The organism is Lyngbya sp. PCC 8106 (genome assembly GCF_000169095.1).
Classification (GTDB): Bacteria; Cyanobacteriota; Cyanobacteriia; order Cyanobacteriales; family Microcoleaceae; genus Capilliphycus.
This window is the reverse complement of the sequence record NZ_AAVU01000017.1, coordinates 57,672-115,342: the sequence shown is the minus strand read 5'-3', so window position 1 is coordinate 115,342 and position 57,671 is coordinate 57,672. Positions and strand designations below refer to the sequence as shown.

At 40.9% G+C, this 57,671-nt stretch carries 48 protein-coding genes, 1 tRNA gene and 1 other RNA gene (2 of these 50 cut by a window edge); 17 read left to right on the top strand and 33 right to left on the bottom strand.

The annotated features are described in order from the left end of the window. Positions 1–230 carry the 3' end of a Uma2 family endonuclease gene (locus L8106_RS13430; RefSeq protein ID WP_009784863.1) on the top strand. The gene continues 325 nt to the left of window position 1, outside the view, so 230 of the gene's 555 nt are visible here — the last part of the coding sequence; its start codon lies beyond the left edge, outside the window; its stop codon occupies positions 228–230. Between the two features lie 3 nt (positions 231–233). Here L8106_RS13430 and cmoA read toward each other — a convergent pair whose 3' ends face one another. The 5 genes from cmoA to L8106_RS13405 all read right to left on the bottom strand — a co-directional run bounded on the left by cmoA (position 234) and on the right by L8106_RS13405 (position 4,561). Next, on the bottom strand, positions 234–995 hold the full coding sequence (gene cmoA / locus L8106_RS13425; protein ID WP_009784862.1) for a carboxy-S-adenosyl-L-methionine synthase CmoA: 762 nt from the start codon (positions 993–995) through the stop codon (positions 234–236). 4 nt (positions 996–999) lie between these two features. Next, positions 1,000–1,719, bottom strand: a complete 720-nt coding sequence (locus L8106_RS13420) for a tRNA1(Val) (adenine(37)-N6)-methyltransferase (RefSeq protein WP_009784861.1) — start codon at positions 1,717–1,719, stop codon at positions 1,000–1,002. Then, a complete protein-coding gene (locus tag L8106_RS13415; protein WP_009784860.1) occupies positions 1,712–2,887 on the bottom strand; it encodes a U32 family peptidase in 1,176 nt (391 codons plus the stop codon). The genes L8106_RS13420 and L8106_RS13415 overlap by 8 nt, the downstream gene beginning before the upstream one ends. Before the next feature lie 6 nt (positions 2,888–2,893). Beyond that, positions 2,894–4,123 carry a U32 family peptidase gene (locus L8106_RS13410; RefSeq protein WP_009784859.1) on the bottom strand — a complete coding sequence of 410 codons (1,230 nt, stop codon included), beginning with the start codon at positions 4,121–4,123 and terminating at the stop codon, positions 2,894–2,896. A 365-nt stretch (positions 4,124–4,488) separates the two neighbouring features. Next, positions 4,489–4,561 (bottom strand) — tRNA-Phe (locus tag L8106_RS13405). A gap of 162 nt (positions 4,562–4,723) precedes the next feature. Here L8106_RS13405 and L8106_RS13400 point away from each other — a divergent pair. Beyond that, positions 4,724–7,201: a phospholipid carrier-dependent glycosyltransferase gene (locus L8106_RS13400; RefSeq protein WP_009784858.1), complete on the top strand. Its 2,478-nt coding sequence runs from the start codon at positions 4,724–4,726 to the stop codon at positions 7,199–7,201. An 11-nt stretch (positions 7,202–7,212) separates the two neighbouring features. On the opposite strand, the gene L8106_RS13395 is transcribed toward L8106_RS13400, so the two are convergent. The 12 genes from L8106_RS13395 to rpsB all read right to left on the bottom strand — a co-directional run bounded on the left by L8106_RS13395 (position 7,213) and on the right by rpsB (position 26,228). Next, entirely contained in the window at positions 7,213–8,043 is an 831-nt protein-coding gene (locus L8106_RS13395; protein WP_009784857.1) for a pentapeptide repeat-containing protein, read from the bottom strand. A 147-nt stretch (positions 8,044–8,190) separates the two neighbouring features. Further along, positions 8,191–10,560: a DNA phosphorothioation-associated putative methyltransferase gene (locus tag L8106_RS13390; RefSeq protein ID WP_009784856.1), complete on the bottom strand. Its 2,370-nt coding sequence runs from the start codon at positions 10,558–10,560 to the stop codon at positions 8,191–8,193. 152 nt (positions 10,561–10,712) lie between these two features. Then, the gene (locus L8106_RS13385; RefSeq protein ID WP_009784855.1) at positions 10,713–11,804 is read right to left on the bottom strand and encodes a hybrid sensor histidine kinase/response regulator; all 1,092 of its coding nucleotides are present in this window, start codon (positions 11,802–11,804) and stop codon (positions 10,713–10,715) included. Positions 11,805–11,918: 114 nt separating this feature from the next. After that, complete coding sequence (locus L8106_RS29600; RefSeq protein ID WP_009784854.1) at positions 11,919–16,493, bottom strand: PAS domain S-box protein; 4,575 nt, start codon at positions 16,491–16,493, stop codon at positions 11,919–11,921. A gap of 418 nt (positions 16,494–16,911) precedes the next feature. Further along, on the bottom strand, positions 16,912–17,631 hold the full coding sequence (locus tag L8106_RS13375) for a heme oxygenase (biliverdin-producing) (RefSeq protein ID WP_009784853.1): 720 nt from the start codon (positions 17,629–17,631) through the stop codon (positions 16,912–16,914). Positions 17,632–18,060: 429 nt separating this feature from the next. After that, positions 18,061–18,738, bottom strand: a complete 678-nt coding sequence (gene surE / locus L8106_RS13370; protein ID WP_009784851.1) for a 5'/3'-nucleotidase SurE — start codon at positions 18,736–18,738, stop codon at positions 18,061–18,063. Between the two features lie 103 nt (positions 18,739–18,841). Beyond that, a complete protein-coding gene (locus tag L8106_RS13365) occupies positions 18,842–19,873 on the bottom strand; it encodes a hypothetical protein (RefSeq protein WP_009784850.1) in 1,032 nt (343 codons plus the stop codon). 279 nt (positions 19,874–20,152) lie between these two features. Continuing rightward, positions 20,153–20,566, bottom strand: coding sequence for a GNAT family N-acetyltransferase (locus L8106_RS13360; protein WP_009784849.1), 414 nt, complete (start codon positions 20,564–20,566; stop codon positions 20,153–20,155). Continuing rightward, positions 20,567–23,068 (bottom strand): ATP-dependent DNA helicase RecG, encoded by a 2,502-nt coding sequence (recG, locus tag L8106_RS13355; RefSeq protein ID WP_009784848.1) that lies wholly within the window; start codon positions 23,066–23,068, stop codon positions 20,567–20,569. Positions 23,069–23,395: 327 nt separating this feature from the next. Further along, positions 23,396–24,307: a hypothetical protein gene (locus L8106_RS13350; RefSeq protein WP_009784847.1), complete on the bottom strand. Its 912-nt coding sequence runs from the start codon at positions 24,305–24,307 to the stop codon at positions 23,396–23,398. A 264-nt stretch (positions 24,308–24,571) separates the two neighbouring features. Continuing rightward, positions 24,572–25,201, bottom strand: coding sequence for a translation elongation factor Ts (tsf, locus tag L8106_RS13345; RefSeq protein ID WP_009784846.1), 630 nt, complete (start codon positions 25,199–25,201; stop codon positions 24,572–24,574). A gap of 193 nt (positions 25,202–25,394) precedes the next feature. Continuing rightward, complete coding sequence (gene rpsB / locus L8106_RS13340; protein ID WP_009784845.1) at positions 25,395–26,228, bottom strand: 30S ribosomal protein S2; 834 nt, start codon at positions 26,226–26,228, stop codon at positions 25,395–25,397. Positions 26,229–26,978: 750 nt separating this feature from the next. Between rpsB and L8106_RS13335 the strand changes: the two genes are divergently transcribed. Next, positions 26,979–27,722, top strand: coding sequence for a PEP-CTERM sorting domain-containing protein (locus L8106_RS13335; protein ID WP_009784844.1), 744 nt, complete (start codon positions 26,979–26,981; stop codon positions 27,720–27,722). 159 nt (positions 27,723–27,881) lie between these two features. Here the strand turns inward: L8106_RS13335 and ppk1 are convergent, their stop codons facing one another. The 4 genes from ppk1 to L8106_RS13315 form a co-directional block, all read right to left on the bottom strand. Then, positions 27,882–30,035, bottom strand: coding sequence for a polyphosphate kinase 1 (gene ppk1 / locus L8106_RS13330; protein WP_009784843.1), 2,154 nt, complete (start codon positions 30,033–30,035; stop codon positions 27,882–27,884). 442 nt (positions 30,036–30,477) lie between these two features. Beyond that, positions 30,478–30,993, bottom strand: a complete 516-nt coding sequence (locus tag L8106_RS13325) for a hypothetical protein (RefSeq protein ID WP_009784842.1) — start codon at positions 30,991–30,993, stop codon at positions 30,478–30,480. 127 nt (positions 30,994–31,120) lie between these two features. Next, a complete protein-coding gene (locus tag L8106_RS13320; protein WP_009784841.1) occupies positions 31,121–31,732 on the bottom strand; it encodes a hypothetical protein in 612 nt (203 codons plus the stop codon). Positions 31,733–31,786: 54 nt separating this feature from the next. Continuing rightward, positions 31,787–32,410, bottom strand: a complete 624-nt coding sequence (locus L8106_RS13315; RefSeq protein ID WP_009784840.1) for a TIGR02281 family clan AA aspartic protease — start codon at positions 32,408–32,410, stop codon at positions 31,787–31,789. Positions 32,411–32,753: 343 nt separating this feature from the next. On the opposite strand from L8106_RS13315, the gene carA reads away from it, so the two are divergent. The 5 genes from carA to L8106_RS13290 all read left to right on the top strand — a co-directional run bounded on the left by carA (position 32,754) and on the right by L8106_RS13290 (position 36,390). Then, positions 32,754–33,905: a glutamine-hydrolyzing carbamoyl-phosphate synthase small subunit gene (gene carA, locus L8106_RS13310; RefSeq protein ID WP_009784839.1), complete on the top strand. Its 1,152-nt coding sequence runs from the start codon at positions 32,754–32,756 to the stop codon at positions 33,903–33,905. Between the two features lie 132 nt (positions 33,906–34,037). Continuing rightward, entirely contained in the window at positions 34,038–34,385 is a 348-nt protein-coding gene (locus tag L8106_RS13305) for an STAS domain-containing protein (protein ID WP_009784838.1), read from the top strand. Positions 34,386–34,477: 92 nt separating this feature from the next. Next, complete coding sequence (locus L8106_RS13300; protein ID WP_009784837.1) at positions 34,478–34,870, top strand: Mini-ribonuclease 3; 393 nt, start codon at positions 34,478–34,480, stop codon at positions 34,868–34,870. A gap of 44 nt (positions 34,871–34,914) precedes the next feature. Then, positions 34,915–35,802, top strand: a complete 888-nt coding sequence (gene rlmB, locus L8106_RS13295; protein ID WP_009784836.1) for a 23S rRNA (guanosine(2251)-2'-O)-methyltransferase RlmB — start codon at positions 34,915–34,917, stop codon at positions 35,800–35,802. A 303-nt stretch (positions 35,803–36,105) separates the two neighbouring features. Further along, positions 36,106–36,390, top strand: a complete 285-nt coding sequence (locus L8106_RS13290; protein WP_009784835.1) for a DUF1816 domain-containing protein — start codon at positions 36,106–36,108, stop codon at positions 36,388–36,390. Positions 36,391–36,431: 41 nt separating this feature from the next. On the opposite strand, the gene L8106_RS13285 is transcribed toward L8106_RS13290, so the two are convergent. Together L8106_RS13285 and L8106_RS13280 are read right to left on the bottom strand one after the other, a co-directional pair. Next, positions 36,432–37,247 carry an alpha/beta fold hydrolase gene (locus L8106_RS13285; RefSeq protein ID WP_009784834.1) on the bottom strand — a complete coding sequence of 272 codons (816 nt, stop codon included), beginning with the start codon at positions 37,245–37,247 and terminating at the stop codon, positions 36,432–36,434. A gap of 28 nt (positions 37,248–37,275) precedes the next feature. After that, positions 37,276–38,586: a serine hydrolase gene (locus L8106_RS13280; RefSeq protein WP_009784833.1), complete on the bottom strand. Its 1,311-nt coding sequence runs from the start codon at positions 38,584–38,586 to the stop codon at positions 37,276–37,278. A gap of 147 nt (positions 38,587–38,733) precedes the next feature. Between L8106_RS13280 and rnpB the strand changes: the two genes are divergently transcribed. The 3 genes from rnpB to L8106_RS13270 all read left to right on the top strand — a co-directional run bounded on the left by rnpB (position 38,734) and on the right by L8106_RS13270 (position 41,056). Next, an RNA gene (rnpB, locus tag L8106_RS29605) (RNase P RNA component class A) lies at positions 38,734–39,173 on the top strand. A 43-nt stretch (positions 39,174–39,216) separates the two neighbouring features. Then, entirely contained in the window at positions 39,217–39,945 is a 729-nt protein-coding gene (rnc, locus tag L8106_RS13275; protein ID WP_009784832.1) for a ribonuclease III, read from the top strand. Between the two features lie 49 nt (positions 39,946–39,994). Then, a complete protein-coding gene (locus L8106_RS13270) occupies positions 39,995–41,056 on the top strand; it encodes a Gfo/Idh/MocA family protein (RefSeq protein WP_009784831.1) in 1,062 nt (353 codons plus the stop codon). A 1-nt stretch (position 41,057) separates the two neighbouring features. Here the strand turns inward: L8106_RS13270 and L8106_RS13265 are convergent, their stop codons facing one another. Next, complete coding sequence (locus L8106_RS13265; protein ID WP_009784830.1) at positions 41,058–42,686, bottom strand: ShlB/FhaC/HecB family hemolysin secretion/activation protein; 1,629 nt, start codon at positions 42,684–42,686, stop codon at positions 41,058–41,060. Between the two features lie 312 nt (positions 42,687–42,998). Between L8106_RS13265 and L8106_RS13260 the strand changes: the two genes are divergently transcribed. Next, on the top strand, positions 42,999–44,579 hold the full coding sequence (locus L8106_RS13260; RefSeq protein WP_009784829.1) for an ABC transporter substrate-binding protein: 1,581 nt from the start codon (positions 42,999–43,001) through the stop codon (positions 44,577–44,579). Positions 44,580–44,631: 52 nt separating this feature from the next. On the opposite strand, the gene ureC is transcribed toward L8106_RS13260, so the two are convergent. Genes ureC through L8106_RS13240 form a run of 4 tightly spaced genes read right to left on the bottom strand, consistent with a single transcriptional unit; the run spans position 44,632 to position 47,922 of the window. Then, positions 44,632–46,350 carry an urease subunit alpha gene (gene ureC / locus L8106_RS13255; RefSeq protein WP_009784828.1) on the bottom strand — a complete coding sequence of 573 codons (1,719 nt, stop codon included), beginning with the start codon at positions 46,348–46,350 and terminating at the stop codon, positions 44,632–44,634. A gap of 57 nt (positions 46,351–46,407) precedes the next feature. Then, positions 46,408–46,713, bottom strand: a complete 306-nt coding sequence (locus L8106_RS13250; protein WP_009784827.1) for an urease subunit beta — start codon at positions 46,711–46,713, stop codon at positions 46,408–46,410. Positions 46,714–46,752: 39 nt separating this feature from the next. After that, the gene (ureA, locus tag L8106_RS13245; RefSeq protein ID WP_009784826.1) at positions 46,753–47,055 is read right to left on the bottom strand and encodes an urease subunit gamma; all 303 of its coding nucleotides are present in this window, start codon (positions 47,053–47,055) and stop codon (positions 46,753–46,755) included. Between the two features lie 24 nt (positions 47,056–47,079). Beyond that, positions 47,080–47,922 (bottom strand): urease accessory protein UreD, encoded by an 843-nt coding sequence (locus L8106_RS13240; RefSeq protein WP_009784825.1) that lies wholly within the window; start codon positions 47,920–47,922, stop codon positions 47,080–47,082. A gap of 211 nt (positions 47,923–48,133) precedes the next feature. On the opposite strand from L8106_RS13240, the gene L8106_RS13235 reads away from it, so the two are divergent. After that, the gene (locus L8106_RS13235) at positions 48,134–48,577 is read left to right on the top strand and encodes a hypothetical protein (protein ID WP_198012939.1); all 444 of its coding nucleotides are present in this window, start codon (positions 48,134–48,136) and stop codon (positions 48,575–48,577) included. A 58-nt stretch (positions 48,578–48,635) separates the two neighbouring features. On the opposite strand, the gene L8106_RS13230 is transcribed toward L8106_RS13235, so the two are convergent. Beyond that, entirely contained in the window at positions 48,636–49,280 is a 645-nt protein-coding gene (locus tag L8106_RS13230; protein WP_009784823.1) for a hypothetical protein, read from the bottom strand. A gap of 134 nt (positions 49,281–49,414) precedes the next feature. Here L8106_RS13230 and L8106_RS32165 point away from each other — a divergent pair, with 134 nt between their 5' ends. After that, a complete protein-coding gene (locus L8106_RS32165; RefSeq protein WP_039896234.1) occupies positions 49,415–50,032 on the top strand; it encodes a hypothetical protein in 618 nt (205 codons plus the stop codon). Here L8106_RS32165 and ureG read toward each other — a convergent pair. From ureG to ureE, 3 genes are all read right to left on the bottom strand, one after another. Next, positions 49,991–50,587 carry an urease accessory protein UreG gene (ureG, locus tag L8106_RS13220; RefSeq protein ID WP_009784821.1) on the bottom strand — a complete coding sequence of 199 codons (597 nt, stop codon included), beginning with the start codon at positions 50,585–50,587 and terminating at the stop codon, positions 49,991–49,993. The genes L8106_RS32165 and ureG overlap by 42 nt on opposite strands. Positions 50,588–50,688: 101 nt before the next feature. Beyond that, positions 50,689–51,387 (bottom strand): urease accessory protein UreF, encoded by a 699-nt coding sequence (locus L8106_RS13215; RefSeq protein WP_009784820.1) that lies wholly within the window; start codon positions 51,385–51,387, stop codon positions 50,689–50,691. Between the two features lie 23 nt (positions 51,388–51,410). Further along, positions 51,411–51,851: an urease accessory protein UreE gene (ureE, locus tag L8106_RS13210; RefSeq protein WP_009784819.1), complete on the bottom strand. Its 441-nt coding sequence runs from the start codon at positions 51,849–51,851 to the stop codon at positions 51,411–51,413. Positions 51,852–52,035: 184 nt separating this feature from the next. On the opposite strand from ureE, the gene glyS reads away from it, so the two are divergent. After that, positions 52,036–54,189 (top strand): glycine--tRNA ligase subunit beta, encoded by a 2,154-nt coding sequence (gene glyS / locus L8106_RS13205; protein ID WP_009784818.1) that lies wholly within the window; start codon positions 52,036–52,038, stop codon positions 54,187–54,189. Between the two features lie 126 nt (positions 54,190–54,315). After that, positions 54,316–55,692, top strand: a complete 1,377-nt coding sequence (murD, locus tag L8106_RS13200; protein ID WP_009784817.1) for a UDP-N-acetylmuramoyl-L-alanine--D-glutamate ligase — start codon at positions 54,316–54,318, stop codon at positions 55,690–55,692. 142 nt (positions 55,693–55,834) lie between these two features. Here murD and L8106_RS13195 read toward each other — a convergent pair whose 3' ends face one another. Next, positions 55,835–56,893, bottom strand: a complete 1,059-nt coding sequence (locus L8106_RS13195; RefSeq protein WP_009784816.1) for a S8 family peptidase — start codon at positions 56,891–56,893, stop codon at positions 55,835–55,837. A gap of 381 nt (positions 56,894–57,274) precedes the next feature. On the opposite strand from L8106_RS13195, the gene L8106_RS13190 reads away from it, so the two are divergent. Next, positions 57,275–57,671 carry the 5' end (the start) of a tetratricopeptide repeat protein gene (locus tag L8106_RS13190; protein WP_156803666.1) on the top strand. 1,628 nt of this gene lie beyond the right edge of the window, so 397 of the gene's 2,025 nt are visible here — the first part of the coding sequence; its start codon is at positions 57,275–57,277; its stop codon lies beyond the right edge, outside the window.

Below are 57,671 nucleotides of genomic sequence, written 5' to 3'. Positions count from 1 at the left end.
AATTTTCTAACACTTCCTTAGAGAAAGATTTGGGCTTAAAGAAATCTATCTATGCTGAAGCAAAAATTCAGGAATATTGGGTAGTGAATCTAAAAGGATTAGAGTTAAAAGTCTTTAGAAATCAAAGTCATGATAATTATACTGAAGAATTGACCTTAACAACAGGAACAATTTCACCTCTACCTTTTCCCGATATTTTAATCGAAGTTCAACAGTTGATATTTTCTTAAACCCTATTTAGACTTTAAAGCCACAAACGAAATAAAGTTGTGGAGTTTAATAATAGAGTCAACCTGTTCAAAGCCACTTTCATGCAGCATTTGAATTTGTTCATTTTCTGTAAGCGGAATTAACACATTTTCCAGCGCTTCTTTTTTCCGTTCAATTTCGTTTTTGGCGTAACCATTGCGAGTTTTAAACGCTTCATAATGCAGGGTAATTGTTTCTTGAAACTGGGGAGAAGCTGAACGAATTTTTTCACTGAGAAAGAGTAAACCACCGGGAACTAAACCCTGATAAATTTTTTGTAGTAACCTGTGACGTTGATGCAGAGGTAAAAACTGTAAAGTATAGTTCATAACGACTACACTACTTTGATTAAAAGAACAGTTTTCTGCTTGATTACAAATCAGTTCAATTTGATGAATTTTTGATATTTCAGCTAACTTATTTTCAGCTTTTTCTAACATTGCTTGAGAACTATCAATCCCCACTAAAATTGTAGGTTCTTTTAAAAAACGTCCGAGTAATTCTAAAAAAGTTCCCGTAGAACAACCAATATCTATAACTTTTGTTCCTTCTTGATAATAGGCTAAACTCCAATGCGCCGCACAAGCAACCACTTCTCGATAAAGCGGAACTGAACGAGAAACCATATCATCAAAAACCCGCACCACTTCTTCATTAAAAACAAAAGGTTTAGGCCAGGTTCCTTTCTCAAATAGTTCATCTTTTTCGGAAGTAAAATACAGTTCTGTATTAAATAAATCATTCATTAGTTTAATATTTGAGATAAAAATCTTTAACTAAATCAATAAATTCTGGCGTATAAATATGTCGATCAATTTCAATGGTTAGAGTGTTTTCTGATGGATTATTTTGGCTTTGACTAAACTCCATTAAAATTCGTTTGATTGAACGGTTGGGAGTCGGTTTAATAAACAACTTTTGATTACAGAAAAAACCGAATTCTTGTGCCATTTTTTGAAAGCTGTTCGCCGCATCTGTCGGATAAATAACAGCTAACCGTCCCTCTTTCTCTAGAAGCTGTTGTGAAACATTTAATAGATCAACTTGTGATAAAAAATTGGTATGTCGTGCCACTGTTCTAGATTGTTCTGAGGCTTTATAAGCATTCTCGAAAAAAGGCGGATTTGAGACAATTAAATTATATCGCTTTGAACAACTTTTTGTATAGTCCTGAACTGATAAATTATCAACTTTAATCCGTTCTTTCCAAGGCGATAATTCTATATTTTCTTTGGCTTGAATACAGGAACATTCATCAATTTCTACGGCATCAATTTGGGCTGTGGAACGTTGCGCTAGCATTAACGCCACTAAACCCGTTCCCGTGCCAATATCTAATATAGTTTGAGTATTTGTAAAATCTGTCCATGCTCCTAATAGTACACCATCAGTTCCAACTTTCATCGCACAACGATCTTGAAAAATAGTAAACTGTTTGAACCTAAAATAAGGGTTAGAACGCCTAGACATTCTCCATTTTTCCTAAAAGTAAAGTACCCGGCATTGCTTTTTTAAACCAATTTGTAATCAAGATTTGTTCATCATCGCATTTGCTAATCACTTCTCCTTGTAAGTTGCGGAATTCAATATCTTCAGGAAGTTTTCGTTCCTCACCAGTAGGAAGAATCAGATTGTTAATTTGAGTGATTTCAAAAGATTTTAAGGCATAAAAAATCACAGAAGTTTTACTTTCCACAGCTATAATTTCGGCGAGTCCAATTTCATGATGAAAAGTCGCTAATTTTGACTTTGACTTCATGCGATGAAAAATAGAAGTTGTACGATTGGTTTTAAAAAAAGGTGCGCGAATAGGTCTAGGCCATTTGGTTTTTAGTGTTGTTGGGTTGTCTAAGATTTGCTGACAAATATTATCGATATTCACCGCAATATTTCCATCTTGGCTTAAATTTCGCAAATCTAAACGTACAGTCTGCAACCCTGCTTTTTCTAAAGAAGCTAACTGATCTAAAATAAACTGATCTTTATCAAGAAACATAAACGTACCATGCACCGTTTCTAACGTCGGAAAAGGTCGATTATGACTTTCTTCTGAGGCGACAGTTGTTTCTAGATAACGAGTTTCTTCTGGATTAATCGATAGATGTTTAGACAACAAAGAACGGGGAGAATAAAACAATAAAATTCGTCCGACGCCTAAAATTTCACAAGCAACGGGAAGTTTTTGACAATATTCTATCAGTTTTGCTTCGGGAAGTTCTATCGATAAAATCAACCGTTCTAATGAATCCGAAAGAACCTCACACCATCCCTGCAAGGCTTCTAGATTATGATTTCCTGTTTCTACAATTAACTGTATTTTTAACTGCGGAAAATGAGTTTTTACCCACCAAGCTGCACCCGGATCACAGACTCGAATTGCAGAAAATAGGTTAAGATTATACTGAGATATTTTTTGACAGATTTCCATCATCATCTGTTCTGGCATTAAAATATCCCAAACTAACACCGGATTTAACCCTCTTTCAACGGCTTGAGAAGCGAGAAACTCGACTTCTTGGAGGGAGAGTCTTCCTTGACAAGCTAGTAATAAAGGTTCGAGTAAAACCTCTTGTAGATTTGGTGCATTAACACACCGTTCTAGATCAGAAATGGACGAAATAAAGGTATTAAATTGCATTCTATCCTAAGAATGAGTCACTAATTCAGGTTGAAAAATCGTTTTTTGTCGAGACAGTCGAATCACGGTAAATTTGTGAATATCCTGCAAGATATTAACACGCGGTAGACAAACAACACTATCTTTTTTGATACTGTCTAAAGGTTCCCCTGTTACCGAAAAAAGTTGAGTGATTTTCCAGTTAATAATTTCTCCTTGGGGGGGAATGATTTCAATTTCATTTCCAATAGTTAACGGTTCGAGTAACTGAAGGGCTAAATAATCCGATGTTGTATCTATAACAATCCCCAAATATTCGTGAGTTCCTCGATTATTCCCCGACAATTGACCAAAGACAGAATCACTATCTGCCGGATTTTCTAACGAACCCGAAGAATAATCCCGGTGAGGAATAGAGTCAAGATTACTTGCAATTTTCTCTAGTAATTCGGGTGTGATGGTTCCCTCGATATAAGCATCAATCAGTTGTCGATACGCTTTACACGTCATCGCTACATAAAACGAAGACTTCATCCGTCCTTCGATTTTCAAAGAACAAATTTTATGTTTAAAAAAGTCTTCAATTTGATGCACTCCCCATAAATCTTTGGACGACATAAATGTGATCGGATTAGAGTCTTGATTCTCTAATTTATAAGGTAATCGACAGGATTGAATACAACCCCCTCGATTAGAATCTCGTCCTGCGGTAAAATTAGAAATTGTGCAGTGACCCGAATAAGCCATACACATCGCCCCGTGAATAAACATTTCTACATCAATACCGGATTTTTCCCCAATTAAACCCGTTTCTGCTACACTCAATTCTCGACCCACAATCAGACGTTTTACCCCAAATTGTTTCCACAGTTCTGCTGCTGAGGAATTTAAACAAGAGGCTTGAGTGGAAAGATGAATATTCAGATTTGAAGACTTGCGAACTACTCTCAAAACACCAATATCTGAAACAATCACACCATCAATTCCAATCGCTTCTAAAAACTGACAATAATCTCCCAATCCTTCTAAATCTGCATCATGTAAAAACGCATTTAAAGTGACATAAACTTTGGCATTATACTGATGGGCAAACGCAACACCATTTTTTAAATCATAATCGGTAAAATTATCCGCCCTTGCCCGCAAACCATATTTTTGTCCGCCCACATAAACTGCATCTGCACCATAGAGAATGGCAACTTTGAGTCGTTCTAAATTTTTAGCGGGGGCTAAGAGTTCGGGTTTCCACTGGTTCATTGTTTTAATTTTGTTTGATTTTGTACAACTTGAATGAGTTTTAATTTTATTTAAAAATTGTTCGGAATATACTCTATTATAAAAGAGTAAATTGTTAACGTAACTTTGATTAACCCTTGCCTGTACTACTGTTCTCTTGGTGCTGATATAGCTCTCAAAACTACATCTCAAAAGTTTTATGTAGCTTTCAATGACCATTCTAACGAAGTGTGGCTTAAAATATCAACAATTTTAGATGCAGAGATCGGAAAATCAATGCACTCTATGATAAAATTTTTACAGTTCTGCCTGAGTGAACTGGAATAGTCTGTTAGACGACGTTGACGACATCAACACCGTGTTAATTTGATAGTTAATAAATAAAATGCCAGGAGGGAGATTTGAACTCCCGACACAAGGATTTTCAGTCCTCTGCTCTACCAACTGAGCTATCCCGGCTTTCTTTCACTGCCTAACTAGGATAGCAGATCTATTTTAAATCTTGCAAGTAGTTTGACAAAATTTTTTTCTGTTCCCGATCGCGAAGACGCAACCCCAGACTAGACGATTAATTCAGCTCCAGTGTAGCATCTGAGAAATGGGGAATAGAGGTAACAGTTGGTGACAGACAAAAACAAATTCCGCAGCTTAGTCGCATTATTGCTTATTTGGCTGTTTAGTGGAATCAGCGATCGCCTTTGGTTTGCATTGGATCGTTCGGTTCCCGCTTGGGATCAGGCGGACTATCTCACCAACTCGTTAAACTATTGGCGGGCGCTACAACATCCCCAATGGTTTTCTTCGGGGTGGTGGGAACAGGTGTGGATGCTGTCTCCGAAAGTTCCTCCCCTGACTTACCTGCTGACGGTACCGTTTTACAACCTATTCGGAACGGGTACAACCCAAGGAACACTCGTCCATTTACTCTTTAGTGGTATTGTACTCGCTTCGGTTTATGGAATTGCCATTCAACTGTTTAACCGACAAATTGCACTCTGGGCTTGTATAATTGCTGCATTGTTACCCGGACTCTATGTTTATCGTCTCCAATACTTGATCGACTACCCGATCACCGCGATGGTAGCGCTAACTTTTTGTTGTCTAACCCAGTGGAAATATAGCCAAAAAAAATGGGTGTGGGCGATCGCATTTGGTGTATCTTTTGGGTTAGCACTATTCGTCAAACAAACGGCGTTATTTTTCCTGTTTGTTCCCCTAGTTTGGGTGAGTGTAGACAGCCTCAAACATCGACGCTGGAAAAGCCTCATTCAGTTGACTGTTGCTTTATCATTATCCATTCTCATTTTAATCCCTTGGGCGACAACCAACTGGTTACTGATGCTAACCTCTGGAAAACGAGCCACCCTTGACTCCGCAATAGCAGAAGGTGATCCCGCCTTAAATACCTTAGACGCTTGGACATACTATTGGAACTTACTTCCCTATCATATTTCTTGGTTATGGTTAATTGTTCCCACAGTCGGGTTTTTACTCTATCTTTTTTATCCAAAATTCCTTTCCAAACCGATCAACTTCTCCGCCTTACGTTGGTTAACCGTATTTTGGATCGGGGGATATTTTTTATGTTCACTAAATATCAACAAAGACTTTCGCTACAGTTTACCCTTATTACCCATTTCTGCAATTTTTCTCGCCTACGGTTTGACGTTATGGCCCCAACGTTGGGGAAAAATAGTCAGAGGAATAACCCTTAGTTTAGCCATTGTTTTAATGTTACTCAATTTATGGCCGATTGGCGGCGTTTGGGGGCGACGAATGGCGGCTTTTCTGAGTCCCGGTGGCGATCGCATTGCTTATTTAGGTTTACAATGGCCCCATAAACAGGTAATTAATGAAATTATTCAAACTGAACCCTATTTACAGTCTACTTTAGGTGTGTTACCGTCAACGCCAGATATTAATCAACACAACCTCAATTATTACGGCGCTTTGCGGGATGAACAGGTTTATGGGCGTCAAGTGGGAACTCGCGTCGAACACGTCGGTCAAGACTCGTTATCACTCTCTTGGTTTGTCACGAAAACGGGTCAACAGGGGATGGTAAAACGCATTAATGAAGCCCAATTTGCTATTGTCCGAGAAGTTGAACAGGGGCGACAATTTCAGTTACAGAAACGGTGGTTATTACCCGATAATACCGTTTTAAATCTTTATCATCGTCAGACCCCTTATATTGAAGTTTCTCCTCAACCCGATGCGTCGGAAAAAGTTCAACTTTCTCAAGTCATTGTCTCCCCAAAAGTTCCCCCCAATGCAACAATTCCGATTATTTATGTGTGGTCTGGTTCTTGGGAACAGCTTCACTCGGGGTTAGTGATTTTAACCTGGAAATTGCAAACCCCCGCAACTGCGATCACTTCGTCTGAGTGGTTACATGATCATGCGATCGCCATGGGGACTTTACATCCGGGAAGCTTAGAAAAAAATCAACAAAAAACGGGTTTTCAAGTTCTCGAACGCATGGGGATGTTACCGCCCAAAGATATTTTACCCGGAACTTACCGCCTAGAAGCGACCTATTTAAACCGAGAAAGCGGAGAAACCTATCCGATCGCTGTTCCGTCTGTTACTGTTGAAATTGATCCCCAGGCTGCTAAATTACCCGCACCCGAATTAGATCTCGTTTCTCAACTGCGTCAGTTAGCGCTAAATTTACCCCAGGGAGTACCCGGACTCGAACCTGTCTTTGATCAAGTCGGACGAATTAACCAATATGATCCAATTCAAGATTATACTGTTGTTGCAGAAAAGACGTTAAGTTATCGCTTACAAACTGCACCCGAAAATTTAGATTATGCTTATGCTTTGGCTTTAGCAACGGTTTTACAACAAGATGCACCCACTGCGATCGCGGCTTTAGAACAAGTCACCCAACTCGATCCCCAAAACCCAAACGCTTATGCTTATCTGGCTTTTATTCATCTGTATGCTTTGCATCCCCAAGCCGCAGAAAAAGCCATTCAAACCGCGATAAAATTAAACCCCGATCAAAGTGAATTCCAAGCGTTAAGAGGAATTTCTGCTTTGATGCAGGGAAATCTAATTCAAGCTTGGCAGGATCTACAAGCCCTGCGTTAAGGTTTAAAGGTTTAATTGACTTTCACTTCTGCGGGGATCAACTCATCATCAACAATTGCGCCTTGTTCTTTGAGAGTGAGTTTGGTGGATTTTGATAACCCTGTACAGCCTATAAAACTAGCATCTTTGACTTGAGCATGACTGAGATCAACGCTGCTGAAGTGGGTTCCGCTCAGGTTTGCGCCTGTGAGATCGGCATCAGTGAAGTCAACACCGATAAAGCTAGCACAGCTTAAGTCTACATGACTCAAATCCCACCCTTTTGCCCCTTGGGTGACGATTTTCTGCACTAAGAGCCATTTTTGACTAAGTTGAGTGTTTTCGTCGATTTGGGTGCCATTGAGGTTGACTCGACAGAGTTCTACGCCTGTGAGGTTAGCCCCATTCAGATTCGCCCCTGTCAGGTTTACTCCCGTCAAAACGGTATTGAGGAGGTTGGCGTTGCTCAGGTTAGCATTTTGGAGTTTGGCGTTGCTGAGGTTGGCACCATTGAGGTTGGTATTCACCAGTTGAGCATGAGTCAAGTTGGCTTCTTTGAGATAAGCATTCAGAAGTTGGGCTTCGCTGAGATCAGCACGGGTGAAGTTGGCTTCGCTCAGGTAAGCGTCACAGAGATCAGCACCTCGGAGACGGGCTTCGCTCAGGGTAGAATTCGTGAGATTGATCCCTCGGAGGTTCGTTTGGCATAAGTTGGCATGGGAGAGATCTGCACTGATCAGGTTAGCCCCACTCAGGTTAGATCCGCTTAAATTAATCCCAATCAGTTTTATCCCAATGAGAAAAGCCTCCTGGAAATCTCTCTTACCGTGAGCGTAGTGAGCGAGAAGTGTTTGAGTTTCCATGATAATTATTGAGGAATAGGTAAAAAATGTGAAGTTAAGATTCGATTTAGGAGAACCTGTGATAGGATCCTACAGGTCTATTCAAAACATTTCCGTCTTAATTATGACGAATCCATCACCTCTTTTTTCGGTAGAATGAATGGTAGATCAGTGCTTTTTTTTACGAGTGCGACGGGCAGATTCGATTAATTTCCTACGATAAGGATCGGCATCAGTACGCCAGTAGACGCGATGACCTTTGATTTCAGCGCAGTGTTCTTCTAAGCACTTCAGCCAACCCAGGCGAGTTTGAATTGCCCGAAAATTATCTAATAGTCCCCAATCCTCCTCTTGACGAGTGAGTTTGGCGAAAGTCTCATAGTAGGGGTATTCTGGCGTAATATAGGCTTGCTTACAGTGCAGAATGGGTGGATTAGGCCCATCGTAGCTCTGATAAGTGACATGGAGATCGCGTAGGTCGATTTCCATTTTAGTGTCTAGAGCTGGATGCGGATCAGTATCAAAATCCGGATAAAACAAGTAGGTGATTTTGGGTTTTTTGACGTGAAACTTAATTATAGTTGTTCCGGCTAACCGACCTAGAGTTCGGTTTGCACAACCTTCGTACAAACGGAGTAGGGGGTCTAGTTTTTCCAAGGCGGAAATATGAACCCCTAGAGAGTGAGAATATTTTTGACCGATAGGACTATTTGAACAACAGTCTGCGATCACTTCTAGGCTTCCCATACTATATAACATAATATCAGCTAAAGCACAAGCTTTCTTATAGCTGCCAAATAGCCCTTTTATATCATTGCGAACCCCTTCTGAATGCTGAGAAAGTTTGGGGCGATGACTAAACTGACTTAATGCCAAATAAACTAAAAAATCCTGACGACGGCGATCCGCTACTTTTTCCCAATCTTCGGGATCAGTGGCTTGTAAAATGACCTTAAATGCTCTTTTAAATGTCCCAAATTCTGCTCGAATTTCGTCTTCATTGGCCAGTTCCCCAACAACCGGAATTCGTCCGCGATCGCTAACAAATTTGATCAAGGGTTGAAGTAACGGTTCATAGTCTTCAAACCGTTTAACTTGTGTGCAGATTCTCGGAGAAATTAGACGAGATCTATAGCGAGATGCTCGAAAATTTTCACCCTGACTTCCGTTGCGAAACACCACATAAACGCCAATATCAAGCGGAATAGAATTTACCTCTAACACTTGATCTATATAAACTTTGAGTTCTTCTTGCTCATAATATTTCTGAAAAGTATTCCGATTGGTAATAACCCCATCTCCATAAGCAACAATTCCGCGATCGCGATCATCAATTAAAATCTGGGCAGCAACAATTAAAACCTGTTTTGTCAGTTCCCAGGCATTCACCAAAGCTTGGCGTCGTTCTCGTTGACATTCAATCACATTAATGATGTAACCCAAGTTGACAATATCCGCTTCTTTTAAAGGGGTATCAGGAGAATAGTAAGGATCCCAACCTGAACTTTCATACCCTTTTTCGACCATGCGTTCAATGTCACCTCCGTAGCCACATCCATAATCAAAAAAAGTAGTATTTTCAGAAAATAAATCGGCTTCTAAAACTAACTTCACAGGCCGGGAAAGAGAACGACGAACTAAAGCCGCTTTGTGACGTTCTATCTTCGGAATGGGGACAAACTCTAATGGATTTTCTTGATCCCCTTCTATCGAAACAATGCGATGATCCCGAATTTCTACTCCTTTTCGAGCAAGATATTGTTGCCATCCTTCACGGGTTCCAATAGTTCGATAGATACGTTTGTCTGAGGTAGAAATGGATTGATGTTCACCAGAGAAACTGAGTTTAGACTCTAATAGTCCCAGTTTTTCTTCTGCTTGCGTCAAACGGGCGAACTTGTCATAGTCAGGATAGTCAGGGGTAACAAAGGTTTCTTTACGATGGAGAATGGGTGGGTTATCGCTATGATCATAGTCGTGGGTTTTGAGGTGACGGGTTTGTAGATTAACCAACAGACTCGCTGTTAAAGCCGGATGGGGATCACTGTCAAAATCCGGGTAGAATAGATAGGAAACAACAGGTTTATGGGTATGAAATTTAACGATTGTTACCCCTTCGATATTCTCTAATATTTGCCGACTCCAAGACTCGTAGAGACGCAAAGCCGGATCAAGATGATCAATCGCGCTGATATGAACGTAGAGGGCGTTGGGGAGTTTTTTACCAATCTTACTCTGTTGAGAATAGTAAGCGATCGCGTGGGGTCGCCTCAGGTGTAATAGAAGATGATTGACGACTTCACAGACTCGTCCAAAACTTCCAAAAGTGCTTTTGATTTCCTGCTGTAGAGATAGGGGGAATTGAGACAGGGAGATTAAGGGAGGTGGAAGTTGAAAGAGATTTGCCTGTTGAGCCAGAGAGAAGATCAGGTCATTGAGGTTGCGAATTTGGGAAGCATCGAGTTGAGTTCCAGGAGCAGGAACAAGACGGGAATCCGTCGAGAAGGGCATTGTTGCTGCAATCTCACTGATACTCATTTGCTTAACCCAGAATAGTAGAGAGATTTATCTTAGAGCTAAGTATACAGCAAATGGGATATTTTACGACAAAAAATATAACGTTTTGGCAAAAACTGGGGATCACAGAGAGGGAACGAGCGCGAATTCTCACCGATGACAAACCGAAAGAGCTAAATTTCTAGGATAAACGTCGCGCCTTTTGGGGGATTATTTTCGACAAAAATTTGACCTCCATGAGTTTCTACAATCATCTTACAAAATGCTAAACCCAACCCAATTTGTTCAATCCCTTCTACGACAGTTCCCACTGCATACTTTTTAAAAATAACATTTTGTAGTTCTTTACTCACACCCGGGCCTTGATCATAAATGTAAATTCTGACTTGAATGGATTCCTGTTCAGGATACTCTACTCGAAAGCGAACTACACTGTTATTTGGAGAGAACTTAATAGCATTGGAGAGTAAGTTATCGAGGACTCGCCGAAATAAGTTGGGATCGAGATTTACTTGTTTTTGAGTTGACGGAACTTCGGAAATCAATCTAATTTTTTTCTGAGTCGCTATCGTTTCAAAATCAAAAACAGTTTGTTCAGAAAATTGACCAAAATCTATCGTTTTTTGAGTAAGAATCAAATTTCCAGATTCCAGTTTTGCCATCACTAATAAATCATTGGTTAAGGATTGTAATCGTTGTCCACAATTGACGATACGTTGAACTTTGTTTCGGCTTGATTCTGAGAGTGAATCTTCTTTTAAAAGTTCTCCAGCAAAGAGAATACAAGCAATCGGATTTCGCAGATCATGGACAATCATGTGTGACATTTCTTCCCGTAATCTGAGAATATCAGCGAGAGTATCCCGTTGTTGTTGTAAGGTATCATATTGTTGTTTAATTCGCAGCATTGAACGAATTCTCGCTCGAAGTTCAATACTACTCGCAGGTTTACTAATAAAATCATCTGCTCCTCCTTCCAAACAACGAGCCATCTCTTGTTTAGAATTGAGGGCTGTTACTGCAACAATTGGAATATGAGACCATTGAGGATCTGATTTTATTTTTTGACACACTTTTACCCCATCCATCTCTGGCATCATTACATCTAAAAGGATGACATCTGGTTTAAATAAAGGCAACCGTTGTAAGGCTTTTATCCCACTAGAAGCATAACTTAATTCATATGGTTCTTCTAGCAATTGAGCTTCGATAACATCAAAATTATTGGGTTCATCATCGACAATTAAAATTTTTGCACCATTCATTTTTTTAAGTCAAGTAATAAATCAAAAAAATCAGAATTTTTGGGTCTAGAAATGAATCAATGTCATCTTTCAAAACTCATGTTTTTTTACGATCAATCATCTCAGGTTTAACAGTCATCTCAGGTTTAACAGTTCTTTGATTTTATCCGATAACGTTTTTAAACTAATGGGTTTGCTCATATAATCATTTGCTCCAGCTTGCAAACAGTGTTCACGTTCTTGACTTCCCACTAAAGCCGTTAATACAATAATAGGAATTGCAGCCGTTTCTGGATTGGTGCGGATTTTACGAATGGCTTTTTTGCCATCAAGTTCTGGAATTTGAATATCAATAATAATTATTTGAGGCTGATATTGTTGGGCATATTGAACCGCTTCAATACCGTTTTTAGCCAAAATAATTTGATATCCTCGGGTTTCTAAATAATCAGCTACCGTTTCCGCATTGGCTGGATCATCTTCTGCAATGAGAATGGTTGGAGATCCTTCAAAAAATGAGTTTGAAAACTGAGGTTTAGCAGTTGTCAATAAATCTTCTGTCGTTTCATTAAGATTATTGTTTGCAGACAGTAACGCATCTACAGTTTCAGGAACAACCGTAGAATTCCAGGGAAGTGTAACAATAAAGGTACTTCCTCGCCCCACTTCACTGTCAAGAGAAACGGTTCCAGCGTGCATTTGAGTAATTTGTCGAACTAGAGCTAACCCCAAACCCGTACCGGAATATCGGCGAGAAAGACTACTATCAATTTGTACAAAAGGTTCAAATAAACGGACTTGATCTTCTGGAGCAATACCAATTCCTGTATCAGTAACACTCAAATGTACACAATTATTTTGAGGTTCAGTCTCAATCTTCAGTAAAATATGATTCCCTTCTGGGGTAAATTTTACCGCATTACTGAGGAGATTAATTAAGACTTGACGAATACGAAGTTCATCGATGTTAATAATCACCGGAACAGGAGTGGCAATAAACTGTAATTGGATATTTTTTTGATCGGCTTGGGGTTTAACAAAATTAAGGCTAGATTGACAAAGTTGAGTCAGATTAACCGCAGAAAGCTGTAACTCCATTTTGCCTGATTCTATCTTAGATAAATCGAGGATCTCATTGATGAGTTCGAGTAAATGTTGACCACTCTGTTCAATCGTTGATAGCGATCGCAATTGTTCGGCATTGAGAACTCCATAAACCTCCTGTTGCAAGACCTCCGATAAGCCTAAAATCGAATACAATGGTGTTCGTAATTCATGGCTCATATTTGCCATAAATTCATCTTTGAGACGGGTTGCTCGTTCTAACTGAGCATTTGTTCGACGTAGTTCAACTTCTGCCCGTTTGCGTTCAGTGATATCTCGACAAACACAGACAAATTCGCCGCTATTGGTCAGAGTCAGGGAGAATTCTTCGAGAAATGTACTTCCGTCTTTACGAATGGCTAAAGCTTCGCCCCGTGAATATCCCTTTTCCATCAGTTTAGCAATAACTTCTCGATCAATGCGATCGCCTTCTTCTGGGTGATAAAGACTCTTCCAGTTACGGTTTAATAATTCGTTGGCTTCGGTATAACCAAACAGTTCTAAATGGGCTTTGTTCAGGTAAAGATAGTCTCCCATTGGGCTAGTAATTGCAATTCCTTCGCTGGCGGCTTCAATCGCAGTTAGCTGACGTTTGAGTTGTTCTTGGGCGAGTTGACGTTCAGTAGCTAGAGCGATCGCACTGACCGCAGCAGCTAATAAACTGATTTCGGCTTCATCCCACTGACGATCATCTTCATCGTTATCAAAACCAATTAATCCAAAAAATTCACCTTTAACAATTAGCGGAAATAATAATACGGTAAAGATGCCCACAGGTTCAAGAATTTGACGTTGTTCTGAGGTCATATCGCTTAAACTCTCACAAATTGCTTCACCTTGAGCAAGTTTTTCAACCCAGGACGAAAAACAGGGGGTATCATAAAGTTGTTGCAGAACAGAACGGTTGAGTCGAGAAGTTGCATCCGGAGCCGACCAGTGAGACATATAATACAAATATGGACGCTGAAACTCATCGTAATAGTGTTCAAATACATAAACCTGACTGGCATTCGCCGCTTGACCTAAGATAGAAAGCACGAGTTTGTATAAATCACTTTGAGAAGTAGCACACAACAGTTGACGCTGCACTTCTACTAAAGCGGTGAGATAATTATCTCGTTTTTGGAGAGCGGCTTCTGCTTGTTTGCGTTCTCGAATATCCCGAGCAATTTCGCAGAAGTAGGGGATACCATGAAAGTTTAATTCGGTCAGGGTAATTTCTACTGGAATGGCTTCACCAGTTTGGGTATGATGAATAGACTCTAATAACAGGGATTTTTGGTGTTTGAGACGTTGGCAAAACTGTTCCCACTGGGGCGGAGCGTTTAGGGTTTGATCAATTTGCCAAATTTTGAGATTGGAGAGTTTTGCACTCGAATAGCCCAAACTTTCACAAGCGGTTTTGTTAACATAAACAATCTGACCTGATTGATCGACAATAACAACACTTTCTTGGGCATTATCGAGGGCAAATTCGACCAGTCGTAAACGATCTTCGGTTTGTTGACGTTCGGTAATATCAAGAGCAACAGCTAGAAATAAACGTTCTTGTTGATGTTCGATCAGTTGAAAGTGAACTTCTACCGGGTATAACGTCCCATTTTTCCGTTGATAGGCGGCTCTAAAAATTATTTTGTGTTGTTGATGATTTAATAAGGGATCAATTAACTGTTGAAATTTTTCTGGAGTCAGTTGGGGTTTGAGTTTAATGGCTGTTATCTGTTGAAGTTGTTCGAGGGTGTAACCCAGATTTCGCAAAGCACCTTGGTTAGCATATTGAAATTTTAGGGTTTCGGCATCAAAGATATAGATTTCATTTAAACTTGCATCTAAAATGTTTAATAAACGAGTTCGTTCGTCAATTTCGGCTTCTAGATCGGCGGTGCGTTGTTGAACTCTCGCTTCGAGTTCTTGGTTGAGTTGCTGTAGTCTTTGTTCGGCTTGTTTCTGTTGAGTAATATCTTGGGTGAGAACGACACCCGTTTGTATGGTTTCTTGATCGATAATGGGAAAAAAGTAGACGAGATAAATATGATCTCCAAAGGGAAGTTCAGCAACAAATTCTTCTCCAGCTAAAGTCCGATGATATAACGGTTCGATTAGTTCGCAGGTTTCTTTTGGTAAGGCTTCCCATATTGTTTTCCCTTCCATCTCCTGTTTAGAAAGTCCCACTTCTGCGAGTCCTAAACCACCAATCAGGATATACCGTAAGTCGTGATCAAACATCATTACAGCACCGTTGGGGAAGTTCTCGACTAACATTTGATAACGGGCTTCACTACAACGTAATGCTAATTCTGCTTTTTTACGTTCGGTAATATCTTCGTAGGTTCCCACAACGCCGATAATTTCTCCCTCTGCATCTCGCAAAGGCATTTTATGGCTTCTTAGTAACCGTGAAATGTTTCCGACTTTTGTGATGGGTTCTTCAATATTGAGTTTGGCTTCTCCAGATGCCATTACTTGATGATCATCGGCGCGATAGAGTTTGGCTTCTTCTTTCCACGGCATATCAAAGTCAGTTTTACCAATGATTTCTTTGCTAGAAGATAAACCTCCATCCACACTAAATTGGTAGTTACAGCCGAGAAAATTTCCTTCTTTATTTTTCCAAAAAACAGCTTGAGGAATACAATCTAGAACAGAACTTAACAGGATTTGATTGTCTTGCAGGGCGCGTTTGACTTCGACGTGAGCGCTAAGATCTCGACTTTCTGCGATTAATAATATAACCTCGCCTGTTTGATCTCGAAGTGGACGCAAAGCAAAGTCTGTGGTTGCGACTTTACCCCCTACTATTTTGACATTAACTTCATAGTAAATTGATTCTCCAGAAGCAGCTTTAGCGATACTTTGACGGAGTTGGTGTTGGGTTTCTGGGGAGATTGTCCACCAGTAAGTTTCCCAAAAGGGACGGTTAATAGTTTCTTCGCGTTTTAAACCACCAAAGTCTAAAGCGGTTTGATTGACATCGAGTAAAATTCCCTCTCGACTGAGTATTGCTGTACATTGAAAGGTGTTATTCAGAAGGGCTTTGATTTTTTGATTACTGGTTTTAGTTTGGGCTGTAAGTTTAGCATTGAGAGTTTTTATTTTTTGACGAAGTTGGTCTTTTTGGATTGCAATTGAAAGTTGAATGGAGAGTTGATCTAAGAGTTCTATTTCTTCGGGTTTCCAGTTTCGGAATTGTTCACAGTGATGAGCAATTAAAGCTCCCCAATTTTGAGATTTTTGAGGGGGTTGATCATCAGATGATTCTAAATGGATAACGACAGGAATAGACAAATAAGATTTAATTTGAGCTTGCTCTAAGTTTTTAATTGTCTTTTCTGTTAGTTTAGATTGATATAGATTGGAAATTGATTGTCTTTTCGTAAGATATTCACTCTGATTTTCAATCTTAAAAGATTCTAGATCGCCATATTTAAAGTTAATTGATTGGGCAATATTTTTAGGACAATCATCCGCCAAAAACTGATACAATAAAATGCGATCACAACGAAGAATTTGTCTGATTTCATCAACGGTGGTTTGAAGTAGGGTTGTTAAGTCGAGAGATTGATGAATTCGTTGATTAACAATTTGAGTGATTTGAGTGTTGTTCATGGCTTGAGTGGTCAATTCTCGTGATTGATTTTGAGTTCAGTTCCTCCTCTTCTGTTATAAAGTATTTTTCCTCACTCTTTCATCCGTGAGTATACGGAACTCTACTTCACTCTCATGTGATCTTGAGTCAAACTCAATCGGTGAGGAAGTTTTACCCCTTATTAGTGTTGTCTTGATCTCTATATTAAAGCTTCATAATTGTGTCAGCAGCTTTATCATTACTTTACAAAGTCTTGAGTCTTTTGTATTGAAAATATGAATCTTAGTTTTTCGACACTTTGATCCGTTCTGCTTTGATTTGAAACGGCAAAATCCGGGAAACTTAATGACTGCTTGATGTTACAGCCACTAAGCGTCCAGGATTCAGTGTTCTCCTTTCGGCAGACTTAATTCAGTTTCAAATCAATTTCAACAGGTATTATTCCGCAGCAGGTGCGAGTTCAGTGGAACCTGTGGCGCGTTTACGAGTTAAGGTATTAAACAACATTAAACCAATCGCTTTGATCAAATTCCCTTCGAGTTCATTGAACATTTTCATGTTCATTCCGAAGGCGGCGTTGGCTTCAGCAACAATCCGATCGGCTGTGGCTTGATCGATGGATAAATCATTCATAATCTGGCGATAATTGGCTTTGAACGCCTTCTCATCCGGAATATCCTTAAATTCGTAGAACTGGATACCTTCGCCTTCTGAGAGGTTCATACCCCGTTGAGCGATCGCTTTGAGAATTTGTCCACCAGATAGATCGCCCATGTAGCGAGTGTACAGGTGAGCAATTAATAATTCGGGTTCGGTGTTAGAAATTTCCCGAATTCGGGCTACATAAGCTTGAGCTGCAACTGTAGGAGCGATTTCTTCACGCCAGTTGGAACCATAGAAATAGTATAGGTCTTTTTCCAAACTTTGCTTACGATTGAGTTCGGGAAAATACAGCCGAGAAAGAATGGGATGGTTATGGTGACGTTCCATCTCCTCTTCCATTGCCGAATAGACAAAGTAGAAGTTTGCTCCTAATGTTCTGTAGGAGGTTTTCTCAACGGTTCCTTTCAAAAAGCATTTGATAAAACCCACATTTTCTGCCATGGTGTGGGATTTTTTCGTGCCTTCTCGCAATTGAGTTGCTAAATTAACGCTCATACTAAAATCCTTATATCCGAAAGCTTTTGTTCAACATCAAACATCTCTATACTGAGATAGCGATGATTTCACCGCCTAAATTGTTACCTTAAACTGATTTGCTGAGAAATGATGTTAAGATTTGTCACAACGGCTACCGATCAGCAGGAGAATTGAGGCGGAGTAACTGATTTGAATTTCCTCTATGTAGCTAAAAAACGGCTTAAGATTGCACTTTAGCATGATCCGCGATCGCACTTAACTTGACTGGTTCGACAAGAGATTAGGTAATCATTACTACGCCTCAAGATGCGAACCCCTCAATATTGCCATGAATTAATTAATGCTATTTTGAATTTTGGTTTCAGGAAGGTTAATAAAGGCTTCTAATTTGATAGATTGAGAGGATGTTTTAAGCATTTTGTCACAATAAAAAAACATCATGATCTATTATAGTTTAATTTGGGTTACGGCAATTTCCCCCCTAAAACAAACATCAACATCAGTTTCGGGAGTGCGTTGACGTTGACCATAGTTGCCAATATAGAGATAATTTTCCCCTTCTACTTTATAATCAATCGGTAAAGGTTTTGTTGAGGGTTCACAAAATACCATTTTAGGTTCGGGTGCGTCGGGTTCAAGATAGGGAAAATTCACATTCCAAAAACTTCCCGGTTCCAGAGGACGATTCAGTAAGTCTTTTAAAACAGTTTGACTCCAGCGTTTTGTTTGTTCCCAATTAACAGGTCTTCCGTCTTTTCTATACTGCGATAAAGCAATTCCTCGAATTCCATGAAATGCAGCTTCTCTCACCGCAGCCACTGTCCCAGAAATGTAGACATCTATGCCTAAATTTCCACCGGAATTAATACCTGAAAGAACCCAATCAATTTGCGGAGATAAATGGGTAATTGCTAGGCGAGTACAGTCAGCCGGAGTACCCGCAACAGCGTATTCTGTATCTGAACGACGTTCCACAGCAATGGGTGATCTCGTCGTCACTTTATGACCACAACCGGATAATTCTTGTTGGGGGGCGACAAAAATTCCTTGATGGTTAATGACTTCTGATAATGCTCGAATACCCGGTGCATCAATACCATCATCATTGGTTAGTATAATCGTCATTTTGAAGTTTAGCACGTGAATGGGAAAGACAGTAACAACCCGTTACACAGATTATTTTAAGTTAAATCTTGCGCTTTTTCCCAACTTTTTAATCCTCACCACATTAAAGCCAGAATGCAGACGCCGCTAACCCCGTTAGAAATGCCGGAAATATCCATCGCAGCCAGTTATCGAGGTCAAGTGCCAGAAACTGGAGTTTGACTTCAGCCAATTCAATCGTTGTGACGGTTTCCACTAATGCCAGAAAAACCAGCACCATCGCACCAATCACAAACTTATCAAGAACGGTTAAATAGGGAACCTGGGGTAAACTTTGTTGGAGGGTAAATTCATAGGTAATCAGGCTGAGGATTGCGGTCACTGAAATCGTTACTTGAGGCATAATTTGACCCGGAGGAAACCAAAAAACGGCGTAAGACATCAAAACAATCAAGATTAAAGGTAAAATAACACGAGTGATATAATAAGCTGTGTAGCGTTTCACTTTGAGTTCATAGTCAAAGCAAACAAAACTTTGATTAAGTTGAGCAATATGACGAGAACCGTTATGAGCAACGGGAATGTTTGTAGACCAGTTAGGGAGTGAAATTTCTTCGGCTAATCCCGTGAGATGATGATTCACAACAAACTGAACTTCATCTGGACTAAACACAAACGACATGATTTGAATTCGCAGGGTTTGTTCGTCAAAGGGAAAGCGTTTTAGGTTTAAAGGAGAGGAGACTAAACCATGAAATCTCTGTCCACAAACCACCGTTCCATCAGGTGCAACGACTGTTGTTTCAAAGTTTTTGGTTAGGTTTCTTTGGTTAAAAATTCGCGCCGCAGGATGCCAAATTTCATCTAAATTTTTACGACAGGAAGCAATAGAACAATGAGACTGGCTCATAACGAGATGCGGATCTTTCCATCTAAATTCTATAAAAAAGTCCACTTCAAAGCTTTGTCTAGCTTCATCAATTTTAAATAAATCAATCACGTAAAGACCGACAGAAACTTCTGTCGCGCCTTGCTCTGAAAAAGGACGTTCTTGGACTAAAAGTTCTCGGGCTGGGTTGATATCGTCTTCAATCGTGATCTTGGCGGTAACTGTAGACGTTTTCGGGAGAGCGGCGACTAAATTCTTGAGCTGCATTAATTTAAACAGATAATTTTTTATAGACTCAAAATCTTGATGATCTTATTTCTAACTATACAAAATAAAAGATTATAACTTTGTACAATTGCTTACATAAAAATTGAAGTCTCTGAGATACATTTTACAGACAGACAATTTATCAGTTTTTCTCTAGGGTAAGAACGTCGCACAAGGGAAGAAGCGATACAATGAGTAATTTTCTAAAAACATGAAACCCGTTTTACAGGTCTTGCAAAGGGGGTTATAAAGCGTTGAACATCAAGCCTTTATTAACAGTTAGCAAAGCATTAAATTGTCAGATTTTAGAGAATGGAACCCATTAGTCCAAGCAAGATGGGTACAATCATATTCTACAGCAATTTCAGCCAAACAATTCATTAATATTAATCCTGCACCTTGACTTCGACTATCTTGATCAACATACAAATCATCTAGCCAAATACTCGGTTGACCTACAAACGAAGAATATCTAAATCCATACAATGCAAAGCCTATTTCACACTCGGAATTCTCGACAAAAATAACATAAGCAAAAGGAATTTTTCCAAACAGTGTTTGACGAATTTTATCTTCAGAAACCCGTAATACACCCAAAAAAGCTCCAATATTGCGGTCAAACTCTGACTTTTTCTGAATAAACGATAAAATCAGCGAAACATCATCGACAGTCGCACATCTAACGTTCATCATTTAAGTTAAAATAGAACCCCCCAACATTCGTTCAAACCGTCGGTTCAACTCCTGTTTCATTAACGGCCAACGGTTTAACGTGTCATCCTTTTCGATCACTTTTTGAGCAGCATCTCTTGCCAATTCTAACACTTCGCGATCTTCAACTAAACTTGCTAATACAAAATCCGGTAATCCCGACTGACGAGTTCCCAAAACTTGACCTGGCCCTCGCAGCTGCATATCCATTTCTGCGATAAAAAATCCATCTTGAGATTGTTCAAGAACTTGTAGCCTTTCTTTGGCTTCTGGTGTCGAACTTCCAGCCATTAATAGACAAAAAGATTTGTGTTCACCTCGTCCGACTCGTCCCCGTAATTGATGCAGTTGAGATAAACCAAATCGTTCTGCATTTTCAATTAGCATCACCGTTGCATTCGGAACATCAACCCCCACTTCTACAACCGTTGTAGAAACCAAAATTTGAGTCTTTTGATCGCGAAATTGACTAATTGCTTCGTCTTTTTCCGCACTACTGAGACGACCATGTAATAAACCAATTTGAAACTCTGGAAAAATTTTAGTTTGCAATTTTTGATGTTCTTCTACGGCTGAACGAACATCTAACTTTTCGGATTCTTCAACCAACGGTAAAACCACATAAACCTGTCTTCCCTGCACAATTTCTCGCCGCATTAAATCATAAGCTTCCTTGCGTTGTTTCCCCATTAAAATTGTTGTTTGAATCGGTTGGCGTCCAGGAGGAAGTTCATCGAGTTGACTCACATCTAAATCACCATGTAACGTTAACGCTAATGTCCGGGGAATTGGAGTTGCTGTCATAGTTAAAACATGAGGAGATTCCCCTTTTTGTTGGAGTCTGGCGCGTTGCTGTACCCCAAAACGATGCTGTTCATCAATCACAACCAATCCCAATCGATGAAACTTGACTGTATCTTGAATTAACGCATGAGTTCCGACTAAAACAGGTAATTCTCCCGTTTCTAATTGCTTGTGAATCTGGCGACGTTTAGCGGCTTTTGTTGAACCTGTTAACAGTTCAACGCTTAAGTGCATTAAATTAAACCAACTCACTAACTTACGATAATGTTGTTCGGCTAACACTTCTGTCGGTGCCATTAAAGCCGCTTGATATCCGGCTTGAATTGCCGCTAACATCGCCACAACTGCTAAAACTGTTTTTCCTGCCCCTACATCCCCTTGAACTAATCGATTCATCGGTTCAGAAGATTGTAAATCAATCAGAATTTCTTTGATCACTCGTTGTTGGGCATTGGTAAATTCAAAGGGTAAAATTTCATCAAACTGTTGAATCAATTTTCCAGTCGGAGCAAGAACGGCGCTAGTTGTTGCTTTTTTTTGAGATTGACGTTGTTGTAATAATCCTAACTGTAAATAGAAAAATTCATCAAAAACTAAACGGCGACGGGCTGCGGCTAAACAGTCTCTATCTGGCGGAAAATGAATATTTTGAATCGCATCTTGTACCCCAATTAATTGATAGAGATCCAATAAACCTTGAGGTAAACTATCTTGGAGTTGACTGGTAGTTGGTAAAACGGATAAAACCGCTTTTCTCACTAAGTCAGCGCCTACCCCTTCACTGAGGGGATAAACAGGCACTACTCGACCAATTTTCATCGAGTCAATTTGACCGCCCGCTTGGTCTAAAACTTCCAATTCAGGATTATCTAAAGTAATCCCATATTTATTGCTTTTAACCAACCCCGAAGCCGCGATAATCGTACCCTGTGGATAGTTGTATTTTTGCTTATTTTGCCATCCAGCATTGCTAAATCTTGGCCCTGCAAAAAAACGACTAATTTTTAGGTTGCCAGTATTGTCTGTTAACGTTAAATCTAAGATCGTTAATTTCTTATTTCGAGGACTACTAAAACAGTTACATCGTTTAACTTTTGCCACTAACGTTACTGTTTCTCCCGGAACTAAATCACGAATCGCAACTTGACGGGCGTAATCAATATGATCTCGCGGATAATAGTACAATAAATCATAGACCGTATATAGACCAAGTTTCGCTAAACGATCAGCATTTCTAGGCCCAACAACTTTAGCTAAAGGTTGTTCTAAAGAAGAAGCTGCGTTGGGAGATTTCTCAACAATCGGTTGAGTTTGAATGGGAGAATTGGTCGGAATAGATGCGGGAATAGAAGGGGGAGGTGTTTGACTTTTGGTGGTGATTTCTTCGACTTTTGAACGATTATTAATTTGACGCTCAATCTGCAATAAAAATCGCCGCGTATCATCGAGAAGGTTTTCTCGTTCTTGTAGCGTTTTTTCTGAATAGTTCCCAAAAGCATCAACCATTTGTTGACAGCGATGTTGGGATTCTGCGGGAATTTGGTTTAAAAGTTCGTTTAAGCTAATGTACAAAAACTCGTGAAATTGATGATGCTTTCCCTGAACATTATTGAATCCTCTTTCGGCTTCAACAGCAATGGCTTTGTGCAGGCGTACCCAGTCAGGTTGGTTACTCTTCATTGTTTCAGTTGAGTAAAAGATAGAAGTGATCTTAGCGTTTCTTGTTAACGTTATTTGATGTCAAAGTGAATCTTTATTGTGGAAAATTAAAAAGTTATAGGTTTAATTTACCTCTGTATTATAGGGTAGCATGGTTAAGTAGCTCTGCTCTACAAGTATAGAAGTTTTTCAGGCAAGAAAATCAAGAAAATTGCGTTTTATTTGACAATTTGGGATTTTTTCGGTAAGATTAATACTATAAGCTAGTCTGGGTGACATCGTATATACACTTGAACTAAAAGTCAATATGTAAGCACCGGAATGCAGTCCGTCTCAGCTACTACCCCTTTAGTCTTTAGGATTCTCCTCAAACCAACTAGAACGCCAAGCCGCTTCCGCTTCCAAAACCGCTCGTTCTCGTTGTTTCTTCTGATAACTACGCCCCACCTTATTTAACTGAGCAGAGAGATGGCGAATTTTATGACGTGCAGACATCAACGTAGCATCCGCAAATTCAATCTCAGACACCCGCAAATGCACCGCCATCAAACGAGTCACATTCGTAACCCCCTCATCCTCCTCCAAATTTTCAGTTTCAATCATCAAATTGAGTAAATTAGGCGGACTCGCAACCGTTTCAGCAGAGGCTTCCGCTTGAGACGCCGCTTCTAAAACCGCCTCAGGAAGATGGTGGGGAAAAATATTGGCTTGTTGTAGGGCAAAATTGGTATCGCGAGAGAGCGTTCTCAACAGCGTATTAATTGACTTTTCGAGATCATCTTGCCATTTCGCTAACCGTTCAGGAAGACTTAGAACCTTCGGCGTCGGTGGTTGTAAAAGCAAATCCGCAGAAAGTTCTAGTGATTCATCTTCTGAGGTGAAAGCTTGTAACGGATCATACTCATCAGCATCATCTTCTTTTTCGAGTTCGGGTTCTTCGGGTTCAGGTTCTTTTTCCTCTAAAGCTTGAGAGGCCGGAGAAATTTGAATCAGAGAAATCAACATTTTTTGAGCATTTGCGGCTAGAGCTTGTAAACTCTGTTGAAATTTCTGTCGTTGTGAATAGGAAAGCTTCAGAAAATATTCAGGATAACCCTGAGTACATAAATGATAATTCGCCAGAATTAATTGTTGGCGCATAGCGTTTCCCAAAGTGGTGAGATAATTCTCATACGCACCATCAAAGTCCTGAGCTAATTTAAAGATAGCCTCTTCTAAAGAAGCAATATCTTCCTCTATGCCTTTAAGCGATCCTGTCATTTCTAGCGATTAAATGAGAAAAGCGTTAATAAAAATGGAAAATTCAGTCAAGTCAGGGGAAAGTTCTAGAAGTGAGTTATACGGTCAAAAAAATCAGAAAACCCTCTGATTTTAAACTCCTTTTAACTGAAAAAATTAGAATATGATCTTCTAACTTTACACTCAAAAGAATTAACTTGTTTAGCCCCAATCTAGTCCAATTAAAATCGTGATCGGGACTAAACAAACGGCACTACACTCTCAGTTGGATCAAGAAAACAGTGCTTATTCAGCAGATTCTTCCTCGCTTTCAATCCCTTCACCTAAAACAAAGCGAGAAAAGCGACGCACCTTCATATTTTCTCCGAGAAGGGCAATCGTTTGTTTAACCAATTCTTCGACCGTAATATTTTGATCTCGAATATAGGGTTGATCCATCAACGTCAATTCTTTTAGACGCTTATCAATCCGCCCTTGAACGATTTTTTCTTTAACATTATCAGGCTTTCCTGAGAGATCATCGCGCTTCATCTCAATGGATTTTTCCTTTTCGGCGATATCGCTAGGAATATCTTCTAAACTGACATATTCCACATTCGGACAAGCCGCAATTTGCATCGCGACATTTCGCACGAGGGCTTGGAACTCCTCACGACGAGCAACAAAGTCAGTCTCGCAGTTGATTTCAACTAGGACTCCAACACGACCCCCAGTGTGAATGTAGCTGCCAACCAGTCCTTCACTTGCCTTGCGACCCTCCATCTTACCAGCTTTAGCAATGCCCTTTTGTCGCAGCCACTCAATGGCTTTGTTCATATCGCCATCTGCTTCTTGGAGTGCTTCTTTGCATTTCATCATACCTGCGCCTGTTTTGTCGCGCAGTTCTTTGACTACTTTCGCTGATATTTCGGCCATCTTTTCCTCGGTTCCTTCTCTTGAATTTTTTTAGTCGCGCTGAGACATCTATTCCAGAGACATCTGTTAGAAAATATTAACAAATTGCTGCCCACATTCTCAAGGTAAAGGGCGCAAGCCCCGAAACAATTGGCTTGAATGGACTGATGCGCCCTGATGCTAATTTGAAGTCAGTTCAGAATCTCAGTTGATTTTACTCCTCTGAGTCTGAATCGGTGCTTTTTTCGTCAGTTTTTTCAGCTTCGTTGCTAGACTCGCCACTCACCTCTTCTTCCTCGAAGTCTTCTTCTGCACCTTCGTAGTCTTCATCAAATTCTTCTGCAAAATCGCTATCCGTCTCTAACTCGCCGTGACGTCCTTCATAAATGGCATCAGCGAATTTACCAACGATTAACTTAATCGCCCGAATTGCGTCATCATTAGCAGGAATGTGAATATCAGCTAAATCTGGATCACAGTTGGTATCCAACATCGCAATAATCGGAATTCCCAACTTGCGACATTCCATCACCGCGTTATGTTCCCGTCGTTGGTCAATCATCACCACCGCATCAGGAATTCGGCGCATTAACTTAATGCCACCTAAATATTTTTGCAGCTTCTCAAGTTCTCGTCGGAGCATCGACGCTTCTTTTTTGGGAAGATAATCGAGTTGACCGCTTTCTTGGCGATATTCGAGTTCCTTGAGTCGGTCTACCCGAGTTTTGATGGTCGTCCAGTTGGTCAGCATTCCCCCTAACCACCGTTGGTTCACATAATATCCCCCACAGCGCTGGGCTTCTTGGGCGATAATCCCCGCAGCTTGACGTTTGGTGCCGACGAATAGAAATTTCTTTCCTTGTTCAGAGGAACTTCTGATATATTCGTAAGCTTCCTCCATCAGTTGAGCCGTTTGTAGCAAGTCAATGATATGAACTCCGTTACGCTCTGTATAGATGTAAGGAGCCATTTTTGGATTCCAACGACGAGTCTGATGTCCGAAGTGAACTCCAGACTCTAACATTTCTGCGAGACTAATAACAGGCATTATTTAACTCCTTTCGGGTTAATCCTCCATCCGGGGGTTGATTTCTGAAGCTCATTGCTCAGAAACACCCGAAACCCTGGATGTGCGAATTTTAGACAACCTCTCGATTATAGCAAAATCTAGAGCTTTTTTACTTTGATCTAGCCAGCCAGAGCATAGTCTGTACAAAGCTAAAATCGTCTTGAGTTGACACAAGGGGATGAAGGACTTGTGCCGGACTTGGAATAACTCCGGGTATCTACACCTTGTTTTCCCCGATTTGACTTTGATTTCGTTTTCAAATTGGACTGGCAGAGTATAAATGGATATTCACTCGTCTGTCAACTTTCCTAAGTCGCATAATTTTTACTACACTAACTCAGAGATTTTACGGGTCTCTAATCCCAATCTTTAATTCAATTCATAACGAACATCCGTAGAATTACTGAGAATTCAAAACCAATAAAGCAAATTAAACAAAAAAGTACGTGTAAACCCGGAAAATTCACATATTTTTTTTCAAAAAAACTCCGTAAATAAAAGTGATCAACATCACACAAACAACCAGCTTATTTAAGTATTATAGTCTTGTAAAAGTCCTAGTATATCTATATCTTAACGATAACTTGAAGAATGTAAAGACTCAGTAAAAAAGAGCTAAAGTTATTTCCAAAAAAGTCAATCGTAGCTAAGATATAAAAAGAAAAGAAAAGCCTGGCACAAACCCAAAATACTCAAGTTTTTAAATTCAATCAGGAGTCACCCCCCCCCATGAAAACTAAACTATTTGCTCTATTAACAAGTCTGACAACTCTCACAACTGTAGTTGCAGCAACAGCACCCGCTCAAGCGGGAGAAATCGATGACTTAATGGACGCTTTTTATCAGTTTGCACCCACTCAAGACCGTATGAAAATTCAGTCTGATGGTGTAAATCTTAAGGAATTTGACCTCACAGGTCCTTTAACCGTTAACCAATACAACGCCAATCTAGAAGCTGTATTTTTAGGTGAAGCTGCCGGAAGCACAAAGAACGTTTTAGATTTCTCAGTGAGTTCAGGTGATAGTAACGATAAATGGTCTAATATTTTTGCCTACAAAGATGATGTACTTGATCCCAGAACTGGTATGGGAGTAGGTAGTTTTAATAAGAACTCTAACAGTAAACCTGGCTTAAACATCGGTTCAACTTTATCTCTAGGTGAATTTCAAGCCGGAAGCACTCTAGATTTTGGACTCACCAGAAGCGACAACGCAAGTTTTGGATTCAGCCTCAGCAGCGCACCGGGACAATTTAAAGGTTACACTCTGGCTGGATTTGAAGATTGGATGATTATTGGTCTTGAAGATAATAACAATACTGAGGACAGTGATTGGGACTACAACGATGCTGTATTTGCAGTCAAACTCGGTACTCCAGCAGCGAGTGTTCCTGAACCCTCCATGATTGCAGCTTTGATGGGTGTTAGTGCTGCTTTTGGAATTAGCCGTCGCAAGAATGCTAATAAGTCCTAATTTTAGCTAAACAACTCCAATCAACATCACGAATAACTAAATTAACCTCCATCTTTAATGATCTAAAGTGGGGGTTATTTATTTTTATTGTTTAGAGTGATCAAAAGAAACAAAAATCTAGCCCCACCTCATAGGAGACGGGGCAAATCCCCCCTATTTTTAACTCTTAATCGCGGTTTCCATCAGAATTTGGTGAGCGCTCAACTCTTTATCCGATGAATGACGGCGAACATATTCACCATCTGATTGCAAATCCCAAGCTTGACGGTTATCACAAAGCAGAGTTCCCAAGATTTCTTGTAAATCTTTAGCGATTTCTGGATCTTCTACAGGAGTCACCGCTTCTACCCGTCGATCTAAATTGCGAGGCATCCAATCCGCTGATCCAATATACACCTCCTCTTGACCCCCATTATAAAAGTAGAAAATCCGAGAATGTTCGAGGAAACGTCCGACAATACTAATCACCTTGATATTGTCACTAATTCCCTTCAAACCTGGACGTATACAGCAGATTCCCCGAACAATTAAATCAATTGTCACCCCAGCGCGAGAAGCTTCGTATAAAGTCGAAATAATCGTCGAATCGACTAAAGAATTCATCTTCGCGACAATACGCCCTGTTTCTCCACGTTTTGCCTGTTCGATTTCCCGACGAATAAACGTCAAAAAGCGATCCCGCATATTCACCGGAGCAATCAATAGTTTTCGGTAAGATTGTTGGCGAGAATGTCCGGTGAGGAAATTAAATAAATCCGTGAGATCCGCCCCTACATCTTGACGACAAGTGAAAATACCAATATCCGTATAAAGTTTTGCGGTTTTGGGGTTATAGTTGCCCGTGCCAATGTGAACATAGCGGCGAATTTTACCTTCTTCTTGACGAACCACCATCACCACTTTTGTATGGGTTTTGAGTCCCACAACCCCATAAACCACGTGAACGCCACTACTTTCAAGCTTACGCGCCCATTGAATATTATTTTCCTCGTCAAAGCGGGCTTTGAGTTCGACTAATGCGGCGACTTGTTTGCCATTTTCAGCGGCTGTAATCAAAGCGTTAACAATCGGGGAATCTCCAGAAGTGCGGTACAGCGTCATTTTGATCGCCAGTACGTCGGGATCATAAGCAGCTTGTTCGATGAAACGTTGAACGGTGCCGGAAAAAGATTGGTAGGGATGATGTACAAACACATCTTTGGCGCGAATGGTGGAAAAAATATCTTTCGCCGCTTCGCCATTATTAGAGGAATCAAAAACATCTTCACTTTGTTGCACCCACCGAGGTGAAACTGAATGCCAAGATTTGTCTTTTAATTCGGGTAAAGGGAGCGCCATAAATGACATCAGATCCTTTAACCCCAATACTCCCTCAACGGTGTAAATATCTTCAGATTCTAACTCCATCTCCTCATAGAGCATTTCTTTAATTGAGGAAGGCATGGTGGGGTTAATTTCCATACGGACAACTGAACCGCCGACCCGACGCTTGCGGAGTTCTTGCTCAATCACTAAAAGTAAGTCATCCCCTTCATCTTCCTGAACCGATAAGTCAGCATCACGGGTAATGCGGAAGGGATGATATTCTAGGATATCCATTCCCGGAAATAAAGATTCGAGGTTATGGGCGATCACTTGTTCGAGAGGAACTCCTGTCCAAACACTGGGCTGTTCGTTTTTCTGGATGCGGAGGTTTTCGGGAAGGGGAACAAACCGGGGGAGCAGTTTGGGGACTTTGACGCGAGCGAGTAAGTCTTCTTTGGTTTCTGGGTTTTTGAGGACAACCGCTAAGTTGAGACTGAGGTTGGAGATGTAGGGGAAAGGATGACTGCGATCAATGGCTAACGGGGTGAGAACCGGAAAAATTTGTTCCTCGAAATAGCGTTGTAGGTAGGTTCGTTGTTCTTGGTTGAGATCAATATAGTTAAGGATATGAACACCAAACTTAACTAATTCCGGTTTGAGGGTTTTCTCAAAATATTTGTGTTGTTCAGATACCATTGGGAGCAGCTTTTGATGAATTTCGTTGAGCTGCTGTTGCGGTGTACGACCGTCGGGGGTTAACTTATTAACTTGAGCTTCTTTTTGCCGCTTCAAACCTGCGACTCGTACCATGAAGAATTCATCGAGGTTAGAGCTATAAATGGCTAAGAATTTTAGACGTTCAATCAGAGGGGTGCGTGAGTCTAGGGCTTCTGCTAAGACTCGACGGTTAAACTCTAGCCAACTTAATTCTCGATTAAAGTAGTATTTGGGATCGCCTAAATTAATGTTGTCAGATGCTTTGGTTTCGGTTTTTTCGGTTTTTGCCATAGTCTTATGTGTAAGGAGGTTGTCCAATCAGTATAATTAATTACTGCAATTGCAGATATCTAGTGCGGAAAGTCCAGCGTTCTGGTAATGATGAGAAGTTTAGCACTGCGAGGGAAGTCAGTCGTTAACAAAATGTTAAACTTTTTCTTTGTCGCTCAATTCAGCCTGTGTTTTGCTGATCAGCAGAATTATAAATTATAAATTGATCACCTGAAAGTCTGAGGGAAATTCAACGAATTATGAGTAATCAATTATCAATTCTGAACATTGGATAATTAATAAAAAATAGAGGTCTTTGTACTCGCCTCAATCAATCTCGCGCTTTAGAACTCAGAATTCTACATTTAGAATTTAGTTAAGTCCTGAACAATTTGATGCTCAATCTTCATTTGGGGTCAATCATAGTCAGCAGTTTGATATGGGTCACTCTGGCGACGTTCTGTTATTTTGGTTCAAGCTCAGATTTGAGGCAACAAATCAGTTCACAAAGCTGCTGATCAACTGACTCGTGAGTGTATTCATCATTGGGGTGAGGCAACTGTCCAGGACGCTGAAAGTGAGGCCGTTCATCATTCATATGTCCCCATTTCATATCGACCTGACGGACTAGCTCATAAAGGATAGGGGGATTCTCTACGATTGATTCTAGTAGCCCCAACAAAGCCTGCAATGGATGATCTAGATGTTGACTAACTCGGACTATATCTTGATCAACCCAACGATACAGAATCGCCTGTAATGCCCCGGAATTATCAGACAAATTAGAGTTAATAAAATTATTGATTTCAGTTTTGACTTGCACAAGTTTGGGAACTGGAGATTCTCCTTTCATAAAAGAACCTCCTTCTTGTCTAATGACATCAGCCAGTGTAAATTCTCGACCTCTGAGAAGATCGCGCTTTATGTCTTCCTGTTCTTCCGAGTTGGATTCTGATGAGTTGGGGGTGTCAGAAATCATTGTATTTCAGGGTTTAATTTCGGGTGGTGATCACAGTCTCGACAGGACACTATTAACCTCTGCTCGCAAAACTTATGCAAAAGAGAGTTATGATTAACTATTTATTTATACCCTCAATATAACCGACTTAGACAGAACGCTTCATTGCTTCTAATAAAAGACTTAAAGCCCGATCTTCTTCAGAATTGACTCGACGATCCAATAACGCAATAGCCACAGCTTTTTCAAGTGCGATCGCGGCGACATCAGGCTCTAATCCCTCAACTAAAAGATCCAAAGATTGAGGAATTCTTAAAGCCGATCGAATTCCCGCAACTAACTCAGGCTCTAACTCTAGATTTTCAATAATGGGTAACACGCGATCCCAATCCGTTTCAGACTCAGGTTGCTCGACTTGAATCATATAAGCCAACAAACGTTGTAATTTGACCTGTTGTTTAGGCGAAATTTGATCGTAAGTTAAGCCATTGCTGGAAGGGGTCGAGGGAATATTCGCCTCATTGCCAATATTATCAATAATCTTTTGCCAGTCTGTCGAATCGCAAGTTTGCGGTTTTTTGACTTGTAAAGTCACCTGAATTTGATCGCAATTGCTCTCAAGTTGATTGACCTGTGCTTCTACACCCAAATAACCCAACCATCGGCTAATGGTTTGAACGAGAGTTTGGCGAGTGCTGTTGGAGTTGGCTAACAGACGAATCTGTGTGCGAACCAGTGGACGAACAATTTCTGTAAGCATTCACGAACCCCAATTCATTGCAAAGCTGACTTATCTTTTAGATGATAGCAACGTTCAACTGCGTTCCCTAAATTCGATCACATCTTCTTTAATTGTGACATCGTAGCGGCCAAAGAAATCCTGGCCAAGAAGTCCCAGACCCAAAGCCGGGGCGATCGCTACGGGAAGATTGGACATTGTTGCCCCACCAACGCTAACAGACTCGACTAAACCAATCTCAAATTCAGCATTTCTCTGACTGGGTGTATCTGCTCTGGCTTTGGCGGTGGGAATCACTCCAAGAAGTTCAGCCATAACCGGGGTGATCGCCGTCCCACTCGCACCTGTATCGACTAACATCTCAAAGGTTTGATTTTGATTAAAAATGACTTCAATCACGGGAATTCCCCCTTGACGACGGATGATTTGGGCGCTGTAGACTCCGGGTGTAGCACTCGCAGTCGAAGTCGGATCAAACGTGGAGTCTGGAAAAATGCAGATATTATTCAGACGAACATAGTTTCCCGCTTTATTTTTCAGAAAACAGCCCGGAAGTTCTTGAGCGATCGCCCGGACTCCAGGGACGACGAGAAATCCGCTCATCAAGGCCAAGATCATTAGCCACTGGATCGGTTTAAAGGGTTGATCAGTCTGGAGGACTTGAAGGTTATAAATTGATAATGTTAAGTTTTCATTCATGATGCCGACCTCAACTGTTTTTGAACACTACAAAACTAAAATTGTGAAATTCTGAAGAAAGGATAAAGGGCGTTAGGAGCTGATTCGGCGAATGTAGCGATGAGAGAATAACCCGTAAGCCGATCATAAGACCCCCAATTAAGGGTTCATCTCTATTTTATCAACAGGGTTGAGTCGTTGGTATGGCGTGACTTGAGAAGATCAGAACTTCTGGTGATCAGATCGGAGTCAGAATGAAGCTGAGGTGAGGTAAAAATGACAAACTATCTGTAAGAACACATTTCTGCGCTACAAGGTTTGGGATAATCAACAATGATCACTTCAGTTGTAGGTCGAAAAGTCCATGTCGCTTGTTTCTGCTCAACCCGCCCTACTCGTTCTTGCTGATGGGACCACTTTTCGAGGTTGGTCTTTTGGTGCGTCTGGAACTGTGGTCGGAGAAGTTGTGTTTAATACCGGGATGACTGGGTATCAGGAAGTCTTGACTGATCCGAGTTATTTAGGACAAATCGTTACGTTTACTTATCCGGAGTTGGGAAATACAGGGGTGAATCCCGAAGATGAAGAATCCCAGCGTCCTCAAGTTCGGGGGGCGATTGCTCGTAATATTTGTACTCGTCCGAGTAACTGGCGTTCGACTCAATCTTTGTCTGACTACCTCAAACAGCATCAGATTCCGGGGATTTATGGGATTGATACTCGCGCTCTCACCCGCAAAATTCGCACGGTTGGGGCGATGAATGGGGCGATTTCTACCGAAATTCTTGATCCGGCTGAATTGCGAAGTCAGGTGGAACAAGCTCCCAGTATGGCGGGGTTGAATTTGGTCAAGGAAGTAACCACTAAGACCATGTATGAATGGTCGCAAGCCACGGATCGGATTTGGGAGTTTAGTCCTTCGTTGTCTTCCGGAGAGGCTGTAGAACCTCGTTATACGGTGGTAGCGATTGATTTTGGGATTAAACGAAATATTTTGCGCCGTTTAGCCAGTTATGGATGTCGGGTGGTTGTGGTTCCGGCTGATACTAGCGCTGAGGAGATTCTCAAGTACAATCCAGATGGGATTTTTCTCTCTAATGGCCCCGGAGATCCGGCAACGGTGACTGAGGGGATTGCGACCACTCGCGAACTGCTCAAGTCCAGTAAGCCTGTGTTTGGGATCTGTATGGGACATCAAATTTTAGGCTTGTCTATGGGAGCCGAAACGTTTAAGCTCAAGTTCGGTCATCGAGGGTTAAACCAGCCGGCAGGCTTACAACGACAGGTGGAGATTACCAGCCAAAATCACGGATTTGCGATTAACCCGGATAGTTTGGCCGATGGGGTAGAAATTACTCATCTTAATCTCAATGATCGCACGGTTGCGGGATTGAAGCACAAGAATTTGCCCTTTTTCTCGGTACAATATCACCCGGAAGCGAGTCCTGGCCCTCACGATGCAGATTATTTGTTTGAACAGTTTGTTCAACAGATGGAAAAGTCGAAAAGTCAGTAACTTGGGCGGGACGGGCGCACACGAAGATGGAGTCCAGCAAAATGCTAGACAATTTGACAAAAATAAACTATACTGGATCGGCAATGTACGCACTACTTGAGTTAGGAGGGTGCTATTCCTGAGCAATTAAACTTGACCGTAAGCCTAAGGGGCAATCGCGATGTCAAAGATAAATATCAGTTGTTCCGTCTGACGGGCCTACTCGATGCTTTCTCGGAAGCAACATTCCGAAAGGTTGTGAGTAAGTGTATCGAAGGTGGACCGACAAACATCGTATTGGACTTGTCTCAAATCGATTTTGTAGATAGCTCTGGGCTAGGCGCACTTGTACAGCTTGTCAAGAAGGCTCAGACCGAAGGTGGAACGTTACAGATTGTAACCAACCCTCGTGTTACCCAGACCGTCAAGCTAGTTCGCTTGGAAAAGTTTCTCTCCTTGCAGTCTTCAGTAGAAGCTGCGGTCGAGAATATAGATAAATAAATCCTCATAGTGAACCGAGAGCGCTGTCTATATCTAACAAAAGACTTAAAGATCGGCCAGCTTGCTGTCTGGCTGATGTTTTATGGGAGCTAATGGATCATTCCCCGATCAAACCTGAACAAGTTCAACAACTGTCTCCGGCATCTTGGGCTTATCTGGGAGATGCGGTTTATGAGTTGTACATCCGTCACTTTTATCTCATACCTCCGAAGCGATCGCAACTTTATCACCAGCTTGTTGTTTCTCAAGTTAGAGCAGAGACTCAAGCTCGTCATTTGCGATCGCTTGAACCCTATCTCTCAACAGCAGAATTAGAGGTGGTTCGTCGGGGACGAAATGCGGCGGTTAAAGGCCCAAAACGGATTGATCAGCAAACCTATCAACTCGCAACCAGTCTGGAGACTTTAGTGGGATATCTCTACTTAACTGATCCCGAACGTTTGTCTCAATTACTCGCACAGTTAGACTTGAATAGTGAAAGTTAATCGATTATTAGATCCAGTGGAAGCTGAACAGGGGGATGGTAAAAATGAGTAAAGATTCCCAACGTCCGCAACCGAACTCTCAGGGTCAACGCCATCGACCAAAGCGGAAAATTAATCCAGTGCGATCGCACTCCCCTCAAATTCCTTCGCCTCAATCTGGGTTCGACTCCCCAAACCAAGAGGAGACAGACACTGACTTAATTTATGGTCGTCATACTGTTCTAGCCGCGCTTGAAAATGAGCGATCGCTGAATCGCATTTGGATGGTTCCCCAACTCCAATCCGATAATCGGTTTCAAAAAGGCTTGTCTACTGCCAAGGCAAATGGTACGCTCATTGATAGGGTGAGCAATCAACGTCTCGATCAAATTGCACCGGGAACCAATCATCAAGGTATTGTTGCTCAAGTCTCACCTTATGCGTATAAGGAACTCTCAGAGTTAATTGATCTGGCTAAAGCGGCAAGTTCTGAACCTGTAATCGTGATGGCCGAAGGGTTAACTGATCCCCATAACTTAGGTGCGATTATCCGCACATCAGAAGCGATCGGTGTCTCTGGACTAATTTTACCTCAACGTCGGGCTGTAGGCATTACCTCAACGGTGATGAAAGTAGCCGCAGGTGCATTAGAAACGTTTCCCGTTGCTCGCGTTGTCAATCTCAATCGCGCTCTCGAAGAACTCAAACAAGCTGGTTTTTGGATTTACGGTACATCTGCAACGGCGGATCAACCTTTGTACACGGTTAAGTTTAGCGGCCCTGTAGTCTTAGTTGTGGGGAGTGAAGGTCAAGGTTTAACTCGGTTAATTGAGCAGAGTTGTGATATTTTAGTGTCAATTCCTTTGGTCGGACAGACCCCTAGCCTGAACGTTTCAGTGGCGACAGGAATGGCACTCTATGAGATTTATCGTCAGCGTCGGTCTGGTCAATAATTCTCCAACTCCTTTTTGGTTAAACCGTATAAATAAACTCTGTCTGAGAGTAGAAGATTAAGATAAAGTAACGATGTAAGATCGGCTTCTATGAGGCACTGAAGAAGGGTGTCTGTGGGGAAAAGGTAAACGGGTCGCAAGTCCAACGAAATGATTGAAAAAAGAAATGCGAGACTGGTAACAAAGTGTGAAGACTGATTCGTAAAACTTGAGAGAACATCATTACCAACTTTATCTGCTCGCTGACAGATTTGATCGAGTTGCAAACAAACATTTCTAACATTTGATCAACGGAAAACAGACATGAAAGAACTTTTGATTAACTTGCTCAATTTCTTTGGGTTGGCATTTTGGGTAAAAATCATGACGACAGATCCAGATTGTACTTATTACTTTGGCCCGTTTTTGACCGCCCAAGATGCCCATTTTGCGAAAGTCGGTTATGTAGAAGACATTGAAAGTGAAGGCGTGAACACCTACACAGTTTTCGTGAAACGTGATAAACCGTCTCGCCTAACGGTTGCTGAAGATCTCGAAACAACGACAATCAATCAACGGGTTATTCCTGTTTTTAGTCCTCAATCTTAGCATCGCGAACGGGGAATAGAGAACAAGAGACAGGGTACTGGCTAGAGAATTTCAGTATTTAGCCAGTTTTCAATATCGCCTTGAACCTGTTGCGGAATTTCCCAGGGAAAAAGATGAGCAGTTTGAGGATAACAATAAAACTGAGCATTTTGGAGATGTTGAGCGGTGGCTTGGCTCGACTCGGCGGTAATATGACGATCCGCTTCACCTGCTAACACCAAACAGGGACATTGGATCTGATCGAGATCGGCTTGACGATTGTACCTAGCTCTGAGGGTTTGATTTAAAGCTTGAGTTGCATAACGTGAGGTTTGGAGATAAGCGGGTACGGCTTCCCGAGCGAGATATTGGTAGGCGGTAGGTGTATGCTGTTGAATCAGATATCTAAACAGCGATCGCTTCCCAAAAGTATTAATATTCCAATCCCAACCGGGAATAAACCAGTTAATGATTCCGGCTAAACCTGTATAAATATTATCGAGTAACGTGATCGGAGGATGGCTTCCGCGAGGATAAGCTGCTGTTGCAACCAGGATTAATCCTGTAATTCGTTGAGGAAATTTTAATGCCAGTTCCAGGGCGAGTATTCCCCCTAAAGACCATCCTAAAATGAGACAATGCTGAATATTAAGTTGATCGAGTAAGTTCTCTAAATCAATTAAATGATCTTGCATTTGAAAGCTTTGAGAAACTCGACTTTGACCATATCCGCGTAAGTCAGGTGTTAGGGTTTGAAACCGACGGGATAAATAATCGGTAAAAACCGACATACATTGACGAGAACCCGGATGACCATGAAGACAAAGAATAGGAAATCCTTCGCCTTGAATTTTGACATTAAGCGGTAAAGGTTCCATCGTTCTAGATAATCATTAAAAACAACAATTAAAGATGACCGTTTTGTTGAAGATGATCGGCAATTTTAGAGATAGCTTTACGAATTTCAGGAATCTTACCTGTGTTGTTATCAATCACCGTAATCACATACTGTTCTCCATCAATACTCACGGCTAAAGTTGTACCAATCATACGAGAATTTTGACCTGTTTTTTCACCCAACCATTGAGCGTCTACTAAATCCTCTAAAGCCTGATAACCAATTTCTCGATCATACTGACGATTAAGAGCTTGAATTAAAGCATCAGCATTCGGATATTCGTGATTATAGGTTTTAATCATCATTTCCGTGAGTTCGCTGCTTGTGAGGCGATTTTTACCACTTCCCGGACGTTTTGGCATAATCCGATCCCCCATTAATTTGAATTTAACTTTGGTTTCTTTATAGCCTTGTTTTTCCAGCGTTTGATTAATATAATCTTGACCTAAATAATCAATCAGTTGATTGGTCGCAATATTACTACTATGATCAATCATTTCTCCCATTAATTGATTGAGAGAATAGCTAGTTCTAGCTCGAATTGAGGAAGCATCTTCGGTGAAGTTTCCACCATCGACATAGACTTGTTCTTCGAGACTAATATTTTCTTTAGAAATCTTCTCTAACAGGGCAACAGCAATTGGAACTTTAATCAAACTTGCTGGACTAGCGGGAGGATCTTCACCTCGGAGATGAGCGCAATCTCGGTTAAGATTACAAACACTAATCATCGCGGTTGTTGATAATCGGCTTTCCGTGCGAATATTTTCCAGGAATGACGCTTGAGCGAGTTGAATATCTTGGATTAAGTAAGTTAAGCTCGTCTCATAGTCTTGGATTTTTTGAGATGCTTGAGCAGCAATCAATGAACTTTCAGAAATTTCGTGGAGATTACCGATTGCTTGTTGCCAAAGAACTTTGATTTGTTTTTTGTGAGCGAGGGAATCTGAAGTGTTTGAGTCATCTTTTGTCGCTTCTGTGGCTAAATGAATCGCTTGTTTCCAGTTATCATTTGAGCGCTGTTCGATTAAAATTTGAAGTTCTACATCTTTTAACTTCTGAAATAAGATTTTATCCTGACTCAATGAGGGAGATTCAGATAATAAAGAATTTAAAAAACCCGATTCAGAAGAGTCTTGAACTGGAGTTTCTAATTCCTGAATAATTTGATCGCGTAGTTCAATTAATTCACTTAAAGAACGGGCACCATAAACATCATTGGATGAAGCCCACATTGGTAACGTTTGAGTTAATCCTACACAAAAGGCGATCGCCAAACTACTGATCCCAGTGGTGGCCAAACGAAATAGTCGCGGCATTTAGTTCTCCTCACACAGCCCTCGCACAATACCGTTAATTAAACATCACAACCTAGACTTCTGTAAATGTGGCTGAGTCACATTCGGTATGCTAACGGTTTTCACCCCTGATAGAAGCATCCTATTGTGAGATACTATGAATTAGAGAGAGTCAGCGAAGGCAATTGCGGACTCAATACCTGAGTCTGAGGAAAGTCCGGACTCCCAAAAGACTAAACCTGCTGGATAACGCCCAGTGCGAGTGATCGTGAGGATAGTGCCACAGAAAAATACCGCCAAGAATAGGGAACAGGGGACAGGTTACAGGTTACAGGGAAGACCCCTGAGAGCTGATCACCTAGAACTAATCATCTGTTGTTGGTAAGGGTGCAAAGGTGCGGTAAGAGCGCACCAGCAACGTCGAGAGGCGTTGGCTCGGTAAACCCCAGGTGGGAGCAAGGTCGGAGGAACTAAGGTTGGTCTTTTCCCCGTTCCGGTTTAAGAGGTACCGCTTGAGGTGTTTGGTAACAAACATCCCAGATAGATAATTGCCCTCTTGACTGTATACAGTTGAGAAAACAGAATCCGGCTTATGTCTGGCTCTCTCTTTTTCGGAAAACTCCGAACTAATAATATTTGAGAAAAGTTAAAATGAAAATCGGCTATCCAAACCGCCAACGTCAGTTACAGAAGCTGGTTGAACGTTTGGGACTGTCGGAACAAGACGCCATTCAGTGGCATTTGTTAGATCTGGCCCTAACGCATCCTTCGATCTCAATGGAAGCTAACTATGAGCAGTTAGAATTTGTGGGAGATGCTGTTGTACGACTAGCGGCTTCTGAATTTTTGTGGGAAACTTATCCCAAGCAACCGGTCGGAGAGTTTAGTGCAATTCGCTCTGTGTTAGTTAGCGATCGGTTTTTGGCAGAAATTGCTGAAAGTTATGGCATGGGTCGATATTTGCTGATTGGTGGGAGTGCGGCGCAAGATCGCATGGGTGAACAGTCCCGTCTAGCTGACTGTCTGGAAGCAATATTGGCGGCTTTTTATTTGAGTACCCACAATTTACAACTGATCCATCCTTGGCTGGAACCTCACTTCCAAAAGGGTGCTACCCAGATTTTACGGGATCCCGCCCGTCAAAACTACAAAGCGGCACTGCAAGAGTGGACGCAAAGTCATTACAAAGTTTTACCTGAATATACGGTTACAGAAAGTGGGCCGATGGGCGATGAGGAGCGGTACACGGCGCAAGTTTGGTTTCAAGGTAAACCCGTCGGTGAAGGTCGCGGACGTTCGATTAAGGCAGCAGAACAAGTAGCTGCTCAAGAAGCGTATACAGCTTTGGTGATTTCTCCGAAGAAGCAAAATCTAGATTGATTTGACTGTTGTATTGCGATTACGAACCATTAAGCCCATTATTAAATCTATGACAAATCCGATCAAAATTGCTATTTTTGGGGCGGGTCGTTGGGGAACGCATCTGATTCGCAATTTTAATCAGCATCCTCAAGCCCAACTGGTAGCGATCGCTGATCCTCGTTTTCAACAACTCCAAATGGTGAAGGAACGCTTGAAGTTGGATGAGCGGGTTAAGTTGGAGACGGATTGGTTAAAGGTGATTAACGGTTATGAACTGGATGCGGTTGTGATTGCCACTCCAGCTTCAACTCACTACACTTTGATTTCTGAGGCTCTAGAGCGGGGTTATCATGTTTTTGCTGAAAAACCTCTCACGCTCAAACTCTCGGAGTCACAGAGCCTTTGTAACTTGGCTAAACAGCATAATCGTCAACTGTTTATCGATCATACCTATTTGTTTCACCCGGCGGTTACTCAAGGTCAAGCGGTGATTGAACAAGGACGCTTAGGACAATTGCGGTATGGGTATGCGACGCGAACTCACCTCGAACCGGTGCGACAGGATGTAGATGTGTTGTGGGATTTGGCGATTCACGATATTGGGATTTTTAATACTTGGTTGGGACAAAAACCGATTGAGGTACAAGCGACAGGGACTGTGTGGCTACAACCGGATCGCAGTTTTGATCTCAATAGTCCGAGTTTTCCAGTTTCTAATCGGATTCCAGGGTTGTCTGATTTGGTGATGGCGACGATTCGTTATGAGTCAGGTTTTCAAGCTTTTTTACATTTTTGTTGGTTGAATCCTGATAAACAGCGACGTTTAGCGGTAGTCGGGAGTGAAGGAACGTTGATTTTTGATGAGATGTTAAAAGATCAACCGTTAACTTTGCAGCGAGGGTATTTAGAGACAATTGATCAAGGATGGAAAGCCGCAGGAGTTGAATGTGAAAAAGTGGAGGTTGAACCGAGGGAACCTTTAGCCCAAGTTTGCGATCGCTTTTTAAATTGTGTTCGTCAAAATCAGGTGTGTTCGATTTCTTCAGGTGAAGTGGGAACGGATTTAGTCCGGGTTCTTTGTGGTTTAAGTGAATCTCTCCAACAAGGCGGAAAACCGATTCAACTTTAGTTTAAAATAGATTCCAATCGATAGAAAAGTAAATCCCATTTTCTTGTAAAGTTCGTTCCCGTGAATCAACATCGGTTAGCGGAATCCCCCAGTCAAACTTTAACGTTAGGCGATCGCTGTATTGCCAACGTAAGCCTAAACCAACCGAAAATAATGTTCTAGAGTCGATCTCTAACTCTGAGTTAGCATTCCAAGCCCGACCGAGATCCACAAAGGGAGTCAGTTGTAAAACGCCTTCACCATTGGAGGTTCGCAGCACAGGATAGCGTAACTCTACTGAAGCAAACGCTGCATTATCCCGAAGTAACGAATCCTGACGATATCCTCGCACGGTTTCAAATCCCCCTAGCCCGATCTGTTCGAGGGGAATTAATTCTTCATTTGACAGTTGAATCTCTGATCGTATTAATAATACCGTATCAGGTGCCAATAACCGCAACCACTGCGCCTGTCCTCGCCATGCTAAATATCGACTATCGGGTTCGTCATTATTATTAATGGTGGCATTTAATGCCCCAACTCCTAAGCTAAATTGCGATCGCGCCGCTAACACTTGTTTTGCCCCTCGATGAACATATTCTTGATAAAATCGCATGATCGATAGACGAGTTTCTCCGTTATTTTCTGCGCCTCGTGAAAGGGGAAAACCGACTCCCAAAATTGAGGTATCTGTTTCTCGACGAGTGAGGGCTAAACCTAAAGTGAGTTCTTGTTGGGGGGTTTGAATAATCGGTTGGCGGTAGCGAAATTCATAGGTGTAACTATTGGCTTCAATATTGAGATCTTCAAAGGGTTGTTCAATGACTTGACTATCGGTATAGTTGAAATAAATTCCGACTGTTCCATTGCGAGAATTAATCGGAAAATCATAAGCAATATCAATAATATTACTCCCTTCTGTATTACTATAAACTCCATTCAAGCGATCTCCTTGCCCAAATAAATTCCCTTCGATCACTTCTATTCCTCGCCTAAAAGTGCCGACACTGGGCGGGCGACTATTATCACTAAAAGCTTTAAGTGTAAATGTATCGGCGCTTTGAAACTCAACATTGAGAATACTTTCACCTGGACGAATTCCAGCCGAGAGTTCAGCCGAAATGGTGGCAATTACTGGATTTAGTTGTAGGAGTTGTAGAGCTTCTAAAAGATGATTTTGATTGAGTGGTTTTGAGGTTGCTTTTTTGAGTCGAGAGCGAACATAATTAGAGTTTAAGCGTCCAGTTCCAGTAATATTTAATTCTGAAATTTCGCCTTCAACAATTTGAATTTTGACGACTTCTGCTTCTAAGGTTTGAGGGGGAATTAATGCCCCAGAGGTAATATAACCGTTGCTCACATACAAATCTGTGACCGCAGACCGAGCTTGTAAAAGTTCAGCAAATGTAATCGGACGATTGAGAAAAGATTGAGTGACTGCGGCTAATTCTTGATTAGAAAAGGCGGTATTGCCTTCAAAAATAAATTGTTCAATGACCAGGGTTTGTGATTCTTCTAAATTGGGTTCTGTTGGGGTATAATCGGGGGTTGGAGAGGGCAGAAGTTCCTCGGGAGGGGGGAGGGCAGGAGGGAATTGAGGATAAGAATTTTGAGTCAGTAGTGGGGATGCAGCTAGAAGAGGAGAAGTCATAGACTGTGAAACCCCTGTTGCCCATAAAAAAAGAAATATTATCAACAAATTATATTGATTGGGACTCAATGGATAATCCATATCCTCGCGTTAGTTCTAGAATTAAAATATTGAGTTTATGCACTAAACCGAATAAAAATGCTATTGTATAAGTATAGTTTTTACAAACTTATAAAAACGGTTTGATTAATCAAATTTGTTTCAAACTGGGACAATTCTAATTGACCAATTGACAAGACTATGGTTTGTTAGAGTCAGACTGAATCAAGGGTGCTCAATTCAGTGTTCTGAATTGTTGGAGGACTAAAATTTATGATGCTGATCAGTGATTGTCTACTCAGCGTTAGACAATTTCTAATCGCTCGATTACTCACTCGATGGCTCCCTGTTGGTTTAAGCTTGGCGATTGCTGCTTGTCATGGAATTTCCGCAAATGAAAGCCGAAGTGATTCGTCTTCGGATCTGACAAAAACAACACCACACCCCAATTTTGAGGGAGTCACCCTGACGGTATTGAGCCTGACACCCGGTAATGGGATCACAGAACCAATTATCGATCACGCGGCACAATTTGAAGCCCTCACAGGTGTCGAGATTAAAATGATCACGGCACCGTTTGACCTACTGTATCAAGAAATTTTGAATGATTTCCGGAGAGGTATTCACAATTATGATGTCGTGATTATTCCTCCCCAGTGGAAAGCAGACTACGTTCAGTATGGGTATTTGCAAGACTTAACCAAACGGGTAAAAACTGATTCCGCAATTCAATGGGAGGATATTGCCGTCTTTTTTCGAGAATATTACGCCACTTACGAGGGTAAAGTTTATGCGATTCCCCTCGATGGAGAGGTACTCAGCTTGTACTATCGTAGCGATATTTTAGAACAGCAGGGAGTTATCCCTCCGCAAACTTGGGATCAATATTTAGACTTAGCCCAAAAAATGGACGGCCAAGATCTCAATAATGACGGAGAAGCAGACTACGGTTCTTGTATTGCGAGAACTCTCCAAACAAACTCGCGGATGTTGTGGGCGGTGGCAAGTTCGTTTTTACAAACTCAGGGAACTCAGCAAGGGGCTTTTTTTGACTCGGATACGATGAAACCTCTAGTTAATAACCCTGCTTTTATAGAGGCTTTAGCAATTTATAAAGAAACCGCTACTTACGGGCCAACAAAACCCGGAAATGAAACACTCTCGGCGATGGAAATACGGTCACTATTTCTCTCGGGTCGTTGTGCTTTGACGATTGACTGGGGAAATTTAGGTACTTTAGCAATGAAGTCTAACTCACCGATAAAAAATCAATTTGGAACGGCTATTTTACCCGGAAGTCCTAAAGTTTTAGACCGAGAAACAGGTCAGTTAGTTACCTGTAATCAGTCGATTTGTCCCTATAGCGAAGAAGGGATAAATTATGCACCCTATGCAGCTTTTGGGGGATGGGTAGGAACGGTAAATGGTGCTTTAGAAGGAAAAACTCTGGATACAGCCTATGCTTTTTTGTCCTATATGAGTCAACCTGAACAATCTAATTTAGATGTGATGACGTCATCAACGGGCTTTAATCCCTACAGAATGTCTCAGTTAACTAACCGTCAATCCTGGATAGAAGCGGGTATGAACAAGCAGCTTGCGAGTCGATATCTGAATGCGATTTATATGTCTTTAAATAATCCGAATATTGTCTTAGATTTATCTATTCCTCAATATGAGGTTTATCAACAGGAAATTTTACATCCGATTTTAATGGATGTCTTAAACAATGAAATTTCGTTGTCAGAAGCGATCCTGAAAATCGATTCAAGTTGGGAAGAAAAGACGGATGAATTAGGCCGTGAGAGTCAACGACAGGCTTATTGTCAAAGTTTAAAGATAGAGTGTAATTAGTTAGGGAACAGAGGATAGAAAAGCGCTAGATTTGTTTAGAAAACAAGTGTTGTTAAAACAGAAAATAACGTTGTGCCATGGGTAAACTTTCCGCAGGTTCACAGATTAAAAGTTCACCATCTGCGCGAACTTCGTAGGTTTCGGGATCAACTTCCATCTGGGGTAACGCATCATTGAGTTTCATATCTGCTTTACTTAAATTGCGGGTATTTGTAACTGCAACTGTAGGTTTTTGTAAACCAATTTTTTCACGAATTCCTGCTTCTACAGCCGCCTGAGAAACAAAGGTAAAAGAAGTAGCAGTCATCGCCCCGCCAAAACTGCCAAACATCGGGCGCATATGAACAGGTTGAGGTGTGGGAATACTAGCATTTGCATCGCCCATTTGTGACCAAGCAATGAATCCGCCTTTGATTACCATTTCCGGTTTAACGCCAAAAAAAGCAGGTTTCCATAAACATAAATCTGCTAATTTTCCTTCTTCAACTGAACCCACATAATCGGAAATTCCATGAGTAATTGCGGGATTAATTGTATACTTAGCAATATAACGTTTTGCCCGGAAATTATCATGGTTTTCTTGAGTATTTTCAGGCGAACAAAGTAACCCTCGTTGTACTTTCATTTTATGGGCGGTTTGCCAAGTTCTAATAATTGTTTCTCCCACTCGTCCCATCGCTTGAGAGTCAGAAGCAATCATACTAAAAGCACCTAAATCGTGTAAAATATCTTCTGCGGCAATGGTTTCGCGGCGAATTCTCGACTCTGCAAAAGCAACATCTTCGGGAATATTTCGATCAAGATGATGACAAACCATCAACATATCTAGATGTTCTTCTAGGGTGTTAACGGTGTAAGGACGAGTGGGGTTTGTGGAGGAGGGTAAGACATTTTGTTGACCACAAACTTTGATAATATCGGGGGCGTGTCCACCGCCTGCGCCTTCGGTATGATAAGTATGAATAACGCGATTTTTAAAAGCAGAAATCGTGGCTTCAACAAATCCGGCTTCGTTTAATGTATCGGTATGAATAGCAACTTGAACATCATATTGATCGGCAACATTTAAACAGGTATCAATTGCAGCCGGAGTTGTTCCCCAATCTTCGTGTAATTTTAAGCCCAAAGCACCCGCAACAATTTGTTCAATTAATCCTTCCGGTTTGGCACTATTTCCCTTTCCTAAAAACCCTAAATTGATGGGGAAAGCATCTGCCGCTTGCAACATTCGATGAATATTCCAGGAACCCGGTGTACAAGTGGTGGCATTTGTTCCGGTTGCCGGGCCAGTTCCACCCCCGATCATGGTGGTAATTCCTGATGCAATTGCGGTTTCGATTTGTTGAGGACAAATAAAGTGAATATGGCTATCAATTCCGCCTGCGGTGAGGATCATTCCTTCGCCTGCAATGGCTTCGGTAGCCGGGCCAATAATAATATTAACGTTGTCTTGAATATAGGGATTTCCCGCTTTTCCTATTTTAAAAATTTTGCCGTCTTTGATGCCAATATCGGCTTTAACAATGCCCCAATAATCTAAAATTAAAGCATTGGTAATGACTAGATCAACAGCGCCTTCTTCGCGAGAAATCGGAGACTGTCCCATGCCATCTCGGATAACTTTTCCGCCCCCAAATTTGACTTCATCGCCGTAGGTTGTATAATCTTCTTCGACTTCGATGATTAATTCGGTATCGGCGAGGCGAATGCGATCGCCAACAGTTGGGCCAAATGTTTCTGCGTAGGCGCGACGATCCATTCGATAACTCATAACAAAATTCCCCAATTTATAATTGTAAAGTATAGCGATTTTAGATGAAAATAAATCTCAAAGTTGACCGTTTATTTTAGCGTTCAAGCCATAAACCTGACGACTTCCGGCTAGAGAAACTAACTCAATTTCTCGTTCATCTCCGGGTTCAAACCGAACGGCTGTTCCGGCGGGAATATTGAGTCGCATTCCTTTGGTTTCTTCTCGTTCAAATTCTAGGGCGGTGTTCACCTCATAGAAATGAAAATGAGAACCGACTTGAATGGGACGATCTCCTGTATTCGACACTTTTATTTTTCGGGTAGTTCGACCCAAATTTAGTTCAATTTCGCCTTCTTTTACAAAAATTTCGCCGGGAATCATAAATATTTTCTCTAAGAATATGGGGATAATATTACTATTTTAAACAATCGGATTGTGAACCGTAACAAGCTTTGTACCATCTGGAAAAGTGGCTTCGACTTGTACTTCTTCGACCATTTCCGGTATACCCTCCATCACATCATCACGAGTTAACAAAGTTTTACCATAACTCATTAATTCGGCAACAGTTCGCCCTTCTCTCGCCCCTTCTAAAATCGCCGCAGACAGATAAGCAACAGCTTCAGGATAGTTAAGTTTCAAACCTTTGTCTTTGCGTCTTTCAGCCAGTAATCCAGCCGTGAAAATCAACAATTTGTCTTTTTCTTGAGGCGTTAATTGCATAATTTCTGCACACCTTATTTTGAGTTAAATCTTCCAAACTCTGGGCTGAGTAATGACTCGTCCCTGATAGTTTTGGCGGATGAATTGCCAAATATTCGTAAACCAGTTTATCACCTCTTGGGTTGTATTTCCGCGATAACGACACAAAAAACCCGATAAAAGTTGAGTGACTCCCACTTCTCCTAAAGTGTCGGAGTGATTCCACAATTGTCGAATTTCTTTTAACATTTCTTCAGAAACCGAATGTCCCACCCAAGCCAAAGTTCCGACAATCGCTTGTCCCGCCAAACCGTGAGGACTGGTGAGAATTTCTACATTCGCAGGTAGCCACTGACGATCTATCCACAATGGCTTTCCATTTTGCCAGATTTCGGTACAAGATCGCCATTCTCCTGCGGTAAATTGTTCGCCTCTGGCGGTGCGTCCAAATCGGGTTATTTCCCATCCTAACCAAGTGGCATTTTGAGCGAGTTCAACGTATAAATCTTGGCGATAAATTGCCCCATTAAAAACAATAGTTTCTCGAGGTAAATATTCACAACAAGCCTCTGAATCTACTTGAATGTTAATTGTTTGTTTGGCTTGTTTTCCACTACTGCGATAGATTTTACTCGCTGATGCGGTGGTAATTAGGGCTTGGGTTTGGGGTTGTAAATGAATTTCTTGTAACAGCCGATCTCCTCCGACAATTCCTCCGCCTGTGTGTAAGATTACGTTATGACAAATCTCTTTCCCTTCAGGATAAAAAGAACGTTGAATTTTTAGCGGAGTTTGGCTATAGGTTTCTATTAGTTTCGTTGAATTGTTATCTTTGGCGTATTTCAACCGCAGAATTCCTTGCCATCCCGTTAAGTTTTGATTGTCCATTATCAAGCTTAAATTAAATAAGTAGTAGGGTGCATCAAATTATCAACGTTTTCGGTGTTTGCATCAAGTTAACAGGTTTGATATACCCGACAAATCTTTTCATCAAAAAATCAATCGTAGGGTGCATCAAATAATTAACGCTTTTCCCTCTCCAACAAGATTAACAGGTTTGATGCACCCTACAGAAAGATTAATGGGTTTGAGTTGTTTGATGAATCAAATAATTAACGCTTTTCCCTCTCCAACAAGATTAACAGGTTTGATGCACCCTACAGAAAGATTAATGGGTTTGAGTTGTTTGATGAATCAAATAATTAACGCTTTTCCCTCTCCAACAAGATTAACAGGTTTGATGCACCCTACAGAAAGATTAATGGGTTTGAGTTGTTTGATGAATCAAATAATTAACGCTTTTCCCTCTCCAACAAGATTAACAGGTTTGATGCACCCGACAGAAAGATTAATGGGTTTGAGTTGTTTGATGAATCAAATGATTAACGCTTTTCCCTCTCCAACAAGATTAACAGGTTTGATGCACCCGACAGAAAGATTAATGGGTTTGAGTTGTTTGATGAATCAAATAATTAACGCTTTTCCCTCTCCAACAAGATTAACAGGTTTGATGCACCCTACCGATCTTTTAACCCCAAAATGAATAAGGTAGATTAAAGCTTTAACCTACCTCTATAATATTATTTCTAATTTATTGAAGTTTAGGCAACAGAAGATACTGGCTCAATAATAACTGTTATTGTTCCATATACTGTAACTACTATGGTAACTCGATGAGATAAGTCATTGAACGCTTGAGATACTATTGAAGCCGTAGCACCAACTCCCGCACCTATTCCAGCCGCAGGGAGAGCAGTAATACCTCCGAAAAAAGTTCCTACTGTACCTCCGATACCTGCTCCTATAGCTGTCCATATCATAAAGTTTAGTGCGTTGTTATCTAGCCATCCAGATGCAATTAAGTTAGACTTACCAGCCAATCCAGGAATAGCACCTGGAAGTGCGCCTGTAAGACCTCCTCCCATTACTGCTGCACCAGCACCAGGCAATAATGCCCCTACCACTCCCATAGATGAATTTGAAGGATCGACCTTAACAATCTTTTTTAAATCTTTTGGAAACTCTTCATAACTTTTAAAATCAGTTTGAATTACAATAGGTTCGTTTGACTTCAAAGCGTCATATAGCTTCTGATAAAATTCTATTGAGTTTGAAAAGGGGATTTTATAGACTGCTTGAGAGTTTTCAGTAGTAATAACTGGACTCGCATAAACTGGACTGCTGAATACTAAACTCTGAAATAGAAGTGTGATGCTAATTAACCCTACAATAAGTCGCTTCAACATGAGTGTTTATCCTTGGCGTTCTTCAGCCTGAGTAGATTTGATTCCAGCTTAAGCTGAAGCCAACTGGAAAAGCTACAGTGGAAATACGGAACTTTTAAAAAATTTTTTCTCAGTGAAAATACTGAAGTTGTAGGGTGCATCAAATAATTAACGCTTTTCCCTCTCCAACAAGATTAACAGGTTTGATGCACCCGACAGAAAGATTAATGGGTTTGAGTTGTTTGATGAATCAAATGATTAACGCTTTTCCCTCTCCAACAAGATTAACAGGTTTGATGCACCCGACAGAAAGATTAATGGGTTTGAGTTGTTTGATGAATCAAATAATTAACGTTTTTGGTTTTTGCATCAAGTTAACAGGTTTGATGCACCCGACAGAAAGATTAATGGGTTTGAGTTGTTTGATGAATCAAATAATTAACGCTTTTCCCTCTCCAACAAGATTAACAGGTTTGATGCACCCGACAGAAAGATTAATGGGTTTGAGTTGTTTGATGAATCAAATAATTAACGCTTTTCCCTCTCCAACAAGATTAACAAGTTTGATGCACCCGACAGAAAGATTAATGGGTTTGAGTTGTTTGATGAATCAAATAATTAACGTTTTTGGTTTTTGCATCAAGTTAACAAGTTTGATGCACCCTACCGATAATTTAATGAGTTTGAGTTGTTTGATAAACCCGACAGAGTGTTCAAAATATAAATTAAAATTAAATCAAATTATTTTGAATAAACTCCTGTACATCTTCTAAACCTTGCTGAGTTTTTAAATTCGTAAATACAAAGGGTTTATCCCCTCGCATTTTTTTTGCATCTCGTTCCATAATGTTTAAATCTGCCCCAACAAACGGGGCTAGGTCTATTTTATTAATCACCAATAAATCGGATTTAGTAATTCCGGGGCCACCTTTTCGGGGTATTTTATCCCCTGCGGCGACATCAATAACATAAATCGCCAAATCAACTAATTCCGGGCTAAAGGTTGCTGCTAAATTATCACCACCACTTTCGAGAAAGACAATATCAAGATTCTCAAATCTTAACTCTAAATCTTCTATCGCGGCGAGGTTTATCGAGGCATCTTCTCGAATAGCAGTGTGAGGACAACCGCCTGTTTCTACGCCTAATATTCGGTCGGTTTCTAAGGCTTGGGAACGAACTAAAAATTGGGCATCTTCTTGGGTGTAAATATCGTTGGTAACAACGGCAATTTGATAATGATCTCGCATCGACTTACACAACACATCAAGAAGGGCAGTTTTCCCTGAACCCACTGGCCCTGCTATGCCAATTCTAAAGGCTGTCATGGTTTGTTTTTCCTAATTTTATTGGGTATTTTTTCTGAATTATATCAGTTTAAGCCCCCAGATTTGGGGGTTTAGGGGTCATGCAGTTGGAACCGACAATACTAACTTCTAAACAAACGAGTATATTGGGTTTCATGCTGCATACTCGCCAGCCCTAAACCCCAACTACAACTTACCAAGTCGTCATCTTCTAACATAAAAATTTCTTCGCTGGCTTTGATGATTTCGGGATGAAGTTTTAGGAGGAGTTTTTGACCGTGTGTTTGACCGATAGGAATGAGTTTAACTCCAGCATTAATCAGGTTTGTTACCCAACTATGTAGATATCCAAGTAACGCATTTTTTTGTTCCATTTGCCAATAACCCGCCCCCAAACCAAAAGCAATTGCATAATTACAAGGTTTGCCAATAATTGCTGCACAAGTTTCGAGTTTGAAAATATCTGATTGAGTTGAAGAAGGCTTTTGAATTCCTTCTAACTCTAATAATAACTTCATTAAACTGTTGCCCATTTGCCAGCTTTGTTTTCGCAATTCAGAACTTTCTCGGACTGCACTTAACCATTGATTCCAGTCGGTCAAGCCCATTAATTCATCGACAACAAAACATCGATATGCCCTCAGCATAATAGCAGTGTCTAGTTTAACTGAACCATATTGTATCTCTTGAATTAGCCAAGATTCTAAACTGTTTTCATCGGTAATTATTTCATTGTCAATTAAAGTTTCTAAACCTTCTGAATAACTATAAGCGCCTAAAGGTAAAGCTGGACTCGCGAGTTGTAAAAGATTGAGAATCAAGGTACTATTCTCCTAAATTCAAGCTAATGATGATGTCCATAGGCTCCTTTTTCGGGATAAAAGGGCGCAACTTCTGCAAGAATTTCTAAGCCCAATTTGACCAACATTGACTCTAACACAGAATCCGGTGATAATCTTAAATATGTTGAGGTAATTTCTAAAGGAACATGACGATTTCCGAGATGATAAGCCGCCCGAATTAAATCTAGTTGAGTATTCGCTTTGACGGTAATCACAGGTTCAGGTTGAGCGACGATTTTAGCAATATATTCTTGAGTTTCAGACTGCAATAAAGATCCATCTTCTAAGACCGTTCCTCGCGGTAAATTCAAATAGACTTTTTGACTCGATGACAACTCAATTTTTTGACGACTGCGATAACGTTGTTCGGCTGTTAACGGGATGATAAAATCGATATTAGGGTTGGTATTTGGTTGGAAATATTGAGTAAAAATAATGATCATAGAAAGAATCATCAATTTGGTAAAGTTAGGTTTATTTTTGTAGCCGAAATCGTTTGACTCATGAGTTGACTCTGTATCTTTTGATTTAATTATGGTATAAAGCTTGAATAAATAACCACTAAAGATGGTAACGTATACCTAAGTAATCTAAACTTAGTAATCTGCCCACTCTGCGATCGCTCCTATGCCAAGCTTTTTACTCGAAGTCGGTACTGAAGAACTTCCCGCCCCCTTTGTCGAACAAGCCCTCCAACAGTGGCGACGCCTCATTCCGACCACGCTAGAGGAACAATTTCTCCAGTCGGAGTCCATCGATGTTTACGGCACCCCTCGACGGTTGGCGGTGGTGATACGGGGACTCCCGCAGCAGCAAGCAGACCGTGATGAAGAAATCAAAGGCCCACCTGCATCGGCAGCTTTTAAGAATGATCAACCCACAAAAGCAGCAGTTGGGTTTGCAAAAAAGCAAGGGGTTGAACTTGATGAGTTGGAAATTCGCCCCACAGAAAAAGGGGATTTTGTATTTGTTCAAAAGAAAATTGCAGGTCGTCCAACGGCTGATATTTTAACAGAATTAATTCCCCAATGGATTACAAAATTAGAAGGAAAACGGTTCATGCGTTGGGGAGATGGAGAGTTGAAATTTCCTCGACCTATTCGTTGGTTAGTGGTGTTGTTGGATGACAAAATTTTACCTGTTACTTTGGTTAGTGGTTCGGACAAAGTTGAAAGTAATCGCATCTCTCAAGGACATCGAGTTTTGCATCCTGAAGCGATAGAAATATCCACCGCAACTGATTATTTAGACTCTCTACGTCAAGGGTTTATTGAAGTTGACCCCGAACAGCGTAAAACAACAATTGAAGCCGAAATTAAAACGGCATCTAAAAGCATCGGTGGAAACGCAGAAATTCCTGACGAATTGTTAGCAGAAGTGATTAATTTAGTTGAATGGCCGACGGCAGTTGTAGGGAAATTTGAAGATGAATTTTTGAATTTACCGCCAGAAGTGATTAAAACCGTAATGGTTACACATCAACGCTATTTCCCAGTGTTAGAAACTGCTAAATCTGTTCAATCCCCGCTCAAGTCTTATTTTATCACAATATCCAATGGAGATCCAGCTAAATCTAATATTATTGCTGCCGGAAATGAGCGAGTTATTCGGGCGAGATTAGCCGATGGTCAGTTTTTCTATAAATCCGATTTAAAGCAACCCTTAGAAGCTTATTTACCCAACTTAGAAACGGTAACATTTCAGGAAAAATTAGGGTCAGTTCGAGATAAAGTTAACCGCATCGGTCAAGTTGCAGATTTGATTAGCCAACAACTCCAAGTCAGCCCAACTGAACACACTCAAATTCAACGGTCAGCTTTACTCTGTAAGGCGGATTTAGTCACACAAATGGTCTATGAATTCCCGGAATTACAAGGGATTATGGGTGAAAAATATGCCCGTGAATGTGGCGAACCGGATGCTGTAGCCACGGCAATTTTTGAACATTATTTACCGCGTGGGGCAACGGATAGTTTACCTCAAACTTTGGTCGGTCAAGTTGTAGGTTTAGCCGATAGATTGGATACTTTAGTCAGTATTTTTGGCTTGGGCATGATTCCATCTGGTTCTTCTGATCCCTTTGCGTTGCGTCGGGCAGCGAATGCAGTGGTTAATATTACTTGGGAGGCAAATCTAACGATTAATTTACATCAACTTCTCGAACAGTTAGTGGCTGAGTTCACTCGAAATTATGACAAAGTAATTCCTGATTTGTTGTCACAGCTTTATGAATTTTTCTTACAACGAATTAGAACGCTCTTGCAAGATGAGAAGAACATCGATTATGATTTAGTGAATGCCGTTTTAGGAGAAGATGATCCCGAATATACAGAACGAGCGTTAAAAGATTTGTTGGATGTGCGTGAACGGGCGACTTTCTTGCAAACAATTCGCCAAGATAGTAGCTTAGATCAAATCTATGAAACGGTCAACCGTTCAACTCGTTTAGCGAAACAAGGTGATTTAGATACAGTTCAATTACAACCGAAAAAACTTGTTAATCCTAAATTGTTTGCAAAATCATCAGAAGAACAATTTTATCAAGCGTTAATTGCGTTAGTTCCGAAAACAGAAGCCGCCCAAAAAACTCGAAATTACCGACAGTTAGTTGATGCTTTAGCGGAAATTGCCCCAACCGTTAGTACCTTTTTTGATGGGCCAGAAAGTGTATTAGTGATGGATGAAAATCCAGAAATTCAACACAATCGTTTAAATTTGTTAGGACTGTTGCGAAATCATGCTAGAGTTTTAGCGGATTTTGGGGCAATTGTTAAGAGTTAAATCCAGTTAAAAGTATAAGATGAGGAGGGTTGGTCTCGACAAACTCTAACTCATACATTTATCCCGAACCTCTAACAAACAGGGTAAAATAGGGATTAATCTTCCAGGGAAACTACCATTTTGTCTATGCAAAACGCTCATATTATCGGCTTAGGAAAGTCTGGAAATGCAGCCGCCCGACTCCTGAAATCTCAAGGCTGGCAAGTTACCGTTAGTGATAGCAATACCTCACCCAAATTGCATCAGCAACAAGAGGAATTAATCAAAGAAGGAATTAACGTTAATTTAGGTAAAAATTTTAATCCAGAGACTTCCCCCCATTTAGTTGTGGTTAGCCCTGGGGTGCCGTGGGATATTCCCCCTTTAGAAATCGCCCGTCACCGAGGAATAGAAATTGTGGGAGAAATGGAACTCGCATGGCGAAATCTTAACGCTGTACCTTGGGTGGGAATCACTGGAACGAATGGAAAAACAACAACCACCGCTTTAATTGCAGCTATTTTTAAAGCCGCAGGTTTGAACGCACCCGCCTGTGGAAATATTGGAAATGCAGCTTGTGAATTAGCGCTAGAACAGCAAGAAATTAGAGCTTTAAAAATCGGTAAATCGGTAGATTGGGTGATTGCAGAAGTGAGTAGTTATCAAATCGAATCTTCCTCAACCCTTGCCCCAAAAATTGGAGTCTGGACAACCTTTACACCTGATCATTTAAACCGTCACCATACCTTAGAAAATTACTATAATATCAAAGCAAAACTACTCAAAAACTCGGAAATACAAGTTATTAATGGTGATGATCCTTACTTACGTCAAAATGCTGATCAAGAGTGGAAAAATGCTTGTTGGACAAGTGTTCAAGGAAAATCTAAATTAATAGGCAACCCAGATTTAGGAGTTTATATTGAAAATGATTATATCATTCAAAACCAGCAGAAAATAATTCCCTTAAAAACCTTAAAAATGGTAGGAAAACATAACCTTCAAAACCTATTAATGGCAGTAGCAACCGCACGTTTGGCAGGGATAGAACCTCCAGCAATTGAACAGGCTATTTCTAACTTTCCAGGTGTTCCTCACCGTTTAGAAGCTGTGGGAAGTTGGCAAGATATTAATTGGATTAATGATAGCAAAGCAACAAATTATGATGCCGCACAAGTTGGTTTAGCTGCGGTAGAAGCCCCGGTTATTTTAATTGCTGGAGGTGAAGCCAAAGCCGGAGACGATACCCAATGGTTGCAAACCATTCAAGAAAAAGCCGCAGCAGTCTTGTTAATTGGAGATGCAGCCGAACAATTTTCTCAACGACTTAAACAAGTCAATTATCAAACGGTAGAAATTGTAGAAACGATGGAAAAAGCAATTCCTAAAGCCGCCGAATTAGCCAGTCATTTCTCTGCAAAAGTCGTGTTATTGTCACCTGCTTGTGCGAGTTTTGATCAATATGAAAGCTTTGAACATCGAGGCGATCATTTTCGTCAACTGTGTTTAGAGTTGATCAGTTAATCATAAACTTTCCAATCTTCCGCAGGATTGGTAAAACTTCATAAAGATATTTATTGGCTTGAATCTTGAAGCTGATACCTCTTTTTAAAAGTAAAAACCCGGTGAATCAGAGAAACCGGGTTCTTTAGAACGATAATCTGTATTATTGATTCCCCAAACTATTAACAGAATTTTCCTTAAGTTGTTTGAGTTTCTGAATGTATTTACTCGTTAATTCTTCCCGAGCAATCGTTTTTAAGGTATGGTCTAAATGAGACAATAACAAAGCTTCCGGGTTAATCAACCCAAACCCATAATAAGGATCAAACCCCGGCATTCCTGCATCAGTCGCCGTTTTTCGCAAATGTTCGATTAAATCCGCTTGAGTTTTCACAGGCGTTTTTCCGCCAAAACTCCGATGTTTCGCCAACATCAACGCTACCACTCCACTCACAAAAGGCGTCGCCATCGAAGTTCCACTCAAAACAGCCACTCCTTTTGGTGGAAAAGTCGAAAGAATATTATCTCCGGGTGCGACAAGATCAACCGCTTTACCCCGAGAAGAATACTGAGTAATACGACGAGTTCGATCAATCGCCCCCACTGATAATGTTTCTGGGTAAATCGCCGGATATTCCACTGTTTCTAGGTTAGGGCCGCTATTGCCTGCCGCACAAATCACAAAAATACCCGCTTCAACTGCGGCTTTAATCGCCTCGTGCATTTCATTACTCGGGAGAGGACTTCCCAAACTCATCGAAAGAATATCAGCTTTTTGATCAATTGCCCAACGAATTCCTTTGACAAGCTGCCCGGCGGTTCCATAGCCATTATCACCTAACACTTTACCCACTAACAGTTTAGCTTGAGGCGCGACACCCACCACTCCACCTCGGTTTTGCCGAGCAGCGATAATTCCCGCAACGTGGGTTCCATGTCCGTCTACATCACTTGGCCCAGAAGGACTATTGGTGAAGTCGCGAGCATTTTCCACCGCATCAACAAGTTCTGGATGTCTCAGAGCAACTCCTGTATCGAGAACCGCTACCTTGATCCCTTGACCTTTAGTTTGCTTCCATAAATTGGGGATGGCAAACATTTCTAATCCCCAGTCAACAATTTCCGTCGCAGCAATCAGAACTTGTTCAACTTTGTAAGGAGGTAGGACAAAAATCGGTTCGTCACTCCCAGTTTCAGGCAATTGAGGCACTTGTGAATCCATTAGATTTTCTATTTTTTCAAGAGATTAATACTGAACAACAGTGGCTCAAAGTTGGGAAACCTCAATGCACTGCTATCCACTTCAGAGATTTTTATTACCTTTCAATGCTAATTTCTGCATCCTGAAGTTAAGTGTTCTTTTCTCTTGACTGTGGAGTGATTCAGGATTATTGCTGTATTTTTTGACCTACCGTACTCAACTGCAAAAACCAGAAAAATTTTTACTGAGTATTTCCTGATTAATCAGGTGAACTGCGTAAAAGTATGTATGACTCTAGCTCTAATCTACGTTTGTTGGTAGAAAAGGGGGATGAGTCTATATTTTAGTTCGAGCTAATCTTAGTCTGCTATTTACTCCTAGCTTGCAAGCGAGTTGAGCGTTATGAAATTATCAAATGTAGCATTTTTAACTTTAGCGGCTTTAGTGGCTCAGGACTCTGTAGGCGAGGCTCGTTCTATTCCTGAGAGTTTGTTGTCGAGTTCTTCGGGTATAATTCCTGCTATCGATAGCAAGAGTGATTGGATTGAGAACCTCATATCGCAGCATATACCATCGGTAAGTATGCCGGAAATGGTCATGATTCAGGAGTTTTCTCCGTTGAGATCTCAGTCTACATCGGATCAGGGGTTAATTCTGGCTTCTGCGATTCAACCTTTGACTCCATCCAACGCATTCTCGCAGTCAAATCAACAAAAGCTGAATCAAGTATTGAGTCGAACATGGTTGGCTTTATTGGTTGAAACTTTTTCTGATCAAAATAATTTATCTTCCGAGGTTA

Bases quoted from the DNA above. Each gene is read 5' to 3' on its own strand.
- cmoA (WP_009784862.1), bottom strand. From the start codon at position 995: ATGAATGATTTATTTAATACAGAACTGTATTTTACTTCCGAAAAAGAT.
- L8106_RS13420 (WP_009784861.1), bottom strand. From the start codon at position 1,719: ATGTCTAGGCGTTCTAACCCTTATTTTAGGTTCAAACAGTTTACTATT.
- L8106_RS13415 (WP_009784860.1), bottom strand. From the start codon at position 2,887: ATGCAATTTAATACCTTTATTTCGTCCATTTCTGATCTAGAACGGTGT.
- L8106_RS13410 (WP_009784859.1), bottom strand. From the start codon at position 4,123: ATGAACCAGTGGAAACCCGAACTCTTAGCCCCCGCTAAAAATTTAGAA.
- L8106_RS13395 (WP_009784857.1), bottom strand. From the start codon at position 8,043: ATGGAAACTCAAACACTTCTCGCTCACTACGCTCACGGTAAGAGAGAT.
- L8106_RS13390 (WP_009784856.1), bottom strand. From the start codon at position 10,560: ATGAGTATCAGTGAGATTGCAGCAACAATGCCCTTCTCGACGGATTCC.
- L8106_RS13385 (WP_009784855.1), bottom strand. From the start codon at position 11,804: ATGAATGGTGCAAAAATTTTAATTGTCGATGATGAACCCAATAATTTT.
- L8106_RS29600 (WP_009784854.1), bottom strand. From the start codon at position 16,493: ATGAACAACACTCAAATCACTCAAATTGTTAATCAACGAATTCATCAA.
- L8106_RS13375 (WP_009784853.1), bottom strand. From the start codon at position 17,631: ATGAGCGTTAATTTAGCAACTCAATTGCGAGAAGGCACGAAAAAATCC.
- surE (WP_009784851.1), bottom strand. From the start codon at position 18,738: ATGACGATTATACTAACCAATGATGATGGTATTGATGCACCGGGTATT.
- L8106_RS13365 (WP_009784850.1), bottom strand. From the start codon at position 19,873: ATGCAGCTCAAGAATTTAGTCGCCGCTCTCCCGAAAACGTCTACAGTT.
- L8106_RS13360 (WP_009784849.1), bottom strand. From the start codon at position 20,566: ATGATGAACGTTAGATGTGCGACTGTCGATGATGTTTCGCTGATTTTA.
- recG (WP_009784848.1), bottom strand. From the start codon at position 23,068: ATGAAGAGTAACCAACCTGACTGGGTACGCCTGCACAAAGCCATTGCT.
- L8106_RS13350 (WP_009784847.1), bottom strand. From the start codon at position 24,307: ATGACAGGATCGCTTAAAGGCATAGAGGAAGATATTGCTTCTTTAGAA.
- tsf (WP_009784846.1), bottom strand. From the start codon at position 25,201: ATGGCCGAAATATCAGCGAAAGTAGTCAAAGAACTGCGCGACAAAACA.
- rpsB (WP_009784845.1), bottom strand. From the start codon at position 26,228: ATGCCTGTTATTAGTCTCGCAGAAATGTTAGAGTCTGGAGTTCACTTC.
- L8106_RS13335 (WP_009784844.1), top strand. From the start codon at position 26,979: ATGAAAACTAAACTATTTGCTCTATTAACAAGTCTGACAACTCTCACA.
- ppk1 (WP_009784843.1), bottom strand. From the start codon at position 30,035: ATGGCAAAAACCGAAAAAACCGAAACCAAAGCATCTGACAACATTAAT.
- L8106_RS13325 (WP_009784842.1), bottom strand. From the start codon at position 30,993: ATGATTTCTGACACCCCCAACTCATCAGAATCCAACTCGGAAGAACAG.
- L8106_RS13320 (WP_009784841.1), bottom strand. From the start codon at position 31,732: ATGCTTACAGAAATTGTTCGTCCACTGGTTCGCACACAGATTCGTCTG.
- L8106_RS13315 (WP_009784840.1), bottom strand. From the start codon at position 32,410: ATGAATGAAAACTTAACATTATCAATTTATAACCTTCAAGTCCTCCAG.
- carA (WP_009784839.1), top strand. From the start codon at position 32,754: ATGTCGCTTGTTTCTGCTCAACCCGCCCTACTCGTTCTTGCTGATGGG.
- L8106_RS13300 (WP_009784837.1), top strand. From the start codon at position 34,478: ATGGATCATTCCCCGATCAAACCTGAACAAGTTCAACAACTGTCTCCG.
- rlmB (WP_009784836.1), top strand. From the start codon at position 34,915: ATGAGTAAAGATTCCCAACGTCCGCAACCGAACTCTCAGGGTCAACGC.
- L8106_RS13290 (WP_009784835.1), top strand. From the start codon at position 36,106: ATGAAAGAACTTTTGATTAACTTGCTCAATTTCTTTGGGTTGGCATTT.
- L8106_RS13285 (WP_009784834.1), bottom strand. From the start codon at position 37,247: ATGGAACCTTTACCGCTTAATGTCAAAATTCAAGGCGAAGGATTTCCT.
- L8106_RS13280 (WP_009784833.1), bottom strand. From the start codon at position 38,586: ATGCCGCGACTATTTCGTTTGGCCACCACTGGGATCAGTAGTTTGGCG.
- rnc (WP_009784832.1), top strand. From the start codon at position 39,217: ATGAAAATCGGCTATCCAAACCGCCAACGTCAGTTACAGAAGCTGGTT.
- L8106_RS13270 (WP_009784831.1), top strand. From the start codon at position 39,995: ATGACAAATCCGATCAAAATTGCTATTTTTGGGGCGGGTCGTTGGGGA.
- L8106_RS13265 (WP_009784830.1), bottom strand. From the start codon at position 42,686: ATGACTTCTCCTCTTCTAGCTGCATCCCCACTACTGACTCAAAATTCT.
- L8106_RS13260 (WP_009784829.1), top strand. From the start codon at position 42,999: ATGATGCTGATCAGTGATTGTCTACTCAGCGTTAGACAATTTCTAATC.
- ureC (WP_009784828.1), bottom strand. From the start codon at position 46,350: ATGAGTTATCGAATGGATCGTCGCGCCTACGCAGAAACATTTGGCCCA.
- L8106_RS13250 (WP_009784827.1), bottom strand. From the start codon at position 46,713: ATGATTCCCGGCGAAATTTTTGTAAAAGAAGGCGAAATTGAACTAAAT.
- ureA (WP_009784826.1), bottom strand. From the start codon at position 47,055: ATGCAATTAACGCCTCAAGAAAAAGACAAATTGTTGATTTTCACGGCT.
- L8106_RS13240 (WP_009784825.1), bottom strand. From the start codon at position 47,922: ATGGACAATCAAAACTTAACGGGATGGCAAGGAATTCTGCGGTTGAAA.
- L8106_RS13235 (WP_198012939.1), top strand. From the start codon at position 48,134: ATGAATCAAATAATTAACGCTTTTCCCTCTCCAACAAGATTAACAGGT.
- L8106_RS13230 (WP_009784823.1), bottom strand. From the start codon at position 49,280: ATGTTGAAGCGACTTATTGTAGGGTTAATTAGCATCACACTTCTATTT.
- ureG (WP_009784821.1), bottom strand. From the start codon at position 50,587: ATGACAGCCTTTAGAATTGGCATAGCAGGGCCAGTGGGTTCAGGGAAA.
- ureE (WP_009784819.1), bottom strand. From the start codon at position 51,851: ATGATCATTATTTTTACTCAATATTTCCAACCAAATACCAACCCTAAT.
- glyS (WP_009784818.1), top strand. From the start codon at position 52,036: ATGCCAAGCTTTTTACTCGAAGTCGGTACTGAAGAACTTCCCGCCCCC.
- murD (WP_009784817.1), top strand. From the start codon at position 54,316: ATGCAAAACGCTCATATTATCGGCTTAGGAAAGTCTGGAAATGCAGCC.
- L8106_RS13195 (WP_009784816.1), bottom strand. From the start codon at position 56,893: ATGGATTCACAAGTGCCTCAATTGCCTGAAACTGGGAGTGACGAACCG.